This window comes from Leeuwenhoekiella palythoae (assembly GCF_900130045.1).
In the GTDB taxonomy this organism is placed as follows: domain Bacteria; phylum Bacteroidota; class Bacteroidia; order Flavobacteriales; family Flavobacteriaceae; genus Leeuwenhoekiella; species Leeuwenhoekiella palythoae.
In genome coordinates this window covers 403,700-461,370 of sequence record NZ_FQXT01000003.1, presented here as the reverse complement: position 1 = coordinate 461,370, position 57,671 = coordinate 403,700, and the positions used below count along the sequence as shown (strand labels likewise).

At 39.6% G+C, this 57,671-nt stretch carries 46 protein-coding genes (2 of these 46 running past the window's edge); 12 read left to right on the top strand and 34 right to left on the bottom strand.

The features are described from left to right. The 4 genes in view from BUA96_RS09245 to BUA96_RS09230 are tightly spaced (at most 59 nt apart) and all read left to right on the top strand, a layout consistent with a single transcriptional unit that may run on beyond the window. Nucleotides 1-941, top strand: the 3' portion of a protein-coding gene (locus BUA96_RS09245; RefSeq protein WP_072982470.1) for a DUF2264 domain-containing protein. 274 nt of this gene lie to the left of the window's left edge; the window shows 941 of its 1,215 coding nt (coding positions 275-1,215); its start codon lies off the left edge, out of view; its stop codon occupies nucleotides 939-941. Between the two features lie 33 nt (nucleotides 942-974). Beyond that, nucleotides 975-2,162, top strand: a complete 1,188-nt coding sequence (locus tag BUA96_RS09240) for a glycoside hydrolase family 88/105 protein (RefSeq protein WP_072982469.1) — start codon at nucleotides 975-977, stop codon at nucleotides 2,160-2,162. A gap of 9 nt (nucleotides 2,163-2,171) precedes the next feature. Next, nucleotides 2,172-4,217 carry a DUF2264 domain-containing protein gene (locus BUA96_RS09235; protein WP_072982467.1) on the top strand — a complete coding sequence of 682 codons (2,046 nt, stop codon included), beginning with the start codon at nucleotides 2,172-2,174 and terminating at the stop codon, nucleotides 4,215-4,217. Between the two features lie 59 nt (nucleotides 4,218-4,276). Next, nucleotides 4,277-7,402, top strand: a complete 3,126-nt coding sequence (locus tag BUA96_RS09230; RefSeq protein ID WP_072982466.1) for a beta-galactosidase, LacZ type — start codon at nucleotides 4,277-4,279, stop codon at nucleotides 7,400-7,402. 58 nt (nucleotides 7,403-7,460) lie between these two features. Here the strand turns inward: BUA96_RS09230 and BUA96_RS09225 are convergent, their stop codons facing one another. From BUA96_RS09225 to BUA96_RS09180, 10 genes are all read right to left on the bottom strand, one after another. Beyond that, nucleotides 7,461-8,363 carry an aldo/keto reductase gene (locus BUA96_RS09225; protein WP_072982464.1) on the bottom strand — a complete coding sequence of 301 codons (903 nt, stop codon included), beginning with the start codon at nucleotides 8,361-8,363 and terminating at the stop codon, nucleotides 7,461-7,463. 2 nt (nucleotides 8,364-8,365) lie between these two features. After that, nucleotides 8,366-9,106, bottom strand: a complete 741-nt coding sequence (locus tag BUA96_RS09220) for a sugar-binding protein (protein WP_072982462.1) — start codon at nucleotides 9,104-9,106, stop codon at nucleotides 8,366-8,368. Further along, nucleotides 9,103-10,266: an MFS transporter gene (locus BUA96_RS09215; protein WP_072982460.1), complete on the bottom strand. Its 1,164-nt coding sequence runs from the start codon at nucleotides 10,264-10,266 to the stop codon at nucleotides 9,103-9,105. The genes BUA96_RS09220 and BUA96_RS09215 overlap by 4 nt, the downstream gene beginning before the upstream one ends. Before the next feature lie 9 nt (nucleotides 10,267-10,275). Continuing rightward, on the bottom strand, nucleotides 10,276-11,157 hold the full coding sequence (locus BUA96_RS09210) for a TolB-like translocation protein (protein ID WP_072982459.1): 882 nt from the start codon (nucleotides 11,155-11,157) through the stop codon (nucleotides 10,276-10,278). Nucleotides 11,158-11,326: 169 nt separating this feature from the next. Continuing rightward, nucleotides 11,327-13,135, bottom strand: a complete 1,809-nt coding sequence (locus BUA96_RS09205; RefSeq protein WP_072982457.1) for an acyl-CoA dehydrogenase family protein — start codon at nucleotides 13,133-13,135, stop codon at nucleotides 11,327-11,329. 52 nt (nucleotides 13,136-13,187) lie between these two features. After that, the gene (locus tag BUA96_RS09200; protein ID WP_072982456.1) at nucleotides 13,188-13,544 is read right to left on the bottom strand and encodes a four helix bundle protein; all 357 of its coding nucleotides are present in this window, start codon (nucleotides 13,542-13,544) and stop codon (nucleotides 13,188-13,190) included. 47 nt (nucleotides 13,545-13,591) lie between these two features. Further along, nucleotides 13,592-14,782, bottom strand: coding sequence for an acetyl-CoA C-acyltransferase (locus BUA96_RS09195; protein WP_072982454.1), 1,191 nt, complete (start codon nucleotides 14,780-14,782; stop codon nucleotides 13,592-13,594). A 100-nt stretch (nucleotides 14,783-14,882) separates the two neighbouring features. Further along, nucleotides 14,883-17,291: a 3-hydroxyacyl-CoA dehydrogenase/enoyl-CoA hydratase family protein gene (locus tag BUA96_RS09190; protein WP_072982453.1), complete on the bottom strand. Its 2,409-nt coding sequence runs from the start codon at nucleotides 17,289-17,291 to the stop codon at nucleotides 14,883-14,885. Then, on the bottom strand, nucleotides 17,288-17,752 hold the full coding sequence (locus BUA96_RS09185) for a MarR family winged helix-turn-helix transcriptional regulator (protein WP_072982451.1): 465 nt from the start codon (nucleotides 17,750-17,752) through the stop codon (nucleotides 17,288-17,290). The genes BUA96_RS09190 and BUA96_RS09185 overlap by 4 nt, the downstream gene beginning before the upstream one ends. Before the next feature lie 135 nt (nucleotides 17,753-17,887). Then, a complete protein-coding gene (locus tag BUA96_RS09180) occupies nucleotides 17,888-19,657 on the bottom strand; it encodes an AMP-dependent synthetase/ligase (protein WP_072982450.1) in 1,770 nt (589 codons plus the stop codon). Between the two features lie 583 nt (nucleotides 19,658-20,240). Between BUA96_RS09180 and BUA96_RS09175 the strand changes: the two genes are divergently transcribed. Beyond that, nucleotides 20,241-23,369 (top strand): SusC/RagA family TonB-linked outer membrane protein, encoded by a 3,129-nt coding sequence (locus tag BUA96_RS09175; RefSeq protein ID WP_072982448.1) that lies wholly within the window; start codon nucleotides 20,241-20,243, stop codon nucleotides 23,367-23,369. A gap of 12 nt (nucleotides 23,370-23,381) precedes the next feature. Further along, nucleotides 23,382-25,031: a RagB/SusD family nutrient uptake outer membrane protein gene (locus tag BUA96_RS09170; RefSeq protein WP_072982447.1), complete on the top strand. Its 1,650-nt coding sequence runs from the start codon at nucleotides 23,382-23,384 to the stop codon at nucleotides 25,029-25,031. A 103-nt stretch (nucleotides 25,032-25,134) separates the two neighbouring features. On the opposite strand, the gene BUA96_RS09165 is transcribed toward BUA96_RS09170, so the two are convergent. The 4 genes from BUA96_RS09165 to BUA96_RS09150 form a co-directional block, all read right to left on the bottom strand. Continuing rightward, nucleotides 25,135-25,983, bottom strand: a complete 849-nt coding sequence (locus tag BUA96_RS09165) for an HAEPLYID family protein (protein ID WP_072982445.1) — start codon at nucleotides 25,981-25,983, stop codon at nucleotides 25,135-25,137. Between the two features lie 79 nt (nucleotides 25,984-26,062). Next, nucleotides 26,063-26,449, bottom strand: a complete 387-nt coding sequence (locus tag BUA96_RS09160; protein ID WP_072982443.1) for a hypothetical protein — start codon at nucleotides 26,447-26,449, stop codon at nucleotides 26,063-26,065. A gap of 15 nt (nucleotides 26,450-26,464) precedes the next feature. Next, entirely contained in the window at nucleotides 26,465-30,121 is a 3,657-nt protein-coding gene (purL, locus tag BUA96_RS09155) for a phosphoribosylformylglycinamidine synthase (RefSeq protein WP_072982442.1), read from the bottom strand. A 193-nt stretch (nucleotides 30,122-30,314) separates the two neighbouring features. Continuing rightward, nucleotides 30,315-31,532: an RsmB/NOP family class I SAM-dependent RNA methyltransferase gene (locus tag BUA96_RS09150; protein WP_072982440.1), complete on the bottom strand. Its 1,218-nt coding sequence runs from the start codon at nucleotides 31,530-31,532 to the stop codon at nucleotides 30,315-30,317. Between the two features lie 77 nt (nucleotides 31,533-31,609). Between BUA96_RS09150 and BUA96_RS09145 the strand changes: the two genes are divergently transcribed. After that, nucleotides 31,610-32,659, top strand: coding sequence for a WD40/YVTN/BNR-like repeat-containing protein (locus tag BUA96_RS09145; RefSeq protein WP_072982439.1), 1,050 nt, complete (start codon nucleotides 31,610-31,612; stop codon nucleotides 32,657-32,659). 105 nt (nucleotides 32,660-32,764) lie between these two features. Here the strand turns inward: BUA96_RS09145 and BUA96_RS09140 are convergent, their stop codons facing one another. The 7 genes from BUA96_RS09140 to BUA96_RS09105 form a co-directional block, all read right to left on the bottom strand. Then, on the bottom strand, nucleotides 32,765-33,211 hold the full coding sequence (locus BUA96_RS09140) for a hypothetical protein (protein WP_128755673.1): 447 nt from the start codon (nucleotides 33,209-33,211) through the stop codon (nucleotides 32,765-32,767). A gap of 10 nt (nucleotides 33,212-33,221) precedes the next feature. Then, nucleotides 33,222-33,719 carry a hypothetical protein gene (locus BUA96_RS09135; RefSeq protein ID WP_072982436.1) on the bottom strand — a complete coding sequence of 166 codons (498 nt, stop codon included), beginning with the start codon at nucleotides 33,717-33,719 and terminating at the stop codon, nucleotides 33,222-33,224. Between the two features lie 31 nt (nucleotides 33,720-33,750). Beyond that, nucleotides 33,751-34,272, bottom strand: coding sequence for an RNA polymerase sigma factor (locus BUA96_RS09130; RefSeq protein ID WP_072982434.1), 522 nt, complete (start codon nucleotides 34,270-34,272; stop codon nucleotides 33,751-33,753). 436 nt (nucleotides 34,273-34,708) lie between these two features. Beyond that, complete coding sequence (locus BUA96_RS09120) at nucleotides 34,709-36,532, bottom strand: ABC transporter ATP-binding protein (RefSeq protein ID WP_072982430.1); 1,824 nt, start codon at nucleotides 36,530-36,532, stop codon at nucleotides 34,709-34,711. Nucleotides 36,533-36,688: 156 nt separating this feature from the next. Continuing rightward, the gene (locus BUA96_RS09115; RefSeq protein ID WP_072982429.1) at nucleotides 36,689-38,407 is read right to left on the bottom strand and encodes a phospho-sugar mutase; all 1,719 of its coding nucleotides are present in this window, start codon (nucleotides 38,405-38,407) and stop codon (nucleotides 36,689-36,691) included. A gap of 53 nt (nucleotides 38,408-38,460) precedes the next feature. Next, the gene (locus BUA96_RS09110; protein WP_072982427.1) at nucleotides 38,461-39,411 is read right to left on the bottom strand and encodes a glycosyltransferase family 2 protein; all 951 of its coding nucleotides are present in this window, start codon (nucleotides 39,409-39,411) and stop codon (nucleotides 38,461-38,463) included. Nucleotides 39,412-39,418: 7 nt separating this feature from the next. Continuing rightward, complete coding sequence (locus BUA96_RS09105) at nucleotides 39,419-39,946, bottom strand: DUF4199 domain-containing protein (RefSeq protein WP_072982871.1); 528 nt, start codon at nucleotides 39,944-39,946, stop codon at nucleotides 39,419-39,421. Nucleotides 39,947-40,154: 208 nt separating this feature from the next. On the opposite strand from BUA96_RS09105, the gene BUA96_RS09100 reads away from it, so the two are divergent. Next, nucleotides 40,155-40,406 (top strand): type B 50S ribosomal protein L31, encoded by a 252-nt coding sequence (locus BUA96_RS09100; RefSeq protein WP_072982425.1) that lies wholly within the window; start codon nucleotides 40,155-40,157, stop codon nucleotides 40,404-40,406. 73 nt (nucleotides 40,407-40,479) lie between these two features. Here BUA96_RS09100 and BUA96_RS09095 read toward each other — a convergent pair whose 3' ends face one another. From BUA96_RS09095 to BUA96_RS09050, 10 genes are all read right to left on the bottom strand, one after another. After that, nucleotides 40,480-40,704, bottom strand: coding sequence for a DUF6095 family protein (locus BUA96_RS09095; RefSeq protein WP_072982424.1), 225 nt, complete (start codon nucleotides 40,702-40,704; stop codon nucleotides 40,480-40,482). Continuing rightward, nucleotides 40,691-41,512: an N-acetylmuramic acid 6-phosphate etherase gene (gene murQ, locus BUA96_RS09090; RefSeq protein WP_072982422.1), complete on the bottom strand. Its 822-nt coding sequence runs from the start codon at nucleotides 41,510-41,512 to the stop codon at nucleotides 40,691-40,693. Before murQ ends, BUA96_RS09095 begins: the two co-directional genes overlap by 14 nt. A 39-nt stretch (nucleotides 41,513-41,551) precedes the next feature. Further along, nucleotides 41,552-42,361, bottom strand: coding sequence for a DUF4249 family protein (locus BUA96_RS09085; RefSeq protein ID WP_072982420.1), 810 nt, complete (start codon nucleotides 42,359-42,361; stop codon nucleotides 41,552-41,554). Then, on the bottom strand, nucleotides 42,361-44,685 hold the full coding sequence (locus BUA96_RS09080) for a TonB-dependent receptor (protein WP_072982869.1): 2,325 nt from the start codon (nucleotides 44,683-44,685) through the stop codon (nucleotides 42,361-42,363). Before BUA96_RS09080 ends, BUA96_RS09085 begins: the two co-directional genes overlap by 1 nt. Nucleotides 44,686-44,829: 144 nt before the next feature. After that, nucleotides 44,830-47,055 (bottom strand): NADP-dependent isocitrate dehydrogenase, encoded by a 2,226-nt coding sequence (locus BUA96_RS09075; protein ID WP_072982418.1) that lies wholly within the window; start codon nucleotides 47,053-47,055, stop codon nucleotides 44,830-44,832. A gap of 605 nt (nucleotides 47,056-47,660) precedes the next feature. After that, on the bottom strand, nucleotides 47,661-48,011 hold the full coding sequence (rplS, locus tag BUA96_RS09070; RefSeq protein ID WP_009779972.1) for a 50S ribosomal protein L19: 351 nt from the start codon (nucleotides 48,009-48,011) through the stop codon (nucleotides 47,661-47,663). A 135-nt stretch (nucleotides 48,012-48,146) separates the two neighbouring features. Then, on the bottom strand, nucleotides 48,147-48,824 hold the full coding sequence (gene trmD, locus BUA96_RS09065; RefSeq protein WP_072982417.1) for a tRNA (guanosine(37)-N1)-methyltransferase TrmD: 678 nt from the start codon (nucleotides 48,822-48,824) through the stop codon (nucleotides 48,147-48,149). Nucleotides 48,825-48,835: 11 nt separating this feature from the next. Further along, complete coding sequence (locus BUA96_RS09060; protein WP_072982416.1) at nucleotides 48,836-49,450, bottom strand: hypothetical protein; 615 nt, start codon at nucleotides 49,448-49,450, stop codon at nucleotides 48,836-48,838. Nucleotides 49,451-49,606: 156 nt separating this feature from the next. Next, nucleotides 49,607-51,055 (bottom strand): glyceraldehyde-3-phosphate dehydrogenase, encoded by a 1,449-nt coding sequence (locus BUA96_RS09055; RefSeq protein WP_072982414.1) that lies wholly within the window; start codon nucleotides 51,053-51,055, stop codon nucleotides 49,607-49,609. Nucleotides 51,056-51,256: 201 nt separating this feature from the next. Next, entirely contained in the window at nucleotides 51,257-52,654 is a 1,398-nt protein-coding gene (locus BUA96_RS09050) for a Do family serine endopeptidase (RefSeq protein WP_072982412.1), read from the bottom strand. Between the two features lie 133 nt (nucleotides 52,655-52,787). Between BUA96_RS09050 and dapF the strand changes: the two genes are divergently transcribed. The 4 genes from dapF to BUA96_RS09030 all read left to right on the top strand — a co-directional run bounded on the left by dapF (nucleotide 52,788) and on the right by BUA96_RS09030 (nucleotide 56,019). Beyond that, nucleotides 52,788-53,564: a diaminopimelate epimerase gene (gene dapF / locus BUA96_RS09045; RefSeq protein ID WP_072982410.1), complete on the top strand. Its 777-nt coding sequence runs from the start codon at nucleotides 52,788-52,790 to the stop codon at nucleotides 53,562-53,564. Further along, nucleotides 53,552-54,094 (top strand): GNAT family N-acetyltransferase, encoded by a 543-nt coding sequence (locus BUA96_RS09040; RefSeq protein ID WP_072982409.1) that lies wholly within the window; start codon nucleotides 53,552-53,554, stop codon nucleotides 54,092-54,094. Before dapF ends, BUA96_RS09040 begins: the two co-directional genes overlap by 13 nt. Further along, nucleotides 54,084-55,127, top strand: a complete 1,044-nt coding sequence (mltG, locus tag BUA96_RS09035) for an endolytic transglycosylase MltG (RefSeq protein WP_072982407.1) — start codon at nucleotides 54,084-54,086, stop codon at nucleotides 55,125-55,127. The genes BUA96_RS09040 and mltG overlap by 11 nt, the downstream gene beginning before the upstream one ends. Before the next feature lie 232 nt (nucleotides 55,128-55,359). Beyond that, nucleotides 55,360-56,019 carry a peptidoglycan-binding protein LysM gene (locus tag BUA96_RS09030; protein ID WP_072982405.1) on the top strand — a complete coding sequence of 220 codons (660 nt, stop codon included), beginning with the start codon at nucleotides 55,360-55,362 and terminating at the stop codon, nucleotides 56,017-56,019. 48 nt (nucleotides 56,020-56,067) lie between these two features. Here the strand turns inward: BUA96_RS09030 and BUA96_RS09025 are convergent, their stop codons facing one another. From BUA96_RS09025 to dnaA, 3 genes are all read right to left on the bottom strand, one after another. Further along, a complete protein-coding gene (locus BUA96_RS09025; RefSeq protein ID WP_072982403.1) occupies nucleotides 56,068-56,787 on the bottom strand; it encodes an SAM-dependent methyltransferase in 720 nt (239 codons plus the stop codon). A gap of 17 nt (nucleotides 56,788-56,804) precedes the next feature. Continuing rightward, a complete protein-coding gene (locus BUA96_RS09020; RefSeq protein ID WP_072982402.1) occupies nucleotides 56,805-57,260 on the bottom strand; it encodes a low molecular weight protein-tyrosine-phosphatase in 456 nt (151 codons plus the stop codon). 70 nt (nucleotides 57,261-57,330) lie between these two features. After that, nucleotides 57,331-57,671, bottom strand: the end of a protein-coding gene (gene dnaA, locus BUA96_RS09015; protein ID WP_072982400.1) for a chromosomal replication initiator protein DnaA. Its footprint extends 1,090 nt past the window's final position; only the last 341 of its 1,431 coding nucleotides appear in the window; its start codon lies beyond the right edge, outside the window; it ends in the stop codon at nucleotides 57,331-57,333.

Below are 57,671 nucleotides of genomic sequence, written 5' to 3'. Positions count from 1 at the left end.
CAGATGATACTTCGGAGGGAAAATTGCGTAAAAAATATATCGATTTAGTAATTCGCTGTTTAGATAATGCAACCAACCCGGAATCAGATGATTTCATGAACTTTAATAAAGATGCTCAACCACTTGTTGATGCCGCATTTTTAGCACAAGGACTATTACGATCTCCTACCCAGATTTGGGAAAAATTAGATAAAGAGGTTCAGGAGCGTATAATTGAAGCTTTAAAGTCTACCCGGGTAATAAAGCCATATTACAGCAATTGGCTTTTATTTTCGGGAATGGTTGAAGCTGCACTAGAGAAATTTGATAATAGCGGAGATCTACTACGAATAGAGTATGGTTTAAATAAACATAGAGAATGGTATCTAGGTGATGGTATGTATGGCGATGGACCAGAGTTTCACTGGGATTATTATAACAGTTTTGTAATTCAGCCTTTTTTACTTGATATCTATCAAACTCTTCAAGAAACAGATAATGGTCGTAAGAAGGATTTTGACAACGTAAAATATAGAGCGCAACGTTATGCTTCAATACAAGAACGTCTCATAGGTCCGGAAGGTACTTATCCTCCTATTGGCCGGTCTTTGGCATATCGTTTTGGTGCTTTTCAGTTATTGTCTCATATCGCGCTTAGGCAAGAATTACCAGAAGAAGTAGAGCCTGCTCAAGTGCGCGAAGCTTTATACGTGATGATAAAAAGACAAATTGAGGCACCTGGAACTTTCGATGACAACGGATGGCTTAAAGTAGGTTTATTTGGAGCTCAAAATAATATAGGAGAAGGTTATATCTCCACCGGAAGTCTTTACCTATGCTCTGAAGCTTTCTTAATATTAGGGTTACCTGAAACAGCACCTTTATGGTCTGATCCCTATGCCTCCTGGACACAAAAAAAGATCTGGAGTGGTGAAAATATATCAATTGACCACGCACATTAAAGATTAAATAAAACACTAATTAATAGATTAACAATGAATAACCACTTTAAAACACTTCTTTTTTCGGCAGTATTAGGCGTTGTGCTCAGTAGTTGTAAAAGCAATGGAGATAGTACCTCTAATACTCAAGATGCTGAGGTTGAGGTTACCGGCATACCACAAGAGAAGGATTCGGTTTTAGCCATAATTGAAAAAGTAAATAAACACTGGCAGGAAACCCATCCAAAACCCGGTTTTGCGTTTTGGCATCCGGCAGCCTATCATACAGGAAATATAGAAGCCTATAAAGTGACCGGGAATAAAGACTTTTTGGACTATTCTAAAGCCTGGGCTGAATATAACCAGTGGATGGGAGCCAAGTCACAGGATAAATCCAAATGGAAATACAACTACGGAGAAACCGACGAGCACGTACTGTTTGGAGATTGGCAAATTGCATTTCAAACCTATATTGACCTCTACACGCTTGAAGGTTCAAAAGATCCTACAAAGATTGCCAGAGCAAAGGAGGTGATGGAGTATGAAATGAGCACTCCTAATAATGATTATTGGTGGTGGGCAGATGGTTTATATATGGTGATGCCGGTGATGACCAAATTGTATAAAGTGACTGGAAACGAACAGTATCTAGAAAAACTCAACGAATACTTAGCGTATGCAGACAGCATAATGCTTGATGAGGAAACCGGATTATACTTTCGCGATGCGAAATATGTTTACCCTAAGCATAAAAGCCTCAACGGAAAAAAAGATTTCTGGGCACGTGGAGACGGTTGGGTGTTTGCCGGTTTAGCTAAAGTGCTTCAGGATTTGCCGCAAGATGCTCAATATCGACAAGCTTATATTGATCGCTTCAAAAAAATGGCAAAAACACTCAAGGAAGCGCAGCAGCCCGAAGGCTACTGGACGCGCAGTATACTAGATTCTGAGCATGCTCCGGGACCAGAAACCAGCGGCACAGCATTCTTTACCTATGGATATTTATGGGGAATAAATAATGATATCCTAGAGGAAGAAACCTATTTGCCTGTAGTAGAAAAAAGCTGGGAATATCTCACGGAAGTTGCTTTGCAAGATGATGGTAGCGTAGGCTATGTGCAACCCATTGGTGAAAAAGCCATTCCCGGACAAGTGGTAGATGTCAATTCTACTGCAGATTTTGGAGTAGGAGCGTATTTGCTTGCTGCTTCAGAAATGGCACGCTTTGTCGATTCAGAATAAATAACAATTATGATTTTAGTAAAACAAATAAGATACATCACAGGTTTTTGCGTGGTGCTATTCACTATGGCTTCTATGGAAGCTCAAGAAATAAAACCGGCTAAGCAGGTTGATGGTGAAATGCCGCTTTTTGAGGTAGAAGCTCCGGATTATAAGTTAAGTCCAATGACGGGAATGACACGTAAACATTGGGAAGATGCAGCGCGCTATTTGCTAGAAGGAGCCTTTAGTTATATTGATGATCTAGATGACCCGATGAAGTTTCCTAAACTTCCCGGAAAGAGTTATCCGCACGATATAAGCAGGGTTCCTACGGAGAAATTAGAAGGTCTCGTACGTACGTTATTTGTCGCTGCACCCTTACTTAAAAAGGAACCGGGCCTTACCTTAAACGGAATCAAAGTAGCCGAATATTACCAGCATCAAATTCCGAAGTTGGCAAATCCCGAAAGTGAGGCGTTTATCAAACCTCGTGGTAACGGTGGCCCCAGCCAGAATCTCGTTGAATACGGCGCGCTAGCAATTTCCTTATTTATTTCTCCGGAAACCCTTTGGGAACCTTTAAGTCAGGAAGATAAAGATGCGCTGGCAGCTTCTATGCTTAGTTATGGTGATGGACCAACGGTAGATTCTAACTGGAAATTCTTCAACATTTTTGTGTTAAGCTTTTTTGATGCGCAAGGATATGAGGTAAACAAACCTTTACTTGAAGAATATCTGAACAAATCACTAGCAGATTATCGCGGCCAAGGCTGGTATAACGATCATCCTGCGTACGATTATTACAGTATGTGGGCATTTCAGGTATATGGACCTATGTGGGCATCGGTTTATGGAAACACGCATTACCCGGAGATCGCTAAGGCTTTTAAGACCAACTTTCAAGATTTGGTGTATCACTATCCATATATGTTTTCTGAAGATGGAAAAATGATCATGTTCGGGCGAAGTATTAGTTATCGCATCGCGTCTATGAGTCCGTTTCCTTTTGCAGGAACGCTTGATGACGACACGATTAATTTGGGTTGGTTGCGTCGGATTTCTTCGGGGGTGTTGCTTCAATTTTTAAAGAATCCTGAGTTTTTAAAAGATCGAATTCCAACACTTGGTTTTTACGATCATTTTGAACCCGCAGTACAAAATTATAGCACGCGAGGTAGCGTATTCTGGATGGGTAAAGCCTTTTTAGGATTATTACTTCCGGAAGATAATGCGTTCTGGACCGCAACCGAAAATGAAGGACCCTGGGCATCACGCTTTGAAGATGATGCGGTGTATAATAAATTTCAAGCAGCTTCAAACGTTTTGCTAACCGATTATCCCGGGATTGGAGCTTCGGAGATCAGAGCCTGGTGTCACGAGCGAAAAGCAGACGATTGGCAAGGCTTCCGCAGTAGTGAGAACTATAACAAGTTGTCGTATAATTCGGAATTTCCTTGGCAAGCCGACGATCCGGACGGTACCATCTCTATGAATTACGTTTTTAAAAATGCAAAGGAAGAATGGGAGCCGTGGCGTCTATATACTTTCAAAAAATATGAAGACGGAAAATACTATCGTGATGCAGTTTTGGAAACCAATGATCAAGTGCATATGCAGTTGGTTGACATTCCCTTAGCTAACGGTATTTTGCGTGTAGATAAGCAGACCAGTGAGGTTCCTGTAGCGATGCGCCTTGGGCATTATTCACTTCCTGAGATAGATGGAAAAACAATTGAGCAAAGCACTCAAAAAGTTGGAGATTATACTGCGACCATCATTGATAATGGGCAATATCAACTTGCTATGGTGCCGCTTTCTGGGTGGGAAGATGTTGATGTTATAGAGAAAACCGACTTGCATCCGGTGGCAGATGACAGTGCGGTGATCAATGTGTCTGCAGAATTTTCGCCGGAGGATAAAAACAAAATCTATGCAACGCTTATGCTTTGGAAAAATTCAGGTGAAGCTTGGAGCGCAGAGGATCTACTTCCCGTGAAAGATTTAAAGACCGAAGAAAATGAGGTTGAGGTAGAAATGATATCGGGTGAATTACATAGTATCAATTTTGATTAATTCTTACGAAGTCAAGCCCTTGCGCAAGTCTTATATTTCAAATTCTTAAAAAATATGATATGCGTATTCTTTCTTTGAGTTTTCTATTAGGCTTGGTTTTTTTGTGCTCGCCAATTTTAAATGCACAGGAATTGCCCGAATGGCAAAATTTGAGTGTGGTTACGCAAAACACCGAAGCACCGGGATCTACGTTCTACGTGTATGATTCTGAGGAAGAAGCTGTTGAAAATGCATATTACAATTCAAAAAATCTGTTGCTCCTAAACGGAACTTGGAAGTTTAATCTTGCAGATACTCCAGAGCAGCGTCCAAAGGATTTTTATCTACCAGAATTCAAAACTAACGATTGGGATGATATCAACGTTCCGGGAGATTGGCAGATGCAGGGTTACGATTTTCCGTTGTATGTGAGTGCCGGTTATACACACGCGATCAATCCACCTTTTGTAGATACAATTTATAATCCTGTTGGTTCGTATAAGCGAGAATTTATCATTCCGAAGGATTGGAAGAATAAGCAGATCAAACTCTATTTTGGCGGTGTTACCAGTGCATTTTATGTTTGGATCAACGGGCAAAAAGTGGGTTATGACGAAGACGCAAAAACACCTTCAGAGTTTGATATCACGTCTTTTATAAAACCGGGAAACAATGAGATCGCTGTGGAAGTTTACCGCTGGAGCGACGGCACCTATCTTGAAGATCAGGATTTCTGGCGCCTGAGCGGAATAGAACGTGATGTGTATGCTTATGCGCAGCCTAAAGTACATATTCAGGATTTCTTTTTCAAAACCGGACTGGATTCCAAATATATTGATGGCATTTTCGATGGAAAAATTGCTATAAAAAATGACGGTGCCACTACTGAAAGTCTTCAGCTTGATTTAAAGATCAGCGATGCTAATGAAGAACTGTATAGCGCAACACAAAGCCTAAGACTGGCTTCAGCAAAATCCGATACACTTCAGTTTCAAGAAACTTTTGAAACTATAGAGCCTTGGAGTGCAGAACATTCTAAGTTGTATCAAGTAGTGCTTTCCCTGCGAAAAGGAGACGAACTTTTGATGAGTACTTCGGCTAAAATAGGCTTTAGAACCAGCGAGATCAAAAACGGAAATTTACTGGTTAACGGGAAACCTATTTTGCTGAAGGGGGTAAATCGCCACGAACATGACCAGCGCACAGGGCACGTGATTTCAAAAGAATCGATGCTGGAGGATATTAGGCTTTTTAAAGAAAATAACATCAATGCGGTGCGCAATTCGCATTATCCTAACGATCCGCTATGGTACAGCCTCTGTGACGAATATGGGATTTATATGGTGGATGAAGCCAATATAGAAACGCATGGTTTTGGTTATGATGAAGATAAAACGCCCGCAAACAAACCGGAGTTTGCCTTGATGCATCAAGACCGACTTGAAGCAATGGTGGAGACCAACAAAAATCACCCGTCGATCATTATATGGTCTATGGGGAATGAAGCCGGCGATGGCCCAGCTTTTATTGATGGCTATCACTGGATCAAAAACCGCGATAACACACGACCTGTGCAATACGAGCGTGCCGAGCGCGGTAAGAGTTTTCAAGAACCGCACACCGATGTCATCCCGTGGATGTACGCGCGTATGAATTATATCGAAGAACATTACTTGGGCAAGTATCCCGATCGCCCGTTTATCTGGTGTGAATATGCCCACAGTATGGGGAACAGCACGGGAAATCTGAGCGATTTGTGGGATTTTGTATATAAACATGACCAATTGCAAGGTGGCTTTATTTGGGATTGGGTAGATCAGGGTTTTGTGAAAAAGGACAGCACAGGAACTGAATATTGGACGTATGGCGGCGATTATGGTCCCGACCGGTATCGCAACGATGGAAATTTTGTATTGAATGGTTTGGTCAATCCTGATCGCAGTCCGCATCCGGCTTTAGCAGAAGTAAAGCATGTATATCAAAATGTGAAAATTAGTCTAGTCGATACGCTAAAGCGGAAGTTTAAACTGGAAAACCGATTCTTCTTTACCAATTTAAATAACTATACGATCAGTTATGAAGTGTTGAAGGATGGAAAAATTATCGCTGAAGATAACCTTCCTGCTTTTGATGTAGCACCACAGCAGTCGGTAGATTTTTCAATAAAAACACTTGAACTTCCTGAAGATGGAAGCGAGTATTTTATCAATTTCAGTATAAAAACCAAAGACGCATCTGCAATGCTTCCCGCTGGTTTTGTTATTGCACAAGATCAGATTTTACTTCAAAAGGCAGCACCGCTGGTATTTACACCGGATTTAGAAAAGAGAAAGCTTAAAACAATAGATACACGAAATGCGCTTGAAGTTTCTGGTGAAGACTTCAGTTTATATTTTGATAAAACAACCGGAAGCTTAGCCAAATGGACGTATAAGGATCAGGATTATCTATTGGAAGCGCCGAGAGCGAACTTTTGGCGGGCACCTACAGACAATGATTTTGGTAATAATTATCAAAAGCGAGGAAAACTTTGGAAAGACGCTTCAAAAAATCAGAAGTTGATCAGTTTTGAAACCTTGGCAAAAACTAAAGATTCTGTGATTTTAGAATCGACACTTGCATTAGACACACTTCAGGCCAAAACAAAAATACGCTACACGCTTTATAAAGACGGAAGCTTAAAAATCAATGAGAAACTAGAATATTCCGGCGCTGAAGATATTGCTGAGCTTCCACGGTTTGGAATGAATTTGATACTTCCGAAGGAATTTGATCAGGTAAAATGGTACGGCCGTGGACCCTTTGAGAACTATCAAGATCGTAAAGAAGCGGCTTTTGTGGGTATTTATGAAGCTTCAGTAGCAGATTTATATTACCCTTACATTCGGCCACAAGAAAATGGTTATCGCACCGAAAACCGTTGGCTGCAACTTACAGACGATCAAGGAAGCGGTTTTAAAATACTGGGATTACCGGAATTTTCATTCAGCGCACATCACAATTATACTGCTGATTTTGACCCGGGAACTCGTAAAGCGCAGCGTCATACCACAGATATAAAACCTCGGGATTTGATCAGTCTTCATATTGATTATAAGCAAACCGGAGTAGGAGGCGATAACAGCTGGGGTGCAAAACCACTAGAAAAATACCAATTGAAGCCTCAGGATTATGAATTTAGTTTTATCATCAAACCATTGGAATAATAAAAGCCTGATTCGGTATGGATCAGGCTTTTTGACTTTATTTCCGATTTGAAAAAAACTAAGGCAAATCTTCGCCTTTAGAAGCGATATAGATTTTATACCATTGCTCTAGACTCAATTCGATTTCAAGGGCATCAACAGCACTTTTAATTCGGTTGATATGTTGTGATCCCACAATAGGCATAATCCCCGTAGGATGCTTTAAAAGCCACGCATACATCACTTGATCTATATCTGTATTCAATTCGGCAGCGATGCTTTTTAATTCGGCAGTTAAACGCTGATCTTTTTCCGTTTTTGGGTTAAAGATAGCCCCGCCCGCAAGTGGCGACCACGCCATCGGTTTGATTTTATGTTTTAAGAAATATTCGGTATTATCATTCTCAAAATGTTCTAAACAACTCACAGAAATCTCAACCTGATTGGTGGCTAAAGGCATATCAAGATAACTTTGCAGGGTATCAAATTGCGCCGGACTAAAGTTTGAAACGCCAAAGTTGAGCACTTTGCCACTGCTTCTAAGCTGATCAAAAGCCTTGGCAACTTCTTCCGGATTGAAAAAAGGTGCAGGGCGGTGTAGTAATAAAAGATCTAGGCGATCTGTACCTAAGTTTTTAAGCGAAGTTTCGGCTTGTTTTATAATGTATTCGGTGCTGTAATCATAGATCTTAATGTCAAGCTCCGGATTGTAATCGGTAGCCATCTTGATGCCGCACTTGCTTATCAATTCCATCTTTTCACGCAGCTCCGGTCTCTTAGCTAATGCTCGGCCAAAATAGGCTTCACAGGTGTGATTTCCGTAGATATCTGCGTGATCAAAAGAAGTGATTCCTAACTCCAAAACTTGCTCAATAAGCTTTAAAAGGTGGTCATCGCTCAAATTCCAATCGCGCAAACGCCAGTATCCGTGAACGATGCGTGATAAGCTTAAGTTGTCATTAAGTGCTATTCTATTTTCCATAATTATTGAATCAATTTTAGGGTTTCAAAAAGTCCGGCATCCAGGTCTATGCGTCCCTCGTAATCTTGGGGAATCGCAACAGAACCAAGAACCGTGTTGGTAGCTTTGGCATCAGCGTGTTCAAAAGCGAGCGCAAAGCCCATTAATTTTTCGGGTTTTAAAGATACGGCTTCGTGCGGAGCGTTGGGATTAAATGTGGAATCAAAATAGGTTATTCTTAATTCCCAATAGGATATAATCCCATAGTTTTTTACAGCGGAATAAACCGCGTGATTAGCAGTTCTTGGCTTCTTATTTTGATCTAGAAAGACTGAAGTGTTAGACGGAGAAATTTGATAGTTAAAAGCATTATAAGAACTTTCATAGCTCCCGGCGCTGTTGTCTTCGTCAACATACACACTTAAGTGATCTTCGCTGTTGAAGTGCTCCATCGGATTGCCAAAAGTAGACTGAATTGTGATATTTTCTAACCGAAGCAATACATACAGCGCATCAGGCGTCCACGTCAGTTTATATTGAATTGTTGAATTTGCTGAAGCTTTTCCGCTCCAAATATTGTTCATTTGCGTCCATTCTAAATGCTGCCAAGCGGGATCGTGAGGTTTACCATCAACACGTGGAGCGATGATCGCTTTTTGAACCGGCGTAAACGTGTTTTCAGACTTTTGAAACAGTGGCGGCGGACCCTCATTTTTGCCACAGGCTATAAAAATCAGAAAGAAAAAGCAGTAAAGAATTCTCATAGTTTAGACCGGTACAAACTCAAAATTCCAAAGATAGGCCCCAGACTTAAAACCAAAAAAAGATAATCAATATCAAAATGAATAACCCAATAATTCAGCAGTTGAATACTAACGACAGTAATCGCAAATCCTATGCAATTAACGAGCGTCAGTGCGGTCCCACGGTATTCGGGTGGAGCATTTTGTGCGACCAATGTTGAAAACTGCGGACTGTCTGCGACTACGGCAGCGCCCCAGATTAATAGAAAGAAACCAAAAATCACCGGTGGGAATTCAATACTAAAAGCAGAAACCAAACAGCACATTCCTGAGATTACGAGTGCGTAATAGGCAACTTTTTTACTGCTTATTTTCTGCGTCAAAACTCCGCCAAACGCACAAGAAATTGCACCGATTGCAATAGCAAAAAAGGACCAAAGCGAAGTGTTGAGATAGACTTGATGTTCTGCTTGATAATAGTTGATAAAAACAGGTAGAAATCCCCAAAAGGCGTACAATTCCCACATATGTCCCCAATAACCAAAAGCTGCTCTTCTGAATTTTTTAGTCTGAAAAATAAAAGGAATCGCTTTTATCGAGAGTTTTTGCTGCGCTTTTCGATACGGACCATCAGCAACGAAAACACCGATTAATAGTCCGCCAACAGCAGCTAAACCTGAAGTTACCAATGTGATAATCTTATAATCTACCGAAACTTCAAAACTGTTCAAAGCGTGGGGGATTGCTGTACCTAGGACCAAAGCGCCAACCAAAAACCCCAAAACTTTTCCTAAACCTTTTTCAAAATAATCGGCTGCGATCTTCATTCCAACGGGGTAAATTCCGGCTAGGAAAAAACCGGTGCTCAATCGTGAGATTAATAAAGTGCCACTTTCGGCCTGAGGTAAGAGTAAAGCTAGGTTTGCGACTGCTCCCAAAATGGCACTTACGGCAAAAACTTTAGACGGCGAGAAGCGGTCTGCAATCGCGAGCACTGCAAAAACAAGCGTTCCCAGAATGAAACCAAGCTGTACTGCGGCAAGCAAATCTCCTAAAAGATCGGGATTTCCCAAACGGGCGACAGGAAGTTGCGGAACCACGATATTGCCTACAAACCACAACGATGTTCCCAGAAACTGAGCGAGAACAATGAGAATTATGATTTTAGTTTGCTTAGGCACCTATTGGGTTTAGTTTTCTACAGGTTCTGCCGCTACTGCGAGGTATTTTCCGTCGGGACTGACAGTCATTCTGGTGATATTTTTAATTCCGTAGCTGTTTAAACTCGCGGCAAACGTCCACGCCGGTTCGCCAAATAGATCATAGACAAAAAGACTATCACCGCTACCTACAAGAATCCGGTTTTCATCGAGCCACGTATAATCTTGCCGACCAATGGGCATCTCGCATACGAAATAGCTTGTAGGTTCGTCACCCGAAAAGTCGAGTGTATAGAGATCCATATTTTTGGTTTCATTTTCCACCGTATAACTCATCGAGTTGCTATTTGGTATTTTTTGTACTGACCTTCCGGAATTGGTGATGATGCTTTCTGAAGTTCCTTTTTCTATATTTATAAGGAAGAGATCCATTTGATTTGGCTGTAAAACCGAAGCAATAAAGGTTTGCTGATCGTAAAAGGAAAAATAACCAACTTGACTGCTATCTAAAAGCTTTTTGAAAGCTTTGGTTTGAAAATCATACTGCGCCAAGCGCTGACGGCCTTCTGGATCTTGACGTACCGCAACGATCGTTTCAGTATTTGGAATGCGTTGCGCAGAGAAAAAACCGCTATTCGGTTCGTTAGTGAAAACTGAAGTTTTAGAAGTACTTATATCATAAACCCCAATTGTAGTAAGGCTATCCTGAGTGCGGCTGTAGAGCAACGTGCTCTCATCATAAAATGAAGGCTGATTGTCATACCCTGCATTTTGAGAAATGTTTTTACCATTTACTATTTCAATAGTGGTTGGTGTTGTTTTGATCTCAAAAAGAAAAACCTCTGTGTTTTCCTGCGCTTGAAGTGAAAAGCTCATCACAAACGCAAGCAGTATAAATCCTATTTTTTGCATAAACTAAGTTGAAGTTTTAAAGATACAATGTTTCTTACATCACAACCAAAGTAATCAAGATTTGAGCCAATCTTAGTTTATTCCATTCTCATTACTCTTTAAAAAACAAACCCCAAAGCAAAGCTTCGGGGTTGAATTCAAATCAAAATGTAATAATTAGGGCAAAACCTTAGAACGGATAGGTGTTTTCTTCCGTTACTTTTTCAGCGATGATATTGCGTAAAGCAACTACATTAGGCTGATTTTGATATTTGGTGAAACGCTTAAGACCCATAAGCATCATACGCTGCTCATCACCTTCAGCAAAAGACACAATGCCTTCTTTTGCTTTTTGGTTAATGGTATCTACAGCGTGATACAGGTACAATTGCGCCATTGCGATTTGCTCTTTCTGAGCGTCTTCGCCAAAGCGTTTTACGTTCTTTTCTGTACGTAAAATGGCACTTTCTGCCATATAGATCTCAATCAAGATATCTGAAGCTGCCATCAATAATTGCTGGTGCTCTTCTAGTGCTGGCCCATATTTTTGGATTGCACTTCCTGCAACCATCAAGAATACTTTTTTCAGTTTAGCAATCATCGCTTTTTCTTCAGAAAGGACTTCAGAATAATCTGGGGTATCAAAAGAAGGGATTCCAGTTAATTCATCGGCAACTGCCATCGCAGGGTTCAATAGATCTACGTGACCTTTCATCGCTTTTTTCACAAGCATTCCTACTGCCAGCATACGGTTGATCTCGTTGGTACCTTCGTAAATACGCGAAATACGAGCATCTCTCCAGGCAGCTTCCATCGGCGCATCGGCACTGAAGCCCATACCACCATAAATTTGGATACCTTCATCGGCACAATTCTGCATATCTTCTGAAGCGGCAACTTTAAGAATAGAACACTCGATCGCATACTCTTCAACACCTTTCAATTCGGCTTCCTGATGGCTGTTACCATCGGCCATTCTGATTGCGATTCGATCTTCAATATTTTTAGCTGCGCGGTAGGAAGCACTTTCGCATACATATGCATTCGTAGCCATTTCAGCCAACTTATACTTGATCGCACCAAATTTGGCAATCGGTGTTTTAAACTGAACGCGCTCATTTGCATATTTTACGCCCATATCAATGATACGACGTTGCGCATCGAGACAGGCAGCAGCAAGTTTGATACGACCTACGTTAAGTGCATTCATCGCGATCTTGAAACCTTCGCCACGACCGGCAAGCATATTTTCTACAGGAACCACGGTATCATTGAAAAATACCTGACGGGTAGAAGAGGAGTGAATACCTAACTTCTTTTCTTCTTCACCAAGTGAAATTCCGTTTGATGGATCATTTTCTACAATGAAACCGGTGATGTTTTTATCATCTTCAATACGAGCGAAAACAATAAACAGGTTACAAAAACCGGCATTGGAAATCCACATCTTCTGACCGTTGATTTTGTAGCTTTTTCCGTCTGGTGAAAGTTCAGCTTTTGTTTTACCACTGTTGGCGTCAGAACCTGCTCCCGGTTCTGTTAAACAATAGGCGCCAAACCACTCGCCGGTAGCCAATTTGGGAACGTACTTTTTCTTTTGCTCTTCGGTACCATAAAGGGTGATTGGCATTGTACCAATCCCGGTGTGCGCACCAAAGGCTGTCGCGATAGAACCCGTAGCTCCCGAAATATAATCGCAAACAAGCATCGTTGAAACAAAGCCCATCCCCAGACCATCGTACTCCTCAGGAACAGCGATACCAAGAAGACCAAGTTCACCGGCTTTACGCATTACTTCTTCGGTAAGCGCATAGTCTTTATGTTCAAAACGTTCTTTGTTAGGAACAATCTCACGGTCAACAAATTCTTTAACCGTTTCCTTCATCATTTTTTGCTCCTCGTTAAAATCTTCGGGAGTAAAAACATCTTCACAAGCGGTTTCTTTAACTAAGAATTGCCCGCCACGTAGAATTTCTTTTTTATCTGCTGTTTCTGCCATTGTAATGTATTTTAAGAAAATAGAATAGAGAAAAAAGAGAAGAGATCATCGGTTACAAGCCGTTTTGAAATCCCATTGTCATTTTTTGCCATTCCTGTATTTTGGTTTCTAATTCAACTATTTTTTTATCGTCTATATAATTTTTATGTCTAGCTATCAGTAATTGAGTACCCAATTCAAATGAAGATCCCAGAGCATAATCAATAAAAGTGCTGAAAGCTTTATCTGTTCTAGATGAACCTTCTGAAATATTGCTTGGGATTGATGTACTAGCTCTACTCATTTGTGAAGCGAGATCAAATCTTTCATCTTTAGGAAAAGATTCAATTACATCAGAAATATCACAAGCTATTTCCAATCCTAAAGACCAAATTTTTAAGTTTTTATAATTATGCCTTCTTTTGCTCATAATTAAAACTCTTTTATCTCTGTTCTTTGCTCTCTATTCTAAGATTTCTAATTAAGGAACTCATAAACCCCGGCTGCACCCTGACCGGTACCTACGCACATTGTGACAACGCCGTATTTACTCTTCATTTCACGTTTGCGCATTTCATCAAAAAGCTGAACGGAAAGTTTAGCTCCCGTGCAACCTAGCGGGTGACCTAAAGCGATGGCACCACCGTTTACGTTTACGATATCTGGATTAAGATCTAACTCTCTGATTACGGCTAAGGATTGCGAAGCGAAAGCTTCATTCAATTCGATAAGGTCGATATCTTTCTGCTGCAATCCGGCTTGTTTTAAAGCCTTCGGAATTGCTTTTACGGGACCAATTCCCATAATGCGTGGTTCTACACCAACGGCTGCGAAATTCACCAGACGCGCTATTGGTTCTAGATTCAGTTCTTTAACCATTTCTTCGCTCATCACTAGTACAAATGCTGCACCGTCACTCATTTGTGAAGAGTTTCCTGCGGTTACGCTTCCGCCTTCGGCGAAAACAGGGCGCAATTTTGCCAGAATCTCAAGCTTGGTATCTGCACGTGGACCTTCATCTTTACTTACCGTATAGGTTTTAGTTTCTTTCTTTCCGGCACCGTTTACAAATGTGTGCTCCACATCAATCGGAACGATTTGCTCTTTAAAACGATCTTCTTCCTGCGCTTTTAAGGCTTTCTGATGTGAGTTGTAAGCGAACTCATCCTGATCTTCCCGAGAAACATTAAACTGATTGGCTACCGCTTCTGCAGTAAGTCCCATTCCCCAATAATAATCTTCGTTTCCGGCTTTTGCCACTTTATAATCAGGAACCGGTTTGTAACCACCCATAGGGATGTAACTCATACTTTCGGCACCCCCGGCGATGATACAATCTGCCATTCCTGCCTGAATTTTAGCCGAAGCCATCGCGATGGTTTCAATTCCTGAAGCGCAATAACGGTTCACCGTTACTCCTGGAACGTCTTCGATCTTTAATCCCATCAAAGAGATCAACCGACCAACGTTAAGGCCTTGCTCTGCCTCAGGCATCGCATTACCCACCATCACATCATCAATGCGCTTCTTGTCAAAGTCAGGAAGCTCCTTCATCATGTAATCGATGGTTTCTGCGGCGAGTTCGTCTGGTCTTTTAAAACGGAACAAACCACGCGGTGCTTTCCCTACGGCTGTTCTGTATGCTTTTACGATATATGCTGTTTTCATTTTTTAGATTTTTTTGAGAGAAAAGAGAAAAGATATAAGAGGATAGATTTTGTAATCTCTTAATCGTCTCTGATCTATTATCTTTTTTCTAATTTCTACTTTAATTTCTTAGCGGTTTCCCTTTCTTGATCATATGCTCTAAGCGCTCTAAGGTTTTACGCTCTCCGCAAAGACTTAAGAAGGCTTCGCGTTCAAGATCTAACAAGTAACGCTCACTTACATAAGAAGCCTCCGATAAATCACCGCCGGCCATTACATAAGCTAGTTTATTAGCGATTTTCTTATCGTGATCACTGATGTATTTCCCTGCGTTCATTTGATCGGTTCCTACTAAAAAAGCACCCAAAGCTTGTTTACCTAAGACTTTAATATCGCTACGTTCAATAGGTTTGGTGTAGCCTTGATCTGCCATAAACTTCGCTACTTCTTTAGCTGCAGCGATCTGGCGATCTTTATTGACCACGACAATATCTTTACCCGGTTTTAAAATCCCTAAGTCGTAAGCTTCATAGGCAGAAGTCGAAACTTTTGCCATACCAATTGTTAGGAAATATTCGCGTAGTCGGTTTAACTCGACGTCGTCTTTTTTATAAGTTTCAGAAGCTCTAAGAGTCATTTCTTTAGAACCACCACCGCCGGGAATTACCCCAACACCAAATTCTACCAAACCGATATAACTCTCAGCAGCGGCCACTACGCGGTCTGCGTGCAAAGTCATCTCGCAACCACCTCCTAAAGTCATAGCTTGTGGAGCAACAACAGTAGGAATAGAAGAGTAGCGCAAGCGCATACAGGTATCTTGGAAGTATTTAACGGCAGCATTCAGCTCATCATATTCTTGCTCAACGGCCATCATAAAGATCATCCCGATATTGGCACCCACAGAGAAGTTCTTCCCTTGATTGGCAACAACGAGTCCGGCGAAATCTTTTTCTGCTAAATCGATAGCTTTATTTAAACCTGATAGCACATCACCACCGATAGAATTCATTTTAGAACGGAATTCCACATTTAGAATTCCATCGCCGAGGTCTTCAACAACAACGCCGCTGTTTTTAAATACCTCTTTAGATTGACGGATGTTATCGAGAATAATAAAGCCATCCTGACCCGGTTTTTTCAAATATTCTTTCTTCGGAATATCGTAGTAGAAGGTGTTTCCTTCTTTAACGGTATAGAAGGAATCTTTTCCGGAAGAAAGCATTGCAGCAACCCAATCGGCTACTTCATAACCTTCGGCTTTCATCAATTCGATTCCTTTCTCTAAACCTACGGCATCCCATATTTGAAACGGACCGTGTTCCCAGCCATAACCGGCACGCATCGCGTCATCAATTTTGTATAGTTCATCTGTGATCTCAGGAATTCTATTCTGCACGTAAGCGAATAATCCGGCGAAATTTTTACGGAAGAATTCTCCGGCTTTATCTTTTCCTTTAATCAAAACCGGAAAACGATCTGCCACGTTATCAATAGACTTGGTCATCTCAAGCGTACTGAAAGAGGCGCGTTTATTGGCTCTGTATTCCATAGAATTCAAGTCTAGCGTTAGAATCTCGCTAGAGCCGTCCTCCTTTTTAATTTTCTTATAAAATCCTTGTCCGGTTTTGCTTCCCAACCATTTATTCTCGTGCATCGTGTTGATATAGTTAGGTAGCGAAAACAACTCAGCACGCTCATCGTTTTCTACGTTTTCACGAATACCATTCGCCACGTGAACTAAGGTGTCAAGTCCTACAACATCAACGGTACGGAAGGTAGCCGATTTTGGACGACCAATTACCGGGCCTGTTAATTTATCAACTTCTTCAACCGTCATCCCAAGTTCTTCCACGGTGTGAAAAAGACTCATTATACTATAGGTACCTACGCGGTTACCGATAAAAGCCGGAGTATCTTTTGCTACAACTGAAGTTTTTCCAAGGAATTTTTCGCCGTAGGCATTCAGGAATTCTAAAACTTCTTTGTCAGTTTTTGGTCCCGGAATGATCTCAAAAAGATCTAAGTAGCGCGCCGGATTGAAGAAATGTGTTCCGCAGAAATGCTTCTGGAAATCATCGCTTCGACCTTCACTCATAAACTTGATCGGGATTCCTGAAGTATTTGAAGTGATCAGTGTGCCCGGAGTACGGTGCTTATCGAGTTTTTCAAAAACTTGCTTTTTGATATCTAAACGCTCGATCACCACCTCGATGATCCAGTCGTAGTCTTTTACTTTAGCGATATCATCTTCCATATTACCAGTAGTGATGCGATTTGCAAAATCTTTGTGGTAAATAGGAGAGGGCTTAGATTTTAACGCATTTTGAAGGTGGTCATTTACCAGTCTGTTGCGTACCGCTTTATCTTCAAGCGTTAAGCCTTTTGCTTTCTCTTTGTCGTTAAGTTCGCGAGGAACTATATCGAGTAACAGCACTTCAACTCCTATGTTTGCAAAATGGCAAGCGATGCCGCTTCCCATAATACCAGAGCCAATTACTGCAACTTTATTTATACGTCTTTTACTCATTGTTTTATAGTAGTTTCAGAAGTGTTATAAATTTTTTTATTCTGTATTAAATCATTGATGACGTGAATCACTTCAAAAAAGTGATCTACTTTTTCTGCATCAATGTTAGCGCGAACCGCCTCGTTAAATTTCAATACACGGTCTTTACTAAAGTCTCTGTTTTCCTTTCCAAATTCAGTCAGGAAAATCAATACGCCCCGACCATCAGCCGGATTGGGTTTACGTTCTATAAGTCCGCGTTCTTCCATTGATTTTAGGGTTCTAGAGAGACTGGTCGCTTCCATTCCCATCCTAGGTCCCAAAGCTGTAGAAGGCGTTCCTTCCTCAGGGTCTATACTCAATAAAGCAAAACCTGTAGCCATCGTACTGTCTAACTTTGCAGCTTGCTCATTATACATTTTAATGACGGCTTGCCAGGTCGCTCTAAGGGCGTGATCTATTGTGATATCTTTTTTACTCATACGTTTTCGTAAAGTTAAAAAAATAATACTATGCACGCATAATAAATTAAGGAAATTTTATAAGATTATTATCTCACAAGATGATTGATGGGTATATTCATAAAAAAACTCCTTATTTCTAAGGAGTTTAATAGATTATTCACGCTCGTAAATTTTATTGTAAAGGTCAAGATACTTCTCTTTTACGATACGTCTTTTAAGTTTCATAGTAGGAGTGAGGTGACCCGCTTCAATACTCCACTCGTCGGGAGTAAGCTCAAATTTCTTGACGCGTTCCCACTTACCGAATTTCTCATTGTGAATGTCAACATCCTCTTGAATGCGTTTCTTCACTTCTTCGTTTGAAGCGATTTCCTTAGGAGTAGTACCTACGTTGATATTTTTGAGTTTTGCCCATTCGGTCACAAATTCAAAATTAGGTTGAATTAGGGCAGCCGGCATTTTCTCACCTTCGCCTACCACCATTATATGTTCGATAAAACGGGATTGCTTCATCATATTTTCAATGATCTGAGGCGCTACATATTTACCTCCGCTGGTCTTGAACATTTCCTTTTTACGGTCTGTAATTTTCAGGAAGCCTTCGCTGTCGATCTCACCGATATCTCCCGTGTGGAAATAACCGTTCTCTAAAACTTCATCAGTTTTTTCTTTGTCTTTATAATAGCCGATCATCACCTGTGGACCTTTAATAAGAATCTCACCATCTTCGGCGATCTTGACTTCAGTCTGCGGAATAGGTTTTCCTACGGTACCTATTTTAAAGCCTTTATCACGCATATCATTTACTGAAATTACCGGCGATGTTTCGGTAAGGCCGTAACCTTCCATGACGCCGATATCTGCAGCATTAAAAACGCGTGCAAGTCGGGGTTGTAAAGCCGCACTACCCGAAGCGATCACTTTTAAATTTCCGCCTAAAGCTTCCTGCCATTTACTGAAAATCAGTTTACGTGCAATACCTAATTTTTTCTCGTACCACCAGCCGTTTTGACCGTAAGGCTCGTAGTCAAGACCGGTTTCTACAGCCCAGAAGAACAGTTTCTTTTTGATTCCGGTTAAATCTGCACCTTTTGCAATGATCTTATCATAAACCTTTTCCAGTAAACGCGGAACAGCTGTCATTACTTCCGGCTGAACTTCTTTAAGGTTTTCACTTATCGTATCTAGACTTTCAGCAAAATATATAGAAACTCCGGTATACTGATATAAATACATCAACATGCGTTCGTAAATATGGCATACCGGTAAAAAACTCAACGCTTTACTTTGCCCCGGCACAATAGGAAAACGCGACGCGCTATTCAATGCATTAGACACCACATTTTTATGGCTCAGCATCACGCCTTTAGGCCTTCCGGTAGTTCCTGATGTATAAATAAGAGTTGCAAGATCATCTTCTTTAACTGCTGCCTTTAATTTTTCAACTTCAGGCTGAAGGCTATCATCTTCTTCTTTGACCTCCTCCCAACTTTTGCATCCGTTGATAGCATCAAAACTATAGACCTCTTTAAGCGTTGGAACATTTGCTTTTATCGCATTAAGCTTTGTAAGTACTTCTTCATCAGAAACAAAGCAGAAGATAGATTCGCTATGGTTCAGTACGTACTCGTATTCTTCTTCCGAAATCGTTGGATAAATAGGAACGTTTTGCGCGCCTAATTGTAGGATACCTATATCCATGATATTCCACTCCGTACGGTTTGTAGAAGAGATCACGGCAATTTTATCATTGGGTTTTACACCTAATTTTAATAGCCCCCGACTTATTGCATTAGCTTGATCAAGATAAGATTGAGTAGTTGTTGCTACCCATTTGCCATCATATTTAGTTACTAAGGCTTCTTTTAAATTATACTGTTCAAGTTGATGGTAGGGGAAGTCAAAAAGACGTTTAGTTTCCATAGTTATGAAATAGGTTTACTCGATGCTCGAGAGTGAATAATTAAGGGATCTGTCCCGATAATCTATATTCTTTATAAGTTTTCTTTAAAGCGTTTCTTCAGAAAATATTCTAAGTGTGAACTAATGCTATTAAGGTACAGACAAAATACAATTTAAGTTATTGATATTTCGGTTTTGAAAGTCCTTTGAGGTATTTACTTACTGCAAAATAGCGAAATTATAGACTTTTTTATATGATTTTAGAAAAATTTACAACGTTGTATTAATGATTTTACAATGTTACTGGTTTCTCTCTCTAGTATTTCTGAATGTGCTGCTAATACAATGGTTTAGAAATAAAATAAATAACCCTTACAAATGTTAAAGTTTTTCAGCTAACTGAACATTTTAGTCGGTTAAGTAAAACCACAAGCTTAATTCCCTTATGTACTATCTACAAACCCTTGAGGAGATATATAGAATTTTTCAAAGCCCCCTCGCACTTGAAGGTAAATCGATTTAAAAACCTACTGAAGGGGTAGGGTTAGAATTTGTATAATTTTAACAAAAAAATAATATTGCTTTAAATCAAAAACATAAATCAATGAATGAAAAAAAATTACTCACTGTATTCTTGGTACTTTGCTTTGGAATACAATTTAGTTTTGCACAGCAAAAAACTGTGCAAGGAACTGTGGTGACAGCAGAAGATGGTCTTCCATTACCGGGAGCCTCAGTGCTAGTTGCCGGAACTTCAAGAGGAACTCAGACTGATTTTGATGGTAAATTTTCTATCGCTGTAGCTCCTGATGAAACATTGACGGTGTCTTATGTAGGTTTTAAAACCATCAATAAAGTGGTTGGGAATGCATCTGAGATCATGTTTTCTCTGGAGGCAGATTCAGAATCATTAGACGAGGTTATTGTCACTGCTTATGGAACCAGTACTAAAGAAGCTTTTACCGGTTCGGCTAACGTGGTAGGGCAGGCTGAATTACAACAACGAAACGTTACTTCGCCAATCGCAGCGATCGAAGGTAATGCTACCGGTGTGCAATTTACATCTGCAGCCGGTCCCGGTGCATCTCCTAATATTGTTATTCGTGGTGTAGGTACTTTAAATGGAGATACAGATCCGCTATACATTGTAGATGGAATTCAATATGAAGGGGCTTTAAACACCATAAATCAAGAGGATATTGAATCACTTACGATTTTAAAAGATGCGGCGTCTACCTCATTATACGGTTCTCGAGCAGCTAACGGTGTAGTTATTATTACTACAAAAAGAGGTAAAAAGGGAGCGCTACGAGTAACTGCTTCTGCACAGTCTGGTTTTGTAACCAATAGTATTGGTCAATATGATCAGCTTTCACCTGGTCAATATTACGAGAGTATGTGGGAAGCTTTTAAAAATTCGAGTGCCGGTGGAGGAGATCCTCAGTTTGCTAGTGATAACATATACAATCAATTAGGATACAATCCATTTAATGTGCCCAATGATCAAATTGTAAATACCAATGGCCAATTAAATCCTAATGCTCAGGTAATCTATAAAAGTTTAGATTGGTTTGAAGAATTACAGCAAACCGGTTACAGAACTAATTATAATGTGTATATTTCTGGAGGTGGTGATGATCATACCGTTTTCTTCTCTGCTTCTTACTTAGATGAAGAAAGTTATGTAGTAACCTCGGGCTTTGATCGTTTAACAGCAAGGTTAAATGCTGATTTTGATGTGAGTGATAATATTAAAATTGGAGGTAGTGCTAACATTACGCTTTCAGAAGCTCGCGGCCCAAGTTCAGCAGGAAGCGGAAGCATTGTAAACCCCTTTAGTTTTGCCAGAGGTATAGGATCTATTTACCCTGTGTATGTAAATGATTTGAATGGCGATATCGTTTTGGATGACTTCGGAAATCCTGTGTTTGATAATGGTGAGGGTTATGCTGAATTTAATATTGGTTCTAGACCTGTAAACCAAGGGAGACACGCATTACAAGAATTGTTATTAAATAATGAAAGCGATAGAGATAATACCTACGGTTTTAGATTTTATGGAGAGTGGGAAATCTTTGACGGCTTAAGTTTTAAACTAAACTATGGTCGTGATATTAATGAATTGTTTGAGCGTGAATATGAGAACGCGATCATTGGTGATGCGCAACCTGACGGAAGGTTAAGCGAAGACCGCGCGAGAAGAGAAATAGAGAACTTCAATCAACTTTTGACTTATCAAAAAAGTTTTGGAGATCATAATGTTGATATTACCGCTGGTCACGAAAGTTATGATAGATCAATTTCAAGCTTAAATGGATTAGCAACTGTTCAAGCGGCTAATGGTATTTATGAATTTGCAAATTTCTCAAATATTGTAGATCTAGGTGGAGCTACTTTTGATAAGGGAATTGAAGGTTATTTCTTAAGAACAAATTATAACTATAAGAATAAATATTACTTGAGTGCTTCAGCGAGACGAGATGGATCTTCAGTTTTTCAAACAGATAGCCGTTGGGGTACCTTTTATTCTGTGGGTGGTTCTTGGCGCATAGATCAAGAAAACTTTATGCAAGATGTTTCATTTATCAACAAATTGAAAGTAAGAGCTTCTTATGGTGAAGTTGGTAATGACGATCTATTTGATAGCTATTTATCTCAAGCACGCTTCTCTATAACCTCTAATGCCGGAGCTCCTGCTTTATTATTTACAGATATTGGGAATGCTGCATTGCAATGGGAAACAATTGAGAACTTTGATGTAGCCTTAGAATTTGGGTTATTTAACAACTTTCTTGATGGATCTATTGAGTACTACAAGAAAAATTCAAGTGACTTACTTTACAATCTGCCTATTTCACCTAGTAATGGTTTAAATCAAGTACCGGTGAACTTAGGGGATATGTATAACTCCGGATTTGAATTTGCATTAACCGGACATCTGGTGAATCGCAATGATTTTAGATGGGATATGACGCTTCAAGCTTCAACATTTAAAAACGAGATCACCAGTTTACCAGATCCTTTTATCAACGGAAGTAAGCGTTGGGTTGAAGGGCGATCAAGATTTGATTTCTTTCTCTTGAGAACTGCAGGTGTTGATCCTGAAACAGGAGATCAATTGTTTTTATTATACGAGCAGAATGAAGATGGTGAAAGCGTTCCTGTAATTGACGAAACTACCGGTGAAATTGCTACTACTAACGATTGGGAAGAAACAGAAAGAGCCTATACAGGAGATTCTTCGATCCCTGATTTACTGGGTTCTGTTTCTAATAGTTTTAGCTATAAAGGGTTTAACTTAAACTTCTTGATCACTTATGGGATAGGAGGTAAAGTATTAGATAACGGTTACTCTTCTATGATGCATAGCGGTACGTATGGAAGGTCTTTTCATCCAGATATTCTTAATGCCTGGAGAGCGCCCGGCGATGTCACCAGTGTGCCACGACTTGAAAATGGTAACGTAGACCTTGTGCGTACTCAATCTGAACGATTCCTTACAGACGCTTCTTTCTGGGCTTTAAGAAATGTAAGCTTCAGCTATAATTTTGGAGATTCGGTAACTAATACCTTAGGGCTAGATGCTCTTCGAGTTTCAATTACAGGTGAGAATTTATATCTAAAAAGTAAAAGAAAAGGTTTAGATCCTCAGTATAACCTAGCAGGAACACCATCAGCAAATGATTTTTCTCCTTCTAGAATTGTTTCACTTGGTTTAAATCTATCCTTCTAAAAAAATAATAATATGAAAAATAGACTTAAATATATACTAGTAGTATTGCTTACAATACCCATTCTATCTTGTCAAGAAGACTTTTTAGAGCGAACTCCAACAGATGCGATTTCTTCTGCTGATGCTTTGGCCAGTGAAGAAAATATGCAGCTTGTTTTAAATGGAATACACCGCGGATTGTACTCGCAATCTCAAACTGTTTTTCCTGGTGGAAATACAGCACGTGCTAATAATCACTATTGGGTGCCTATGGGCGATAACTTGACCGGTGATTTGATTCATTCTGCTAATGCCAATAATTTATCATGGCGTTCCGTAATGCAATGGAATGAGCATACTCAAGAAACATCTCTTACATCAAGTTTACTTTGGTACCACAGATATAATATCATATTACACGCCAATTTGTTGATCAACGAGATCGAAGGAGGAGCATTGACCGAAACAGCAAGACTGAGAAATATTCTTGGTCAGGCATACACGTATAGAGCTTATGCATACCTTTCTTTAGTGCAGCATTATGCTAAAGGATATTTAATTGGCAATCCGGCATCAGATCCGGGGGTACCGTTATTGTTTTCATCAGAGTCGCCTTTTACAAGTGAACCCAGATCAACGGTTCAAGAAATTTATGATCAGATTGAGTCAGACCTAGATGCAGCAATAACTGCTTTTCAAGATAGTGAAGCTCCTAGCGTTGGAGGTGCAGCAGCAAAAGCGCAATTGAGCATCAATGCAGCATACGGTTTACTTGCGCGTTGTGCGTTATCAAAAGGAGATTGGCAAACCGCAGCTGATGCAGCCGTGGCTGCACGCGACGGATTTCCTTTACTTTCTGAGGATGAATGGAAATCAGGATTTAATACAAATACCTTATCAGAAGTGATTTGGGGTAGTAATGTGATCGCTACGGAAACTACTTTCTTCAGATCTTATTTTTATCTGGCGAGTAACACTTTTAACGGTAGCCAAATTAGAAATAACCCTAAAATAGCTGATCGAAGAATGGTAGATGCTATTCCGGAGACAGATTATAGAAAAGATGTTTTTCTTCCAGATGCTCCTAATACTAACACTTCAGCGGCAAATGGTAATGGTGGATTTTCAAATAATACCAATCCTTTATATCCTACGGAAGAAGAGTTTGATGCTGCGGTAGATAGTATAAAAGCTGTGTATGGTTTAGTTGCCGGTCATAATTTACATCCGTATATGCAGTTTAAACTTAAACAAGCTAATCCGGGTACTATTGATCCTGATGATGTGATCTATATGCGCTCGTCAGAAATGTATTTGATTGAAGCAGAAGCAGAACTTATGATGAACAATTTAACAGATGCTAGAGAGGCTTTACAACCTCTAGCAGAAGCGCGAGATTCATCTTGGGAAGCCACTGATTATCCTACGGCTGAAAGCTTTCTCGATCATTTAAAATTTCAATGGAAATTAGAAATGTGGGGCGAAGGTTTTGGTTATACAAATCATATAAGATGGGATGATGGTATTGACCATGCAGCTGACGGTGGTTCCGGAGCTTCAGAGGTTCTTTATCAGCAATCTTACCAAATTGAAAGACCATCACTTAACGATGATTGGATTTTCAAAATACCTCAAGCAGAAATTGATGCTAACCCTAATTTAGGATCTGGGGATCAAAATTAGAATATAGTAGAACTGCAGTAATGAAAGCCCGGTAACACCGGGCTTTTTTATTGAAGCTGCTTAAAGGTTCGATCTCATAAGATAGTTTGCTTTGCCAAATTCCTTAATGCCCGGGCTCATAGATCAAGCGTAAAAACGAACTAAAGCGCTCAGTTTCTCTATTGATCGGAATACCGGTTACAATACCTATTAGTAAGTTTTCGGCGACATCAAGCCGCAACTGCGGTCTTATAGTCATATCAAAATCACCTTGATTGAATTCCTTATTAAATTCAAGACCAATAAAATTTCGGGTTCCCGATATCATATAATGAATATTACTATTGATTTGCCAACTGGTGTGAAGTGCTCCGTCGCTAAAGTGATGGGCAATCGCGGGTCCTGTATAAATCAAACTATGAAAATTAGATCCTAGTCTTTTAGCAGCAATAAAAAACGGATTATAGACATTACCAGTAAACAATTTCCCTGCGCCGTAGTTATTAAAATTTGTGAGTTCAAACTCTTGGATGTAGCCAAACGCCAGGCTTGTTTTGTGCTTTTCAGAAACCCAAAATGTGTATTGACCAGCGATCTTGATGCTGTTCAAGCGGTTTCCGGGTGCGTCACCATTTTCTCCAATCGGGTAATGTAAAGAGAAAGGCAATTCAATTTCTAAACCCAATCGGTCTGCGGGCGCCCATTCATATTCTACAAGAGCCAGATATTCATCATAACGATCGCGATCGGTAAGACCTAGACCAATATTCCATTCTTTTTCTCCTTTACGAGCACCTAAATCTCGAATTAGGTCGATGTATAATGGTTCGGCATGTAGAATTTTTAAAGGCTCTTGGCTTCCTTCAACTTCAGCAATATATAAGCTGTCTTTAATAGCATTAGGCTCGGTTTCTTGAGCATAAGTATACTGTGTGAGTACTGCCATGAGCAGCACTAATGGTAAGTGTTTCATTTTAATTTGTTTAATGGATGTATTGAATATGAGAATGCACCTCAGGTGCTGAGGTGTTCAATTATGTGGTATAAACAAATTAATATCGGGGTGGTGGAGCGTCAACTTCCAGTGATAAAGTGCAGAAGTTTGCTAAGGCAAAAAGCGTATTTTGTTTTTTTAAAAGACTGAAATTCTGCTGAAATGCAATTGCCGATTGGTCAACGATAAAGTGATCCAGATTTACTGAAGTTTCAGAAGAAGTGTGCTCTTCAGCATCATTGTCGTCGTATTCAGGAATAACATCACCAAGATCTAGAACTTGCTCAACAACTAATTCTATAACACTTTCCTGATCATTATAATTTAAATTTTCAGCGCGATTAGGAAACAGGTCTGGGCTGTCTACACAAATATTAAGCATATAGAGCGCAATAAGTCCCCAAAATATGCGAATACCAGTATGTTTACGGCTCAGACCTGTCATTTAATTTGTTGGAGCTTAATGCTTCTCAATCCACTTGCGAGCATTTTCAAAAGCTTCTATCCATGGGCTTACTTCATCTTTGCAACCCTTTGGGTAGTTAGCCCAATTCCATTGAAAAATAGAGCGCTCAATGTGCGGCATTGTTACCAAATGACGTCCGGTTTTATCGGTCATCATTGCAGTGTTGTAGCTACTTCCGTTAGGATTTGCAGGATAGGCATCATAGCCATATTTAGCCACAATGTTGTATTCTTTTTCGCTAAGCGGAAGTTCAAATTTTCCTTCTCCGTGAGAGATCCAAACACCAAGAGTAGCACCTTCTAACGTAGAAAGCATCACCGAATCGTTCTTCTGAATCTTCACACTGGTGAAGCCACTTTCGTGCTTGTGCGAATCATTATGCAGCATTTTTGGCTTTTGGTCGTGTTCCGGGTTGATCAGGTCTAATTCAACAAAAAGTTGACAACCGTTACAGATCCCTACCGAAAGTGTATCGGGGCGTGCGAAGAAATCTTTTAATGCCTTATTGGCTTTCTCATTGTATAAGAAAGCTCCTGCCCAACCTTTTGCAGAACCTAAAACATCTGAGTTTGAAAAACCACCCACAGCACCAATAAACTGAATATCTTCAAGCGTTTCACGACCGGTAATCAAATCGGTCATATGTACATCTTTTACATCAAAGCCTGCGAGGTACATCGCATTGGCCATTTCGCGTTCTGAGTTACTTCCCTTTTCGCGTAAGATCGCAGCTTTCGGTCTTGGTTTAGAAGCATCAATTGTTGGTTTGATTCCGGTGAAATGCTTCGGAAATTCAAACTTCAAATCTTGCTGATCAAAGTTGTTATAACGATCTTCTGCCAAACCGTTAGCCGTTTGTTTCTGATCTAATAAATAAGAAGTTTCAAACCATTTTCTTCGCAATGACGGAATATTTAAACCAATTTCTACCGAATCTTTCTTGATCAATAATTCGTCTGAAGTATTGGTAGAACCTATTTTGAAGAATTCCACGTTATTTTCAGCCAAGGCGGCTTCAAAAGCAGCGTCATCACTTGCCTGAACGACTACTCCGGCATTTTCAGCAAATAAGATTTTGATAATATCTTGTTCGGTAAATGCAGAAAAATCGACTGAAGCACCCAGTTTGTTTTCAGCAAAACACAATTCTAAAAGCGTTGTGATCAATCCACCCGAAGCCACATCGTGACCGGCCGCAACAAGATCTTGTCTAATTAGGCTTTGTAAGGTATTGAAAGCGGTAGCAAAAGCAGTATCGTCTTTAATGCTTGGAGCTTCCATTCCCACTTTATTCTGAATTTGGGCAAACGAAGAACCTCCCAATTTAAAGCTATCTTGAGATAAATTTAGGTAGTAGATCGATCCTGCTTCAGCATCCAGAACAGGTTCAACCACGCGGTTAATATCATCACAGCTTCCTGCTGCAGAAATAATAACTGTTCCCGGCGCAAGCACATCACCCTCAGGGTATTTTTGCTTCATCGATAAGGAATCTTTTCCGGTAGGAACATTGATTCCTAAAGCAATCGCAAATTCTGAAACAGCTTCAACTGCCTCGTACAAACGTGCATCTTCTCCCGCATTATTACAAGACCACATCCAGTTTGCAGAAAGCGAAACCGATTTTAAACCTTTTTCCAGCGGCGCCCAAACAATGTTGGTAAGCGCTTCTGCGATACTGTTTTTACTTCCGGCAACAGGATCGATCAATCCGCTAACGGGAGAATGACCTATAGAAGTAGCAATTCCGTTTGAAGATTTAAAATCAAGTGCCATCACACCTACGTTGTTCAATGGAAGTTGCAGCGAACCAACACATTGTTGTTTTGCCACACGACCGCCTACACAACGGTCCACCTTATTGGTCAACCAGTCTTTACAAGCAACGGCTTCCAGCTGTAATACGTTCTCTAAATACTCGTGGAAGTTTTCTAAAGAATAAGAAACATCGCTATAAATACGATGGATTTTAGTATCAACCATTACCGTTTTTGGCGAGCTGCCAAACATATCGTTCATAGCCAAATCCATTGGCGCAGCACCGGTAGTGGCCGACTTGAACGTGAAACGGTGATCGCCGGTCACGTCGCCCACTTCATACATTGGGGAGCGCTCGCGATCTGCGATGGTTTTTAAAGTTTTGATTTGTTCAGCACCTATCACAAGACCCATACGTTCTTGCGACTCATTACCGATTATTTCTTTAGCCGAAAGGGTAGGATCACCCACCGGCAATTTATCAAGATCGATCAATCCGCCGGTTTCTTCAACCAATTCAGAAAGACAGTTCAAGTGACCACCGGCACCGTGATCGTGAATAGAAACGATGGTATTCTCATCACTTTCTACCATTCCACGGATGGCGTTAGCCGCACGTTTTTGCATTTCAGGATTAGAACGTTGGATTGCATTCAACTCAATTCCTGAGCTAAAGGCACCCGTATCTGCCGAAGATACCGCAGCACCGCCCATACCAATACGGTAGTTGTCACCACCAAGAATTACAATTTTATCTCCGGTTTCCGGTTTTTCTTTTAAGGCTTGTTGTTTCTTGCCGTAGCCAATTCCGCCGGCTTGCATAATTACTTTATCAAAACCGAGTTTTCTTCCAGCTTCATCGTGCTCAAAAGTAAGCACCGAACCTGCGATAAGCGGCTGCCCAAATTTGTTTCCAAAATCTGAAGCTCCATTAGAAGCTTTGATCAAAATATCAATTGGCGTCTGGTATAACCATTTACGTGCCGGCATTGCATCTTCCCAAGGACGTTCTTCCTTAAGGCGAGAATAGGCAGTCATGTAAACAGCTGTTCCTGCTAGTGGAAGCGAACCTTGGCCGCCTGCCAGACGGTCACGTATTTCACCACCGGCACCAGTTGCAGCACCGTTAAAAGGCTCAACGGTGGTAGGGAAGTTGTGGGTTTCCGCTTTAAGCGAAAGCACACTATCAAATTCTTTTTCAGTATAAAAATCGGGTTTATCTGCAGTTGCTGGAGCAAACTGTGTCGCTTTAGGACCTTTTACAAATGCAACATTGTCTTTGTAAGCCGAAACAATCTCATTTGGATTTGCTTCGGAAGTTTTACGAATCATTTTGAATAGGGAAGAGGGCATCGTTTTCCCGTCGATCACAAACGTTCCGTTGAAGATCTTGTGGCGGCAATGCTCAGAATTCACTTGGCTGAAACCAAACACTTCAGAGTCGGTAAGCGGGCGACCTATGCGCTCCGCAACACTTTCTAGATACGCTACTTCTTCTTCGCTTAAGGCTAAACCTTCCTGCTCGTTATAGGCTTGAATATCTTCAATAGCCTTAATGTCTTCAGGCTCGATATCAATGGTATAAATTTTCTGATCGAGCTTGCTGTATTCCTGAGAAAGCATCGGGTCAAATTCGGCCTTTCCGGCAACAAATTCTTCAATTCTAATAATGCCTTCAATTCCCATATTTTGGGTGATCTCAACAGCATTGGTACTCCAGGGTGTGATCATCGTCGCACGCGGACCAATAAAAAAAGCGTCGATTGCAGACGCTTCTATTTTAGGCTGGTTGCCAAAAAGCCAGATGAGCTTGTTTGTAGTTTCTTCTGAAAGTTCAGCTTTAGCTTGAACTGCGTAAATTTTGGTGTCTTGTGAACCGAAAAAATGAATCATAGTGCTTTTACTAAGGAGCCACAAATTTAAGGATTTTTAACGGTTAGAAACACGCTTGGATTGAAACAAAATTCAACAGAAAAAAGCCTCTCTTTGTTGATAACTGAAAAATGAACCTTCTCCGTAGCTACAAAAAAGAAAAGCCTTAAAAGATGAATCTTTTAAGGCTTTAAAATGCTATTGTTTTCAGTAGCTAGGCTTTGTCTTTTTTGACCATTAAGCACATATAAAAGCCGTCATAACCGCTTTCGCTAGATAAAACTGTTTTCTGCTTTTCTATGCTGAAGTCGCTTCCTTCCTCAGTTTTTAAGAACTTTTTGATCTGTTCTTGATTTTCTGAAGGTAGAATAGAGCAGGTAGCATAAACCATTTTTCCGCCGGGCTTCACGATTTTTGAATAGTCTTTTAAAATGCTTTGCTGCGTTGCCTGAATTTTTTCAACGAAATCCGGTTGCAGTTTCCATTTGGCGTCCGGGTTACGGCTTAAAACACCAAGTCCCGTACACGGCGCATCAATAAGCACGCGATCTGCCGAATTGTGAAGCTTCTTAATTACTTTAGTTGAATCGATCACTCGGGTTTCAATATTAAAAGCTCCTGCACGGCGCGCACGACGCTTGAGCTCTTTTAGTTTATTTCCGTAGATGTCAAGTGCGATTAACTGACCTTTGTTATCCATTTGTGCAGCGAGATGCAAGGTTTTACCCCCAGCACCTGCGCAAGTATCTACCACGCGCATTCCCGGCTCGACGTCAAGATACGGCGCCACCAATTGTGAAGAAGCATCTTGTACTTCAAAGAGTCCGTTTTTAAAAGCTTCGGTGGTAAATACATTGCCGCGTTCCTGTAATTGAAGCGCGTCTTTGTAAGGTTTTATGTTTTCGGTCTCGTGGCCTTCTTCGGCTAAAGCGGTTTGCAACGCACCGATATCAGATTTTAAACGGTTTACGCGCAAAACAACGGGAGCTTGCTTATTTAATGCAGCGATTTCTGCATCCCACTTGTCGCTTAGTTCTTTTTCGCCAAGCGCATCTAACCAATCCGGGATCGATTCTCTAAATTTTCGAGTGTTCGATAATTCGTCAAAACGCCCTTTAATTCTTCGGGTAGGCGTTTCTTCAAACTGATGCCAGTCTGGCAATTTTATTCCGCGTAGCGTACACCACACCGCAAAGAGACGCCAAAGGTCTTTACGCTCAAAAGGTTCTTTTACATCAGCGATTTCTGCATATAGTCTTTTCCAGCGTACAATATCGTATGTGGTTTCGGCGATAAAACTGCGGTCACGAGAGCCCCAGCGTTTGTCACGCTTCAGTTGTTTAGCAATGACCTTATCAGCATAGCCGCCTTCATTAAAAATTTCGATTAAGCCATCAATAACAGCAAAAACCAGATTGCGATGTAAACGCATAACAAATGTTTTTAAAATGCGCGCAAAGGTACAGGATTAAAAAGGAATAGTTTTAAATTCGAGAAAATTTTAAATCTATGAGATATTTATTAGGAGTGGCGCTCAGTTTAGCAGTTTTTGGTTGTAAAAATACTCCAGAACCTAAAGAATTGACTGCGATTCAAACCGTTGAAATAGAACGTATTTATGAAGATTCGGTAAGTTTGAGAGCGCTCGAAATTCTTGATGATGGCAGCGTTGCTTTTGCAGGCTCTAACGGAAAATACGGTTTGTATAATCCTACTACTAAAGTTTGGAATACAGCGGTAATGAAACGGGATAGTGTAACGCCTAGCTTTAGAGCAGTTGCGCATACTGCTGAAGATTTCTTTATGCTCAGTATTGAAAGTCCGGCGTTGTTGTACAAAACTGGAGATTCCGGTGCTATGGAATTGGTTTATGAAGAAAATGATCCTAAAGCTTTTTACGACTCTATGACCTTCTGGAACGATCAAGAAGGAATAGCTATGGGAGACCCTACCGAAAATTGTATCTCAATAATTATCACCCGAGATGGAGGGAATACGTGGACTAAGGTTTCTTGCGATGCTTTACCTGAAGCAGCAGCAGGGGAGGCGGCGTTTGCAGCAAGCAATTCTAATATTGCTGTGTATGGCAATAACGCGTGGATCATCACCGGCGGAATGAAATCAAGAGTTTTGCATACCGGTGACAAAGGAAAAACTTGGGAAGTATTTGACACCCCATTAAAACAAGGAACTTCAAGTACCGGTGGATATTCAATTGATTTTTATGATGAAAATACAGGGGTGGTAATCGGCGGTGATTACACCCACGCAGAAGGTAACGAGGCAAATAAAGCGATCACGCACGACGGAGGAAAAACTTGGGCGTTGCTAGCAGATAAGGCAGCACCGGGCTACCGTAGCTGCATTCAGTTTATTCCAAATACTAAAGGCAAAGAATTGCTTGCGATAGGCTTTGAAGGGATCGACTATTCTAGTGATCAAGGAGCCACTTGGAAAAACTTGAGTAGTGAAGGCTTTTTTACGGTACGCTTCTTAAACGATTCAACAGCTTACGCAGCAGGAAGCAACAGGATAGCAAAGCTTAAGTTTAAGCGCTAGGCCAAAAAAAATGCGACTCTTTTCAGTCGCATTTTTCGTTTTAACGCTAATAAAAACTAAATATATAAATCAATAGGTAAATCGTTTTGAAACGGAATCAAAGGTTTAGTCTTTCCCTTTTCGTTTTTTGTATTCTTCCCAAAGTTTTCTGCCAAATTTATGCTCGGCTTCCGGAAGGAAAACCATTTTAGAAGCAGGAAGCTTTTGCGTAAGATCAGTCATCAACTGACTTTCAATCTCATACTTGCTTCTTTGAATGTCATTATACTCAGCCATTAATTTGTTGGCTTCTTTTTCCGTCAGATTTTTTTTAGAGCCTGATTCAAAGAATTTTTCTTCAAATAGAGCGCGTTCTCTAGAGCGTAAATCCACCATCTTACAATCGTAAGTGTTGTAAATAGGCCAGAATTTTTCGGCTTCAGCAGGAGTCAGATTCAGCTCTTCCGTTAAAAACGGAACCCGAAGCGCCTTAATTTGCTCGTGTCTATCTTTCTTCTGTGCCTGGCCACTAAGACCCAAACACAACACGAAAATGATTATTAAATTTTTCATAGTTTTTTGTTTATTGATCAAGTAACGAACTCTGAACAATGTCTTGATCTACATACTCATAGATCAGTTCTTCGCTCACAGTTTCGTTATCAAATATCGAGGTGCTATTCTCGATGGTGCTCAACTCTTCAGCAGAAAGGTAGTCTTGAACACGCTCTTCTTCTTCAAAGTAGTTTTCAAGACTGGTTATGCTAAGGGAGTCAAACTGCATTTCTTTTTCTATGGGATTCACCACATTAAAGAGTACAAGCAACACCGCTGCGATCGCCGCAACTGTCGCTGCTATAGTTTTAAAATTATACTCAACAAGCTTTCCTTTAGGCTTATTTTGATTAAGAATAACCTGTTCTACTTTTTCAAAGTATTGTGCAGGTACGCTAAATCCATCATTTTTATTAGGGAAAAGCTCTTGAAATTTGAGTTCAGTAAGCAGCCTATTCTCAAAAGACTCAAAGTAGCCTAGAGGAATATTAAACTGCTGCTTGTTATTTTCTTTTTTGCTTTTCATCGTTTTTTAGACTTTATTGGTCTTAAAAGGTTTAATGTGCTGTCACGTATTCTGTTATCTTTTTTACCGCGTGATGGTAGCTCGCTTTGAGTGCTCCTTCTGAAGTTCCTAATATTTCAGAAATCTCATTGTATTGCAATTCATCAAAATACTTCATCACAAAAACCTGCTTTTGTTTTGTAGGCAACGTGTCTATTGCCTGTTGTAATTTAAGCTGCGCATCATCGCCATTAAAATACGGGTCACTCGTAAGATTAGTAACTAAACTCTCTTGAACCTCTTCATTACTTATGTGCGTTGTACGTTTTCTCTTTTTAATAAACGTTAGGCTCTCATTAGTTGCAATACGGTAAAGCCAGGTGTATACTTGACTCTCCCCATTAAAATTATGCAGGTTTTTGTAAACCTTTATAAAGGTGTTTTGCAGCACGTCATCTGCGTCATCATGAGAAATCACCATGCGACGTATGTGCCAATACAAACGCTCTTTGTATTCAGAGACTAAGTCCTCAAATTTTAAACTTTCGATGGTATGGATTTCTAAATTATTCAATGCTGCTCTTTAGTGACCTTTGTATGACTATTTATTTATCCAATGGTTTAAAAGCAAAACGATAAAAAATAGTTAAAGCATCAAGATCTTGAAATTTACAGATTATTCCTTTAAGAATTACAAGTAATAAAACTTATTAGAATCGATTAAAGGCATAAAAACGAGATTAAATACATTAATTTTTTGTTTGAATGAAAAATTCAACCTATATTTGGAAGGTTAATAATAGTAAATGAGTTAATTGAAATTGTTGTAAAGGCCCAAAACATTGAAATCCTTTTTTGCCCCAAGTATTAAAGTTGATTTTAAACTGCGTTTAAAAAACCCAACAAAAGCATTCACAGCAATAAAAAAATCCGCATCAGATGATGCGGATTTTTTTAGTTTAGTAACCTTGTGTATTGAAACGGTCATAAGTTGCAATACCATAAACCAATTACTCAAAAGACTGCATTTCTACCAGCTTTTTATAGGTTCCGTTTAAGGCGAGTAATTCTTGATGCTTACCTTGTTCTACGATTTTACCTTTTTGCATAACAATGATCTGATCTGCATTTTGAATGGTCGAAAGACGATGCGCAATCACAATAGAGGTACGATTCATCATCATATTTTCAAGTGCTTTTTGAACCAGACGCTCACTTTCTGTATCTAATGCTGAAGTTGCTTCGTCAAGGATCATAATTGGCGGATTCTTAAGTACAGCGCGGGCTATTGACAAACGTTGCTTTTGACCACCACTTAGTTTGTTTCCACTGTCCCCAATATTAGTGTCTAGTTGTAGCGGAAGCTCACTTACAAATTCCCAGGCATTGGCAACTTTAAGTGCAGCGATCACCTCGTCATCGCTGGCATCAGGTTTACCTAGTAAAATGTTGTTTCGTACGGTATCATTAAAAAGAATAGAGTCTTGGGTGACCAAGCCCATTTGCGCCCGTACCGAAGCTTTTGTGAGCTCTTTAATGTTTTTTCCGTCGAGCTTTATGGCACCTTCATTTACATCATAAAAGCGGGTAACCAAGTTTGCAATGGTACTTTTACCGCTACCGCTTTGCCCAACCAATGCAATGGTTTTTCCTTTAGGAACCACTGCGTTAAAGTTGGTAAGTACATTCTCATCTTCATATTTAAAGGAAACATTTTCAATATGTACCGCATCTTTGAACTCTTGCGCAGTTTGTGCATCAGGAGCATCTTTGATAGTCGTTTCTGTATTTAAGACCGAAAGAATACGTTCTGCTGCAGCGTTTCCTTTTTTAACGCTATAAGAGGCTTTACTAATTTGTTTTGCTGGAGTTAGGATCTGGTAAGATAATCCTAAAAATGCGATGAATTGGGAAGCTTCAAGCGAACCTTCTACAAGTACCATCTGGCCTCCAAACCATAGGATCACAACGATCACAAAAATTCCTAAGAACTCACTTGTGGGAGAAGCTAAATTTTGGCGATTGACCAAGCTGTTTAGAATACCGTTCAGTCGTGTGGTACTTGCTCTAAATTTCGCTCTAAACTGATCTTCCCCATTAAAACCTTTAATGATTTTAAGGCTCGAAAGTGTTTCTTCAACAATAGATAAAAATGCGCCGTTTTCTTCCTGCGCTTGATTAGATTGTTTTTTAAGCGATTTACCAATACGTGAAATAATGATCCCCGAAATTGGTAAAAACACAAACACAAACAATGTGAGTTTCCCGCTGATCACCACCATCGCAAGAATGGTAAAAATGATGGTAAGCGGCTCGCGGACCACCATTTCTAAAATGGATAGAAAGGAAACTTCAACTTCTTGCACATCTGCTGTGATTCTTGAGATGGTATCGCCTTTGCGCTTTTCAGAAAAATAAGCGACCGGCAATTCTAAGAGTTTATCATAGATCGCATCGCGCACATCACGCATCACACCATTACGTAAAAAAGTGATGAAAAACGTGGCGAGATAGCCAAAGATATTCTTTAGAAAAAACAATACTACCACAATAGCACAGATAAAAACAAGTGCCGAAAGTTCGTTGTCTGCAACTTGCTGACTTACGTAATAATAAAAGGAATTGAACACGTAGTCTTTTACACCGCTCCAGCCTTCCCATACTGGTAATTCGTTGATACGCTTATTTTTATCAAATAAAATATCAATAACCGGAATGAGCGCAAGAAAAGACAACGTGCTAAAAATTGCATATAGAATGTTGCAAACAATATTTAAGACCGCATACTTTTTATAGGGTCTTGCAAATTGCATGATTTGTTTAAAGTAATTCATAAAGTAAAGTTCCCGGTAAGGGGTTTAAAAAATTCGCCTCATTGATTTCTGGTGAAACAGAAATAATGAGGCGAATTTACTTCAATTCTTCTGGAATCGATATTTGTTTAGCTTAAGATTCCGTCAGATGTGTATTTATTGGTAAGAAACCGACTTTTAAAGGCCAAGTTCTTTACGTATTCCGGCGATTTTAGCGTCTAATTTTTCTTCGGTTTTATCAAGTGCGTCAAGACTTTCAACAGACTCGTTTACGCTGATGTAAAACTTGATCTTTGGTTCTGTACCACTTGGACGCGCAGCGATGCGTGATCCTTCTTTAGTGTGGTATATTAAAACATTAGATTTAGGAATAGTAATATCAACAGATTTTCCGGTAGTTGTTTTCAGCGATTTTGAAGATGCATAATCATCAATTTGCACAACTTGCTCCCCGTTGATCGTCGTTAACGGATTTTCACGAAGATCGATCATCGTTTGTTTAATTTCTTCGGCACCAGAGATTCCTTTTTTAACTAATGAAGTCAAATCTTCTTTGTAGAAACCGTGTTTTACATAAAGTTCCTGCAGTTTTTTAAAGAAAGAAGAACCCTCGCTTTTAGCTTTAGTTACGATCTCGCAGGCGAGTAGGGTAGCGGTAACCGCATCTTTATCACGCACAAAATCACCTACCATATACCCAAAACTTTCTTCACCACCACCAATGAAATTTTGATTAGGGTGGTCTTTGATCATTTTAGCGATCCATTTAAAACCGGTAAGGCCTAATTTACATTCTACATTGTAAGACTCTGCCAAAACATCCATCATAGGCGTAGAAACAATCGTAGAACCAATGAATTCATTTCCTTTAGCTTTATTCTTAGAGAAATACAGGTCTAGTAAGAAATCGGTCATAACGACCATGGTTTGATTTCCGTTAAGAAGTTGAAGCTTGCCTTCGTTGTTGCGTACGGCAATACCCAGACGGTCACAGTCAGGATCTGTACCAATAACAATATCAGCATTTTTTTCTTCGGCTAGTTCCAGCGCCATTTTAAGCGCTTCAGGCTCTTCCGGGTTTGGAGATTTTACCGTTGGGAAATTTCCGTTTGGAGTGCGCTGTTCTTCTACAACGTGAACATTTTTATATCCTGCGTCCTTCAGTACATCAGGAATTATGGTTACTGAAGTTCCGTGTAACGGAGTAAACACAATATTCACGTCATCGCGATGCTTATCGAGTTCAGTGAAGCTTCCGTTTTTCAGCGAAGCTTCAATAAAAGCCTGATCAACATCTTTGTCAATGTAGGTTATATGCTCTTTTTTAGCCGAAAAGTTCACAGCATCATAATCTAGACTTTCGATCTCAGCAACAATCTCAGAATCTTGAGGTGGCACTAACTGCCCACCGTCTTGCCAATACACTTTATAACCGTTATACTCAGGAGGATTATGGCTTGCTGTTAACACAATTCCGCAGTGACATTCCAAGTGTTTTACCGCAAAACTCAACTCTGGAGTTGGTCTCAAATCACTAAATAAATAAACCTGAATATCATTTGCAGAAAATACATCTGCTACGACCTGAGCCAGCTCTTTACTATTGTTACGGCAGTCATAAGCAATAGCTACTTTAGGTGTTTCACCTTTAAACGTTGCTTTTAAATAATGAGATAAGCCTTGTGTGTTTTTACCTAAAGTATATTTATTAATGCGATTAGTGCCCACCCCCATAATACCGCGCATTCCACCGGTACCAAATTCTAGGTTTTTGTAAAAACTCTCGTTGAGTTCGTCACCATTAGCATCGATTAATTGTTGTACTTTTTCTTGAGTTGTCGTATCAAAAGTAGAAGAAAGCCAAGATTTGGCTTTAGCTATAATTTCAGAGTTCATAGATTATAAAAAGTTGATTGAACCAAAAATAGGGATTTCAAACGGAGTATGCTTTAGTTAAAACCCTTTTTGTCTTTTATTAAATATCGAGGCCGTTCATGCTTGGTGCGTTGCACGAGTTCGCCAAGAAATCCTGCAATAAATAGTTGCATTCCAATGATCATACTGGTGAGTGCTAAGTAAAATTGCGGACGCTGCGTTAACAGCCGAGCGGTTGGGTTGATGAATAATTTATCAATGCCTAAATAAGCTGCGAGGCCAAAACCAATGATAAACATGATTGCGCCTAACGTGCCAAATAAATGCATGGGGCGCTTCGCAAAATGCGTCGTAAACCAAATGGTTAAGAGATCAAGAAATCCTTTAATAAAGCGGTCTGCACCAAATTTTGTCTGACCGTATTTGCGTGCCTGATGCTGTACCGGTTTTTCAGTAATGTTGATGAATCCTGCATTTTTTGCGAGTAGTGGAATGTAGCGATGCATATCACCATAAACATCAATATTTTTAACTACCTCATTGCGATAAGCTTTAAGACCGCAATTAAAATCGTGTAGTTGTAGTCCGCTGGTTTTACGCGCGGCAGCGTTAAATAATTTAGATGGAAGGTTTTTAGTAAGCACTGCGTCGTAGCGCTTTTTCTTCCAGCCGGAAACAATATCGTAACCTTCTTCAGAAATAAGACGGTATAATTCAGGAATTTCGTCAGGACTATCTTGTAAGTCGGCGTCCATTGTGATAACCACATCTCCTTCAACAGCTAGAAAACCTGCGTTGAGCGCCTGGCTTTTTCCGTAGTTGCGATTAAAGCAAATGCCCTTAACATTAGGATTATGAAGTGCTAATACCTCTATTTTTTGCCACGAACCATCGGTACTGCCATCATCTACAAAGAGAAGCTCATACGTATAACCCTCTTTTGAGATCACACGTATGAGCCAGTCATATAATTCTTGTAAAGATTCTTTTTCGTTAAGTAAGGGTATAACTACCGATAGCTGCATATATAATTTATTGATGCGGATTGTTGCGCTTCAAAATTAAGCCACTTATAAGAGAAATGATAAAGCCAAAGAAAATTCCTGCAACGATCTGAAATGAAGATTGTACCCAAGGTTGTGCAAATTTCCCTGCAAATTCTACCGCTTGATCTATTTGAGCTTCGGTCATATTGGGTTGTGTGGTAATCATAGCTTCTCTTTGTTTTTCGATGATCAATTCTGTAAACCCGGGCTCAATTACTGTTAAAAAGGTATAATTGTAAAGCGCTCCTATGATAGCACCAATTAAAGCAATACCTACACCAACTTTTAGGGCATCTTTAAGGTCCATATAACCTCCGTTACCATTTCTAAAAACTTTCTGTCCATAAGAAATACAACCTATCATAATTAGAAAACTTACCACAGCAGTGATCCAGCTTTGCTCGAGTAAGTTATTGGTTACATAAAGTACTACTGCTAAAATAATAGTAAGAAGTCCTAGTAGTCCGCCATAGGTTAGGGCTACTTTTCCGGTGGTTAGTTTTTGATCTTCCATAAATAAAGGATTAAGTTTGTAAATGTACATATAAGGGTCCTATAGACCTACGTTTTTATAACTGCTGATAAGTAATCTTCACGGTAAAATTGTTACAGAAAAATTCTTTTAGAATAAAAATGTAATTTATTATTTAAAACCCCTTGTCATATTATAATTTATTTCTAAATTTGCACCTCAAAATTGAGCAGATTTTAAAGCATTTACGATGAAAAAAGAGATACATCCAGAAAATTATAGAGTAGTAGCATTTAAAGACATGTCTAACGACGAGGTTTTTTTAACTAAATCTACTGCTAATACAAAAGAAACTATTGAGGTTGATGGTGAGACTTATCCTTTGGTAAAATTGGAGATCTCTAGAACTTCACACCCATTTTACACCGGTAAATCTAAATTGGTTGATACTGCTGGTCGTATTGACAAGTTCAAAAACAAATACAAGAAATTCGCTAAATAAGCGATTTGAATATACTTTAAAAAGCCTTTGCAAATGCAAAGGCTTTTTTTATGCTTGATGATAGTGAGGGATTTTAGTTTTTATCAAATAAGGCGTTCATTATGCGGTTAATTCCTTTAAAGCCAAAGTAGATGGCTAACGCCGCCGCTACAAAACCCAAAATAAGCACGGGGATGTACAGCGGATGCTCACTATTTTTAAACGCTTGATATATAATACCTGGACCTAAAAACATGAATAGGAGCGAGGTCGCCATTGTGCGTACGCCTCTGGCTAAGGCTTCTTTATTGGTTGCCATTTAAATAGGTATTTACTGCGGCTCTAACTGAGCCATTTTCTTTTAAAAGTTGCGCTGCTTCTTCTGCGTTTACCGGAATTTCAGACTGAATCATGCGTATACCGCGATCTACAAGTTTGTCGTTGCTGAGTTGCATATCTACCATTTTATTGCCTTTTACTTTCCCCAGCTGAATCATCGCCGTAGTCGAAATCATATTCAACGCCAACTTTTGCGCGGTTCCGGCTTTCATTCGGCTGCTGCCGGTTACAAATTCTGGACCCACGACGATCTCTACCGGATATTTTGATTCAATTGCAATTGGACATCCTTTGTTGCAGGTAATGCTTCCGGTGGTGATATTATTTTTATTACAAGCTTTTAAAGCGTGTAAAACATAAGGTGTCGTACCCGAAGCAGCAATGCCAATAACCACATCTTGTTCAGAAATGTTATGCGCCTTAAGATCTTCCCAGCCTTGCGTAGTGCTGTCTTCAGCGTTTTCAACAGCTTTTCTGATGGCTGTTTCGCCTCCTGCGATTAAACCTATGACCAGATCGTGAGACACGCCAAAAGTTGGTGGACATTCAGAAGCATCCACAACTCCTAGTCTTCCGCTGGTACCTGCGCCCATATAAAAAAGCCTACCACCTTCTTTCATTTGAGCAACCAATTGATTGACCAAAAGTTCTATTTGTGGAATCGCTTTTTCAACTGCTTGAGGTACGGTTTTATCTTCAGTATTGATACTATGGAGCAGCGTAGTGACACTCATCTTTTCTAAGTCTGAATACTTAGAGTCTTGTTCTGTAGTTTTTGTAAAGCTCATAATGCTTTTCAGTAGAAATTAACGGATACGCAAGTTACATTATTCAATGATTATCGAAGCAGTATAGACTTGGCTTATCGAAAAATAACCGATGGGATAATGCGCATCATTTGTTTCGTTGACAATATTGCCGCGAATGACCGAAGGAGCCGGAACAAAGGGATTTCCTGAAGCCTGGCCTGATTGATTTATAGTCACAGTCATAAAATCTGAGAAGGCTTTGTTGACGCCTAGCAATTCTATATTCAGCGTGTCGTTTGGCTTCAAATCTTCATAGAAAAAAGAAAATGAAAACTGCTGATTTTGATAAAATGTATCTTCGCTGGTAAGATATTGGCCTTTATCAAGATCAAAAAGATAGTAGTTGGTTTGATTAGGGGCATCGGTATAGGTGATGATCACTTCGGTCTCATCACCTGCAAAAAGACTTCCGTCGCCTTGTTCAACTTGATCTATTGGCACAGCGTTTACAAATTGAGTAGTGGCGCTGTAAAACTCTTCTTCATATTCAATAGCTAAGGAAACAGGCCCTTGCGTTAACTCTTCTCGCGGAAGAACAGTGCTGTAAAATCCGTTTTCTTCTGCTTGCAATGTATAAGTTTGATTGCTGGTTGTTAAGCTGACCAAAGCATCATTTACTTTAGGAATGCTGTCGGCATAGTAATCTGTGGTTTTAGAAAGTTTTAGATAGGCTTCTACAATAAATGTATCAGTATCCGGTATGCGCATAACGGCGTCAATTACCAGCCGCTCTTGGGTGGGCGGAAGATCTACCTCAATGGTGTCTTGACAACTTACTAGAAGAGTCATCAAGAGCAAAACGATATAGCAATTTTTAAGGCGTTTCATCAAAATTTAAAATTATAGGTTACTGAAGGCAGAATACCGAAAATGGTCGTTCGTACCGCTTCATTAGCGCCGGTATCGTCATTGGTTCTAAACGTGATCGAAGCTGCATTCATACGATTATAAGCATTGTAAATACTAAAAACCCACGAGCCTTTAAACTTCTTGTTTTGATTTTTTGGCGTTAGCGTAGCCGAAAGATCTAGTCGATGATAGGCAGGTAAGCGCTGTTGATTGCGCCCGTCATAATTAGTGATGTTTAGCCCTTGAAATTGCGACTGACTCACCGGAAAATTTGTAGGTTGTCCTGTTTGAAAAATAAAATTTGCATTAAACGTCCATTTTTTATTGGCCTCGTAGCTTAAATATGCGCTAATGTCGTGGGTTTTGTCATACGCTGAAGGATACCAGTTACCGTCGTTGATGCCGGTTTCTTGTGGTGTTCTGCCTGGTGTTTGTTGTTCGCTTCGGGATAACGTATAGGCGAGCCAACCTGTAAATTGGCCCTTGTTCTTTTTAGCCAAAAACTCGAGACCATAAGCGCGTCCTTTTCCTGCCAGTACTTCGGTTTCTATGTTTTCATTGGCGATGAGCTGTGCGCCGTTGCGATAATCCAGTCTGTTTTGTACATCCTTATAGAATACTTCAGTTTCTATTGAAAACTCGTTATTTTTTATTTTTCTGAAATATCCCAAAGCATATTGATCTAAAATTTGTGGTTTTAAATACGGGCCGCTGGGTGCATAAACATCTAATGGAGTAGGAGCATTGGTATTTGATATAAGGTGTAAGTACTGCGCCATTCTGTTATAGCTCGCTTTTACAGAACTGTTATCATTCAGTAAATAGGACAAGGATGCTCTGGGCTCAATATTGGTAAAATCAGCTAATCGACCGGTATTAGACTGAATTTCTACAGGTTCAGCAGGCTGGTAAATACTAAGTGAAGCATTATAAGTAAGCGGTTGATCGTTTTGATAGACTGCGAAAGAATCTTGTCCCAAACGGGTAAAATGACTCAATCGGGCGCCGTATTTTACGATCAATTTATCGCTGAGATCTTGTTCAGCTTCGATATAAGCCGAAAATTCATTAGCATATTTATGCGTCAGCTGCGATGGAATGATTCCGCTGTCTGGGCGGTTTGGCGTGATCGTCGCAGGGTTAAAACGGTAATAGATGTTGTTGACACCATAGCTAAGCTTGATTTCGCTATTTAAATAATGCTGAAAATCGTACTTTAAGTTAAAATTACGAATGCCCGAATCGTACTGAAAGCCCACGAAATCCAGTAATAAACCGTAGTAATAATCAGAGTAAATCAAAGAAAGATTAGAAAAAATCTTGTCTGAGAAAATATGATTCCATCTTAGGTTAAGGGTGGAGTTTCCGTAGGTGTTGACAAAACTTTCGCTTACGCCAAAAAGATCACGACCAAAATAGCCGGAAAGAAAAAGACTGTTCTTTTCGTCGAGATTGTAATTGAGTTTTGCGTTTAGATCGTAAAAATAGGCTTTGTTATCTATGTCAAATAACGGAAGAAAAAGATGGGCGTAAGAAGCTCTTCCACCAATAAGAAAAGCTGATTTATTCTTTACAATGGGACCTTCTACAAGCAATCTGCTGGCTACTGCGCCGATACCGCCATTTGCATGAAATTCTTTGCTATTACCTTCTTTCTGATAAATATCAAGCACCGAAGACACCCGCCCGCCATACCGCGCGGGGATTCCTCCTTTATAGAGTTTGAGATCTTTTATCGCATCTGGGTTAAAGACAGAGAAAAACCCAAAGAGATGCGAAGAATTAAATATGATGGCTTCATCAAGAAGGATCAGGTTTTGGTCAACAGCTCCACCGCGTACATTAAAGCCGGAAGCGCCTTCGCCGGCGCTTGTGACTCCGGGAAGAAGCAAAATTGATTTGATTACATCTGCCTCGCCCAGAACTACAGGAATCTGTTTTATAGTTTGAGCAGTTAGCGTATTCACACTCATTTGCGGCTTTCTAATGCTCAATTGTTCTACATCCTCTTCAATAACCACTTCGTCTAAAGTCTCAGTACTCGCATTAAGCGAAAAATTTAGTTTTTGATTGGCGTCAAGTACCAAGGGTTGCGAAATGCTTTCAAATCCTAAAAAGCTAATTTGAAGTGCGTATGTTCCTTCGGGCAGAGTAATGGAGTAGAAGCCGTATTCATTAGTAACAGCGCCTTTATTGAGTTCGGGGATGATGACATTAACTCCAATTAGGGTCTCGTTAGATTCTGCAGATGTTATGACACCGCTGAGCGTATGATTTTTTTGTCCTGAAACCAGATGGCACATCAAGAGGAAGAAAACCAAAAAGTATGTTTTTCTCAAGCTTTTTTTCTCAAAAATAAGAGACTTAGTGCATTGAAGCACAACTTTATGAAAATAAAAATGGGTTACCGTCAAGTAACCCATTTTAAATTCTAAATATTAAAAACGCTAAGAGTTGATGATTGCGTTTAGCGTTGCACTAGGTCGCATTGCAGATGAAGATTTGTCTTCATCCGGGAAATAATACCCACCAAGTTCTACCTCAGATCCTTGTGCATCTAATAATTCTTGAAGTATTTTTTCTTCATTGGTTTCCATTTCGCTAGAAATTTCAGCAAAGTGTACTTGCAATTCTTTATCCTTATCCTGCGCAGCTAAAGCTTGAGCCCAATAAAGTGCCAAATAAAAATGACTTCCGCGGTTGTCTAATTCGTTTACCGCACGAGAAGGTGATTTCTTATTGTCCAAAAATTTAATGGTTGCTTCATCTAAAGTTTCCGCTAATACTAAAGCTTTAGGATTATCGTTGGTAGTACCCTCGTGTTCGAGAGAAACCGCCAAGGCTAAAAATTCACCTAAAGAGTCCCAACGTAAATGACCTTCTTCTACAAATTGCTGTACGTGCTTAGGAGCAGAACCTCCTGCACCGGTTTCAAATAAACCACCACCATTCATTAATGGAACAATTGAAAGCATTTTTGCACTCGTACCAACTTCAAGGATAGGGAAGAGGTCTGTGTTGTAGTCACGCAATACGTTTCCGGTAACTGAGATCGTATCTTTGCCTTCTTTCATACGTTTTAAGCTGAAGCGCGTTGCTTCAACAGGTGACATAATCTGAATGTCTAAACCTGCAGTATCGTGGTCTTTAAGATAAACATTTACTTTTTTGATCAACTCTGCATCGTGCGCACGATTTTTATCTAACCAAAAGATCGCAGGAACACCCGTAGCTTTAGCGCGATTAACCGCTAATTTTACCCAGTCTTGTACCGGAGCATCTTTCGTTTGGCACATTCTCCAGATATCACCTTCCTCAACGCTATGCTCAATAAGAACTTTGCCCGAAGCATCAATTACCTGAACTTTTCCGGCAGTAGCAATCTCAAAAGTTTTGTCGTGAGAACCATATTCTTCAGCTTTCTGAGCCATAAGCCCTACGTTAGGAACCGTACCCATAGTAGTCGGATCAAAAGCACCGTGTTCTTTACAGAAATCGATTGTTTCTTGATAAATACCAGCATAGCTGCTGTCTGGAATAACTGCCTTAGTATCCTGAGATTTACCTTCAGCATTCCACATCTGACCGCTATTTCTAATCATTGCCGGCATAGAAGCATCAATGATCACGTCACTAGGTACGTGTAGGTTGGTAATCCCTTTATCAGAATTTACCATAGCAAGATCAGCACGTGTTTCAAGAGTGTCTAAAATCGCTTTTTCAACTTCGTTTTTCTTCGCTTCCGGCAGTTTATTGATGTCATTTAATAAATCTCCAAGACCGTTTCTAGTGTCTACACCTATTGATTTTAAATCCTCACCGTACTTCTCAAAAACCTCTTTGAAATATACTTTCACTGCGTGACCAAAAATGATAGGATCAGAGACCTTCATCATTGTCGCTTTCATGTGAATAGAGAATAGAATCCCCTGTGCTTTAGCGTCTTCGATCTGCTCGCTTAAAAATTTAAGTAAAGCCGCTTTGCTCATTAAGGTAGCATCAATAATCTCACCTTCTTTAAGAACTAATTTTTCTTTTAATGTTTTCTTGGTTCCGTTGTTGTCAACGTGTATTATGTCAACCGAAGTAGCTTCTGGTAAAGTAACAGACTTTTCGTTTGATCTAAAATCTCCGCTAGCCATTGTCGCAACGTGCGATTTGCTGTCTTTAGACCAAGCTCCCATACTGTGCGGATTCTTACGTGCGTATTCCTTAACTGGTTTTGGAGCACGTCTATCTGAATTACCTTCACGCAAAACAGGGTTTACAGCACTACCTAAAACCTTAGCATAACGTTGTTTTATTGCCTTTTCTTCGTCGGTTTTTGCTTCTTCTGGGTAATTAGGAACTGCAAAACCTTTTGCTTGCAATTCTTTGATCACAGCGGTAAGCTGTGGTACTGATGCACTAATGTTAGGAAGTTTAATAATGTTTGCTTCCGGACTTTTAGCTAATTCTCCTAGTTCAGCCAAGGCGTCGCTCACTTTCTGATCTTCTTTAAGAAAGTCAGAGAAGTTTGCGAGTAAACGCGCAGCTAAAGAGATGTCTTTTACTTCAAATTCTATATTTGCCGGTTTAGCAAACTTGCTTATAATAGGAAGAAAAGAGTGCGTAGCTAACGCCGGAGCTTCATCAGTTTTGGTGTAAGCTATTTTAGATGTTTTGGTTGACATAAAAATGAGTTCGTTTAATAAGTCTTGATTTTAATTCTGTCATTAAAAAAGGGGTAAATTCTTTTAATAAAAATAATTTCAAGAATAATTTAGTGGATTGCAAATATAGAATTTTCGGGTAGATTTTAACACTTAAATTCTTCTTAAAGCCTGTGAAATTGGGAGTAAGCTTCATTTTGAAGAATATTTCTAAATAATCTAATAAAAAAGCTCTGTTGTGATATTGGCTATCGCAACAGAGCTTCTAATGTGTTGATTTTTTACCGGTGAACCCTTGAAGTTCCAAAGGCAAGAATATTAGTACTTGCACCGTAAATCAAAACATAGAGATTACAGTCTTTTGTAATCCCGCCCAATACCTTTACTTGTTTAAAAACTACTGCTATACAGTGGTAATGATATTGGAAACAAAGTGAATATTTAAATTCACTTTTAAACGTTTGACTATTTCAAATATAGTAAATATTCTATATCGTTATCGTAAAATATGGAATTTTTATTATTAACCGTTGATTAACAGGGGTTATCAACAATTGTTGATGGTATACGTAGCAAAAAAAATGCTCTCAATTGAGAGCATTTTTACTATATCTTGAAAGATCAAATTATTTTCTAACTTCTTTAATTCTAGCTTTCTTACCAGTAAGACCTCTAAAGTAGTAGATACGAGATCTGCGCACTTTACCTCTCTTATTGATTTCAATTTTTTGAAGTGCAGGCATATTGATTGGGAAAATACGCTCAACACCTACAGTACCAGACATTTTTCTGATAGTAAAAGTTCTAGTTACTCCAGTACCGCGTACTTGGATTACAACACCTCTAAAGAACTGAGTACGTACTTTTTCACCTTCACGAATTTCATAGTAAACAGTGATTGTATCACCAGCACTAAATTCTGGGAATTCTTTTTTCTCTACAAATTCGTTTTGTACAAAACTGATTAAATCTTCCATTTTTAAGATTTTTTAAAATTGAATAAAAGCAACATTCACGTATCTCGCCAGAGGTTGGTTCTATGAGCGTGCAAATTTACTATAAAAAATAGATTAGACAATTCTCTAAACTATTTTTTTTGAAGAATTTATCCGTTACTCATTGAGAAGGTCAGGACGGCGATTTTTTGTGTGTTTATAGGCCTGCTCTTCACGCCAAGCCTCAATTTTAGGAGTGTTTCCTGAAGTGAGAATTTCGGGGACTTTCCAGCCTTTATAGTCAGCTGGTCGAGTATACACCGGTGGAGCCAGCAAATCATCCTGAAAAGAATCAGTTAACGCCGAAGTTTCATTACCCAAAACCCCGGGAATTAATCTAATTACCGCATCACACAAAATTAAGGCTCCCAATTCGCCACCACTCAAAACATAATCTCCGATAGAAATCTCTCGAGTTATGAATTGATCGCGTACACGCTGGTCAACACCTTTATAATGACCACAAAGGATAATGATATTTTTCTGTAACGAAATGGTATTTGCAATTCCCTGATTAAGCGTTTCTCCATCAGGGGTCATATAAATGACTTCGTCATAATCACGTGCTGCTTTTAGCTCACTTATGCACTTGTCAATAGGTTCAATCATCATAACCATTCCGGCTCCTCCACCATATTGATAGTCATCAACCTGTTTATAAGCGTTGGTAGTGTAGTCTCTAAGATTATGAAAATGTACTTCAACAAGACCTTTAGCGATCGACCGTTGCATTATAGAAGCCTCAAACGGACTCTTTAAAAGCTCTGGGACAACCGTAATTATATCAATGCGCATAAAAAACTGCGTTATTTTTTGTTGTTCTTAACCGCTTTGTTGCGCTCGTCCTGTAATAATCGTCCCATTTTTTGTTCTTTCTCCAGAGCTTTTTTACGATACTCTTCGTATTCGTGCTCAGTGTCGGCTAACTTTTGTCTGGCCTCTTGAGTATGGGCGTTACTTCCTTTAAATTTGAAGATAAAGAATACCAGAGCCAGTGCTAAAACAGCAACAATACCCCACATCATTCCCATATAACCTCCTTTACTCATAGGGATTCCTAAAAAAAAGATTGAGTCTTTTTCTTCTCGGGTTTTGTCAAGAGTGCTTTGTGTATCTTCTAGCGATTTATTCAACTCGCTGATCTTTGAATCTTGTGTTTGAATCTCATTCTGAAGATTTACAATCTGGCCTTTTAAATCATTAATACTATCTGCAGCATTACTTTTAAGTTTAGCTAATGCATTTTGCTTCACTACTTTGTATTCTTGATAATTGTTAGAATTTTCAAGTAGATCTTCAAACTGCTGAGAGATTGTATTTACTTTAGGCTCAGCAGGCTGCTCAGTAGTTTGTTTTTCTTGAGCAGAGACTGCTGTAATTACAAAAAATAGGAGTAAAAAGTTGATTTTTATAGTATTCATTTCAGGCTAGTCATTTTTCTGTTTGTGGGAAAACGGAACGTAATCCTTCTTAGTATATCAAAGGGGCAAAAATAATCAATTCTACGTGTTCTGCTTACTTTAACTTGATAAAAATCAACTTTTTACTTTAGTAATAAACTTCTGAAAAACAGTATTTTAATAATACGTAAACCTTCTTACTTTTGAAATGTACTTGGCAAGCCTAATTACTTGATGACTGTAGCCATATTCATTATCATACCAAATATACAACACCACATTTTCTGAATCTGATGAGACCAATGTGGCCTGACTGTCATAAATAGAAGGAGCAGAAGAGCCCACGATATCACTAGACACAAGTTCGTTATTGATAGAATATTTAATCTGCTCTACTAAATCACCTTCTAACGCATACTTTTTTAAGGTGGCGTTTATCGTTTCAACTGTGGTTTTGTGATTTAACTTGAGGTTTAGAATAGCCAAAGAACCATTGGGAACAGGCACGCGAATCGCATTAGAGGTAAGTTTTCCTTCCAGTTCAGGTAAGGCTTTAGCTACGGCTTTACCGGCTCCTGTTTCGGTGATTACCATATTGAGTGCTGCAGCTCGACCTCTACGGTATTTAGAGTGCATATTATCTACAAGATTCTGATCATTGGTATACGCATGAATGGTTTCTAAATGGCCGGTTACGATCCCAAAACTTTCCTCAATAACTTTTAATACTGGAGTAATCGCATTGGTAGTGCAAGAAGCAGCCGAGACAATTGCCGTTTCATCCGGGTTAACTTGATTATGGTTTACCCCGTGCACAATATTTGGAATTCCTTTTCCGGGAGCGGTGAGCAGTACTTTAGCAACACCTTTTGCGATTAAATGCCTGCTCAATTGCTCTTGATCTCTAAAAGCACCCGTGTTGTCGATAACTAAAGCTTCGTCAATGCCGTATTGTGTATAATCAATTTCTTCAGGCGTGTTGGCTGAAATTAGTCTTACGGTGGTTCCGTTAATAATTAATGCTTCTCTTTCAATGTTTACATCAATAGTTCCTGGGAAATCACCGTGAATACTGTCACTCTTTAATAGCGAAGCTCGTTTTTGTAATACCGCTTCGTTGATGGGACCACGAACGACAATAGCACGAAGTCTTAATTGATTTCCGCTACCGGTGCGCGTCATCAGTTCGCGAGCGACCAAGCGACCAATGCGGCCAAAACCATAAAGCACAACATCTTTGGGCGTAATGGTTTCAGCTGAATGCGCTTCTTTTAATTTATGATGAATGAATGCCGTAGCGTCTGCATACTCATTATCTTCAATGTGATATTCATACGTGAGTTTACCAATGTCGAGTTTAGCCGGAGGGAGGTGCACCTGCTGAATTGCTTTTGCCAGTTCAACACTATCAAAAATTGAAATGGGCTTTTGTACAAATGCTCCGGCGTAGGCGTGTAAATTGAGAATCTCACTTACGTTACGATCAATAAGCTGATTTCTAAAAAGTACGAGTTCAATATTATTATCGTACCACAGATCACTTATGATCTTAATAAATTCAATTGTGGCACGGCGTCTGTCGGCTTGAAAGGCAAGCTCTTTTTCATAAGTTGAAGACGTTGTCATAAAATAAAGTGTGTGTTTAAGTTTTCGGCAAAGATACTTAACTATATCGTTTGCGTAACCTTTAAACGAAGTAAATTCTTCAGTAATGAAGTAATTGAGACTAGAAGGGAATAGATTATTGATTTTGACAACAGTCTATTATTGCCAATAAAAAAGCCTTTCCGAAGAAAGGCTTGAAATCATTGATATATTCAGTATCATTTATTGAAAAATGATCTGTTTTTTCTCTCCTCCTTTACCTACAAAGCTTAAGCTTACCGGTTCGTTTGGATTTTTAGCATTCATAATACGCTTAACATCAGCAACCGATTTTACCGGTTCTTCATCAATTTCTGTAATAACGATGCCGTTAAGTCCATAGCGTTTTAATTTATCATTAGTCGCTTGAGCAATTACCACTCCATTTTTAACACCATATTCTTTTAATAATTCTGAAGAAGCTTCACGCACTTCTAGACCAGGTTTGTCAATTACATACGCTTCATACTTTAGTAAAGTAACTGGTACGGTTATGCTTTCACCATCTCGCGTATATGTAACCTGCACCACATCGTTAGGTCGCTTTGCGCCTAAGTAACCTGAAAGGTCAGAGAATTTGCTCACTTTTACATTATCTATTTGAGTGATGATATCACCTTCTTCAAGACCGGCCTTTTTAGCGCCACTTTCAAATTCTACATCAGCTACATAAACACCTTCAACAGCATCAACGTCAAGCTGACTGGCTATACTTGGATTAAGACTTGTTCCGCTAACACCTAATATCCCACGTTGCACATCACCATATTCTAAAATATCTTCAACGATTTTACGTGCATTATTAGAAGGTACTGCAAATGCATAACCTACATAACTACCGGTTTGCGAAGTAATAGCAGTGTTAATTCCTATAAGTTCCCCATTAATATTGACTAATGCGCCTCCACTGTTACCCGGGTTGATCGCAGCATCTGTTTGTATAAAAGATTGCGGATTAGAATCATACTCGTTAATATCTCTGGCTTTAGCCGAAATAATTCCGGCAGTAACTGTACTTGTTAGGTTAAATGGATTCCCTACTGCAAGTGCCCATTCTCCCAGGCGCACATTATCTGAATCTCCAAAAGGTAAGTAAGGTAAATCTTCATCGGCATCAATTTTTATGAGTGCAATGTCAGCTTGAGGATCTGTACCAATAACTTCGGCTTTAAAAGTTCGGTTATCATTTAAAGAGACATCTAATTCTGTTGCTCCATCGATCACGTGATTATTGGTTACGATATAACCGTCAGCAGAGATGATCACACCACTACCTGCACCTACGAGACCTTTGCGGGTTTCTCCGCCGCCATAAAAGAACTCTTGTAAATTACGCGGCTGTCTTGAAGTTTGCACATTTTTTACGTGTACTACCGCGTGAACCGTACGATCTGCAGCTTCGGTAAAGTCAGCATTTGTACTGCTTATAGGTCGCCCCTCATAAGCTACAGTATTAAAATTAGGACTTGTAGTTAGGTTAGAAACTTCAGTTTTAGACTCATCTTCCAGCAGCTTATATGCTCCCAGAGTAACACCACCACCTACGATGGCAACAAACAATAGGCTTGCAAATTTTTTCATAATACGTTTCTATTTTTTATATAACACTTTAAATACGAGTGACAGTATATTGTGTTGCAGGATTTAACTCGGTCTTAACAAGGTGTAGATTATTCGCTTTATGTATTTTTGCGAAGCTTTTAAAAAACCAGCTATGTCTATACCTTTTTATAAATACCAAGGCACCGGCAACGATTTTGTAATCATAGATAACCGTCAGAACATATTTTCCAAAAATGATACCAAACTAGTAAAGAAGCTTTGTGACCGTAAATTTGGCATAGGCGCAGACGGCTTGATTTTGCTTGAAAACCACGATACGCTTGATTTCACGATGGTGTATTTTAATGCAGATGGAAATCCTAGCTCTATGTGCGGTAACGGCGGTCGATGCATTGTGGCTTTTGCTAATGAACTTGGTGTGATAAACAATACAACCACTTTTGAAGCGGTAGATGGACTGCACGAGGCGCATATAGAAAACGGACAAGTGCATCTTAAAATGCAAGATGTAGCCGAAATCAAGGAATTTGATACACATTTGTTTTTAAATACCGGGAGTCCGCATCACGTGCAATGGGTCTCTCAAATTGAAGACTTTGACGTTAAAACGGAAGGTGCAACGTTGCGGTATAGTGAGCTTTACGGCAAAGCCGGAAGTAATATTAATTTTGTTGAAGCGACTACCGATGGATTTCGCTTGCGCACATATGAGCGTGGAGTAGAGGATGAGACGTTGAGCTGCGGTACGGGAGCAACTGCTGTTGCTTTGGCAATACATAAGCAAGGTAAAGTAAATCAAACAAGCGTACCTCTTCAGGTTGAAGGTGGTAAGTTGACCATAAGTTTTGAGCCGGAAGGTGAAGGATATAAAAACATCTTTCTCATTGGTCCTGCGCAAAAGGTATTTCAAGGAGTATGGACGGACTAACCCTAAAAGGAGAACTTGTTTATTTAAGGGCATTAGAGCCTGAAGATCTCGATCTCATTTTTAAGATTGAAAATGATGAGGATCTTTGGGAGTTGAGTACCACGCTAACTCCGTTTTCTAAGTTTTTACTTAAGCATTATCTAAAAAACGCACATAAAGATATTTATGAAGCTAAGCAGTTGCGATTGGTAGTCTGTAAAGCCGCAAATGATGAAGCTTTGGGAATGATAGACCTTTTTGATTTTGATCCCAGAAATCATCGAGCCGGATTGGGGATCTTGATTTTTAGTAAGGTTGAACGCGGAAGAGGTTATGGTGCAGAAGCGCTTAAACTTATTACCAAGTATGCTTTTAAACGTTTAGAGCTGCATCAATTGTACGCTAATATTTTAGAAGAAAATGCCCCCAGTATTAAGCTTTTTGAGAAACAAGGGTTTGAACGTGTGGGTCTAAAAAAAGATTGGACGCGCGTGGGCGGAAGCTTTAAAAATGAATATTTATATCAATTAATACATAACGATGTACATTAAAAAAATTATTGCCGCTACCGCAGTGATCGGGATGATCGTAGGCGGCATCTTTGCTTATACCATTTACGGTAAGTTTTTTTCACCAAATACTGCATTCAATAATGAAGAGGCGCACCTCTACGTAAAAACTGATGCTACTTATAGTGATGTACGAGCAGATTTAGAGCCTTTAATAGACGATATCGAGTCTTTTGATCAAGTTGCTGAGCGCAAAGGATATGTGTCGAATATCAAACCTGGGCATTTTATAATTGAGAAGGGAAGCAATAATAACGAAATCGTCAATGCTATTCGTAGCGGTAATATTCCAGTTAAGATTTCTTTCAATAATCAAGAGCGTTTAGAAAATCTAGCAGGGCGCATAAGTCAGCAGATTGAAGCAGACAGTACAGCACTTCTTGAAGCTTTCACAGATGCTGAATTTTTAAAGGCCAATGGTTTTTCAGAAGAAACAGCCTTGACTATGTATTTACCCAATACCTATGAATTGTATTGGAATACAACCGCCGAAGAATACCGTAAGCGTATGTTGACTGAATATGATAGATTTTGGACAGATGCGCGCAAAGCGAAAGCTGAAGCGCAAGGCTTAACACCTAAGGAAGTTTATGTTTTAGCGTCTATTGTACAAAAAGAAACAGCTAAAAATGATGAGCGTCCCCGCGTTGCCGGTGTCTATTTAAACAGACTTCACAACGGCTGGAAACTTGATGCAGATCCCAGCGTTATCTATGCTGTTAAAAAACAACAAGGAGATTTTGATCAAGTTATTAAACGTGTTTTATATAAAGATCTGGAAACAGATTCCCCATACAACACCTATAAATATGGCGGTTTGCCACCGGGTCCGATCTTTATGCCTGACCTTTCGGCGATCAATGCCGTGTTAAATCCTGAATCGCATCAATACTATTTCTTTGTCGCAGACGTTTCTAATCCCGGCTATCATCTTTTTGCAAAGACTGTAGCTCAGCATAATGCAAACAGGAAGCAGTATATAGACTGGATCAATAAGCAAGGGATAAACCGGTAATTTAACAAATGTTAAATGTTTACATAATCTTCAAAAAGCAGATTTGTAAATGTTAAAATCGGTAATAAAATGTAGCAATCGCTTGAGAATAGCGCGTATTTTGCGAGTTTTATTGACTTTGGGAAAAGCTTAACCAATTCATTATCAATCGCTTGAATTCTTATCGTATATTTGCGCGGTAATATAGGCAGGTATTTCAGTAGCGCGTTACTACCGGTCTGAAAATTATTTTATGACGAAAAACATCGTAAAACTAGCGGCGCTTCCTTCTGTATTCGGGCTTGTGGCATTAAGTATGTCAGTAAAAGATGCAGATAAGCCACGCGAAAATTCTACAGAAGGTTTAGAGTTATTTTATACTGTTCCACAATTTGACGAAGCTGATGCTTCGGTCTTGGACAACACTTCAAATTTAAATCTGGCAACTACCGGTAAATCGTTTACCGGATTTAAAGAAGCCTTAGGATTTAAAGAATCTCAAAACGATTACAAGCGTATTAATCAATTGGGTTATCTAGGAAAATATCAATTTGGTAGAAGTACCTTATTGCTTTTGGGGATAACCGATACTGATGAGTTTTTAAATAATCCGGTGTGGCAGGAGAAGGCTTTTGTAGCCAATGCTTCTCGCAATAAGTGGGTTTTAAGAAAAGACATCAAACGCTTCAATGGAAAGATGATCAACGGCGTAAAAGTTACCGAATCCGGTATTCTTGCTGCGGCTCATTTAGCCGGTCCCGGTAGTGTAAAGAGCTATTTGCGCTCAGGTGGAGTGGAAGGTTTTAGAGATGCCTTTGGAACTTCAATACGCAGTTATATGAAGAAATTTGGTGGATATGATGTTTCATTCATTGAACCCAACCGAACTGCAAAAGTTAAGCTAAATAGTTAGAAAATCGATTCAAAATAAAAATCAAAAAGCGACCAAACGGTCGCTTTTTTAATGTTGTATTATAAATAGCGCCGGGCGCTTATGTAAATCAGGTTTATTTGATTTCCATACCGATATGGGTTTGGTCACTATAAATTCGGTAGAAAGTGTAATATCGCAAGCAATACATAATCTAGTGTTCCTGTTAAGCGTATTGCACAATTCATCAAGCATTTTGTTGTTGCGGTACGGGGTTTCAATAAAAAGCTGTGCCTGATTATAATCCTTAGAAAGGCGTTCTAAACGTTTGAGTTCGTTGCGTTTTTCTTTTTGGTCAATGGGTAAATATCCGGTGAAGGCAAAATTTTGACCATTCATACCGCTGCTCATCATAGCCATTAATATCGAAGAGGGCCCCACCAGCGGAACCACTTGAATACCTTTTTCGTGAGCAATACGAACCACTTCTGCACCGGGATCTGCGACACCCGGGACTCCTGCTTCAGACATCAACCCCATAGAAGTACCCGACAGGCAGGCATCCAGAAAATTTGGGATTTCTGTAGGATCAGTATGTTTATTTAATGCGTGAAGCTTTAGCAAAGGTTGCGGCTTCTTGGGGCAAATTTGCTTAATAAAACGTCTTGCTGTTTTTTCATTTTCTACGACGTACTGGTCAATCGTTTCTATGATGTTCTGTATCATTCCCGGCATAACCTCTAAAGGCGGCGTGTCCCCTAAAGTCACCGGAATGAGATAGAGTTTTCCAAATTCAGATTTAATATGCATAGTAGTGGGAGTAAAATTTAGCTAAGACGTTCGGCAATCTTAGTGGTGGCTTCGTCAAGCATTTCATAAACACGGTCAAACCCGCGCTGACTGTCATTATAAGGATCAGGAACATCAACACGTTCTCCCGGAAAAATTTCATCTAAAATCAGCTGCACTTTAGCTTTATCTTCTTCCTTAGGCGCCTGCGCTACCACATCCTCATAATTGTAATTATCCATTACAAAAATGTAATCATAGCGCTCAAAAAAAGCTGGTTTAAATTGCATCCCGCGTTGATCTGTGATGTCTAAACCATTCTTTTGAGCAACGGCAATGCTTCTAGAGTCCGGTAGATTTCCTACGTGCCAATGTCCCGTACCGGCAGAATCTACCTGAAATTTTTCAGCATCTAACTTTGATTTGAGTAATCCTTCGGCAAGTGGTGATCTGCAAATATTCCCCAGGCAAACCATTAAAATGTGCGTTTTCATACTGTAATAGTTAAGAGATTTTCGACTTCTTTAATACTGTTCAGCAGCTTTAGGGAAGCAATAAAAAGCTTTACATCGTAAGCTTTTTATTGAGGTCTTCAACATATTTCCTGAACTGTTTGTCAGTAGCAGAAAGATTGTCAACGGTCTTGCAGGCGTGAAGTACGGTCGCGTGATCGCGTTTACCTATTTGCGAGCCAATACTTGCCAGAGAAGCTTTGGTAAGTTTTTTAGCAAAGAACATAGCCAGCTGACGCGCTTGTACAATATGACGCTTACGGGTTTTAGACTGTAAGGTATCAACATCCATCTGGAAGTAATCGCTCACCACTTTCTGAATGTAATCTATAGAAACTTCGCGTTTAGTATGCTTGACGTAGTTGTCAACAATTTTTTTAGCAAGTTCTAGAT

Excerpts from the sequence above, each read along its gene's own strand:
- BUA96_RS09240 (WP_072982469.1), top strand. The coding sequence starts at position 975 with ATGAATAACCACTTTAAAACACTTCTTTTTTCGGCAGTATTAGGCGTT.
- BUA96_RS09235 (WP_072982467.1), top strand. The coding sequence starts at position 2,172 with ATGATTTTAGTAAAACAAATAAGATACATCACAGGTTTTTGCGTGGTG.
- BUA96_RS09230 (WP_072982466.1), top strand. The coding sequence starts at position 4,277 with ATGCGTATTCTTTCTTTGAGTTTTCTATTAGGCTTGGTTTTTTTGTGC.
- BUA96_RS09225 (WP_072982464.1), bottom strand. The coding sequence starts at position 8,363 with ATGGAAAATAGAATAGCACTTAATGACAACTTAAGCTTATCACGCATC.
- BUA96_RS09220 (WP_072982462.1), bottom strand. The coding sequence starts at position 9,106 with ATGAGAATTCTTTACTGCTTTTTCTTTCTGATTTTTATAGCCTGTGGC.
- BUA96_RS09210 (WP_072982459.1), bottom strand. The coding sequence starts at position 11,157 with ATGCAAAAAATAGGATTTATACTGCTTGCGTTTGTGATGAGCTTTTCA.
- BUA96_RS09205 (WP_072982457.1), bottom strand. The coding sequence starts at position 13,135 with ATGGCAGAAACAGCAGATAAAAAAGAAATTCTACGTGGCGGGCAATTC.
- BUA96_RS09200 (WP_072982456.1), bottom strand. The coding sequence starts at position 13,544 with ATGAGCAAAAGAAGGCATAATTATAAAAACTTAAAAATTTGGTCTTTA.
- BUA96_RS09195 (WP_072982454.1), bottom strand. The coding sequence starts at position 14,782 with ATGAAAACAGCATATATCGTAAAAGCATACAGAACAGCCGTAGGGAAA.
- BUA96_RS09190 (WP_072982453.1), bottom strand. The coding sequence starts at position 17,291 with ATGAGTAAAAGACGTATAAATAAAGTTGCAGTAATTGGCTCTGGTATT.
- BUA96_RS09185 (WP_072982451.1), bottom strand. The coding sequence starts at position 17,752 with ATGAGTAAAAAAGATATCACAATAGATCACGCCCTTAGAGCGACCTGG.
- BUA96_RS09180 (WP_072982450.1), bottom strand. The coding sequence starts at position 19,657 with ATGGAAACTAAACGTCTTTTTGACTTCCCCTACCATCAACTTGAACAG.
- BUA96_RS09175 (WP_072982448.1), top strand. The coding sequence starts at position 20,241 with ATGAATGAAAAAAAATTACTCACTGTATTCTTGGTACTTTGCTTTGGA.
- BUA96_RS09170 (WP_072982447.1), top strand. The coding sequence starts at position 23,382 with ATGAAAAATAGACTTAAATATATACTAGTAGTATTGCTTACAATACCC.
- BUA96_RS09165 (WP_072982445.1), bottom strand. The coding sequence starts at position 25,983 with ATGAAACACTTACCATTAGTGCTGCTCATGGCAGTACTCACACAGTAT.
- BUA96_RS09160 (WP_072982443.1), bottom strand. The coding sequence starts at position 26,449 with ATGACAGGTCTGAGCCGTAAACATACTGGTATTCGCATATTTTGGGGA.
- purL (WP_072982442.1), bottom strand. The coding sequence starts at position 30,121 with ATGATTCATTTTTTCGGTTCACAAGACACCAAAATTTACGCAGTTCAA.
- BUA96_RS09150 (WP_072982440.1), bottom strand. The coding sequence starts at position 31,532 with ATGCGTTTACATCGCAATCTGGTTTTTGCTGTTATTGATGGCTTAATC.
- BUA96_RS09145 (WP_072982439.1), top strand. The coding sequence starts at position 31,610 with ATGAGATATTTATTAGGAGTGGCGCTCAGTTTAGCAGTTTTTGGTTGT.
- BUA96_RS09140 (WP_128755673.1), bottom strand. The coding sequence starts at position 33,211 with ATGAAAAATTTAATAATCATTTTCGTGTTGTGTTTGGGTCTTAGTGGC.
- BUA96_RS09135 (WP_072982436.1), bottom strand. The coding sequence starts at position 33,719 with ATGAAAAGCAAAAAAGAAAATAACAAGCAGCAGTTTAATATTCCTCTA.
- BUA96_RS09120 (WP_072982430.1), bottom strand. The coding sequence starts at position 36,532 with ATGAATTACTTTAAACAAATCATGCAATTTGCAAGACCCTATAAAAAG.
- BUA96_RS09115 (WP_072982429.1), bottom strand. The coding sequence starts at position 38,407 with ATGAACTCTGAAATTATAGCTAAAGCCAAATCTTGGCTTTCTTCTACT.
- BUA96_RS09110 (WP_072982427.1), bottom strand. The coding sequence starts at position 39,411 with ATGCAGCTATCGGTAGTTATACCCTTACTTAACGAAAAAGAATCTTTA.
- BUA96_RS09105 (WP_072982871.1), bottom strand. The coding sequence starts at position 39,946 with ATGGAAGATCAAAAACTAACCACCGGAAAAGTAGCCCTAACCTATGGC.
- BUA96_RS09100 (WP_072982425.1), top strand. The coding sequence starts at position 40,155 with ATGAAAAAAGAGATACATCCAGAAAATTATAGAGTAGTAGCATTTAAA.
- BUA96_RS09095 (WP_072982424.1), bottom strand. The coding sequence starts at position 40,704 with ATGGCAACCAATAAAGAAGCCTTAGCCAGAGGCGTACGCACAATGGCG.
- murQ (WP_072982422.1), bottom strand. The coding sequence starts at position 41,512 with ATGAGCTTTACAAAAACTACAGAACAAGACTCTAAGTATTCAGACTTA.
- BUA96_RS09085 (WP_072982420.1), bottom strand. The coding sequence starts at position 42,361 with ATGAAACGCCTTAAAAATTGCTATATCGTTTTGCTCTTGATGACTCTT.
- BUA96_RS09080 (WP_072982869.1), bottom strand. The coding sequence starts at position 44,685 with ATGTGCCATCTGGTTTCAGGACAAAAAAATCATACGCTCAGCGGTGTC.
- BUA96_RS09075 (WP_072982418.1), bottom strand. The coding sequence starts at position 47,055 with ATGTCAACCAAAACATCTAAAATAGCTTACACCAAAACTGATGAAGCT.
- rplS (WP_009779972.1), bottom strand. The coding sequence starts at position 48,011 with ATGGAAGATTTAATCAGTTTTGTACAAAACGAATTTGTAGAGAAAAAA.
- trmD (WP_072982417.1), bottom strand. The coding sequence starts at position 48,824 with ATGCGCATTGATATAATTACGGTTGTCCCAGAGCTTTTAAAGAGTCCG.
- BUA96_RS09060 (WP_072982416.1), bottom strand. The coding sequence starts at position 49,450 with ATGAATACTATAAAAATCAACTTTTTACTCCTATTTTTTGTAATTACA.
- BUA96_RS09055 (WP_072982414.1), bottom strand. The coding sequence starts at position 51,055 with ATGACAACGTCTTCAACTTATGAAAAAGAGCTTGCCTTTCAAGCCGAC.
- BUA96_RS09050 (WP_072982412.1), bottom strand. The coding sequence starts at position 52,654 with ATGAAAAAATTTGCAAGCCTATTGTTTGTTGCCATCGTAGGTGGTGGT.
- dapF (WP_072982410.1), top strand. The coding sequence starts at position 52,788 with ATGTCTATACCTTTTTATAAATACCAAGGCACCGGCAACGATTTTGTA.
- BUA96_RS09040 (WP_072982409.1), top strand. The coding sequence starts at position 53,552 with ATGGACGGACTAACCCTAAAAGGAGAACTTGTTTATTTAAGGGCATTA.
- mltG (WP_072982407.1), top strand. The coding sequence starts at position 54,084 with ATGTACATTAAAAAAATTATTGCCGCTACCGCAGTGATCGGGATGATC.
- BUA96_RS09030 (WP_072982405.1), top strand. The coding sequence starts at position 55,360 with ATGACGAAAAACATCGTAAAACTAGCGGCGCTTCCTTCTGTATTCGGG.
- BUA96_RS09025 (WP_072982403.1), bottom strand. The coding sequence starts at position 56,787 with ATGCATATTAAATCTGAATTTGGAAAACTCTATCTCATTCCGGTGACT.
- BUA96_RS09020 (WP_072982402.1), bottom strand. The coding sequence starts at position 57,260 with ATGAAAACGCACATTTTAATGGTTTGCCTGGGGAATATTTGCAGATCA.